The following is a 47,157-nucleotide window of genomic DNA, read 5'->3' as shown; positions in this document are numbered from 1 at the left end:
GGCGCGCACGATCTTGTAAGGCATCAACGCGATGTCCTTTTGCACTTCTTTTTCGTCGAACCGGCGACCGATCAGCCGTTTGACTGCGTACAACGTGTTCTTCGGGTTCGTGACCGACTGACGCTTCGCCGGCGCGCCGACGAGAATTTCGTTGTCGTCCACATAAGCAATGATCGACGGCGTGGTGCGCGTGCCTTCCGCGTTCTCAATCACCTTGACCGTGTTGCCTTCCATGATCGCGACGCACGAGTTCGTCGTGCCCAGATCGATACCAATGATTCTGCCCATTTTTATCACTCTCCTGACTTTGATTGCAGCAGGTCCGTTTTCGCGTTTTCGGCGTGGTTGACGGTCGAATTCGCTAGCCGGATGCCCAAAATTTAACCCTGTACGCCAAATAAGAGCGTTCGCATCGTTTTCAAGACCAAAAACTAATGCTTTCCCGCTTTTTTTCAGCCGATCTGAAACTTTTCTTGGGACTTGCAGCTCAAGCCTTCACTTCGAGCGCCCGGATTTTCTCCCGGGCGGCTGCAACAGCGGCTCCGAACTGGCCGAGCCCGTGCCAGCCGGTGGCTCGTCCGAGACGCTTGCCGCGGTAGAAGAAAAACCACGTTGGCACGCCATGCAGCATGAAACGGCGGCCGAGATCGCGATGCTCGTAGACGTTGCTCTGAAACCACTTCAACCCGAGCGCCCGGATCTCGTCCGGTTTTGCGAGCATCGCCTTCTTCGCGATTTCGCAGTTGAAGCACTCGAAACCCCAGAAAAATACGACGGCCAATTCGTCCCCCGCCGACCTGAGACCGGCGTCGAACGTCTCGGCGCTCAATTCCTGCATGTCGAACGCCGCAAACGCGCTGGCGTCGACAGGGATATTGGCCATGACAGCAGCGTCTTTAGCCGAAACGCTTATTTCGGCGCGGCGACCGTGACGAGCGCCGGGCGCAAAACGCGGTCCGCAATCACATAGCCCTTTTGCAGCACCGACACCACCGTGTTCGCGTCCTGTTCGGCCGGCACCATGGAAATAGCCTGATGGCGGTGCGGATCGAACTTCTCGCCTACAGGATTCACCTCGACCACACGGCCTTTTTCGAGCGCGGCGGTCAGTTGACGCAGCGTCAACTCAACGCCTTCGCGAACTTTTGCCAGGTCGGTGGACGAATGCGTCAGCGCGGCTTCCAGGCTGTCGAGCACCGGCAGCAGGTTCTCCGCGAAATTCTCGATCGCGAATTTATGCGCCTTCTGCACATCTTCCTGCGCCCGGCGCCGCACATTCTCGGTCTCGGCCTTCGCACGCAAGAACTCTTCTTGCAACGATGCTGCCTTCGCTTGCGCTTCAGCGAGCAATGCCTCGGTTTCGTTTGCGTCCACGGTTTCCGGGGAGGAAGTCCCGTCCGGCGCACCGGGTTGCTGGATAGTTTGAGCCGCCGCGGTATTGTCGGCGGACGAGGGGTTCTGGGTCCCGGAATTGTCTTGCGTGTTTTCCATGTCGCTTGAGATTTTGCTATGGGTGAAAACGGATGAAATCGAACGCAACGTTGCGGTTTCGGCCCATCGAAAAGCTGCCGATGATAACCGCCAACTCAACGTTGCAAAAACACAACTGCCCGAAACGCGGACAGTGCGACTAAAGCGAGGTACATCCTTTGCTCGTCCTAAGAAGCACATCTGAGGCTCAGATGAGCGTTTTCAAGGGGTTGCACGCGCTTTCCGGCGCCGTTTCTAGGCTGCGGAAATGACCGGTTACAACCATTTTGGGCCTGTCATCAGATTCAGATTGAGCCGGTCGACTTGCTCGCCTACACTTCGAACATGTCTTCGGAAGCTCTAGTTAACCCTAATCTTACGAATGCCCGAATCCAAGTCTTTTAATCGCTAAAGCTTGCTTCAAGTCAGCTCTAGCGCCCGTTTTTCAGAGCTGTTGCGTTGTTACAGGGGGTGCCCATGAAACTGACCTTTGCTATTGCGATCGTCGCATTGGTACTAGTTGGCGGCACCACGACCATTTGCATGTCCGGCGCGGTCAACGAACACACTACAGAGTACGGCGGCGTGTCGGCCACCATGGAACACTTTTTCAGTCCGAGCCTGAAAGTTTGTCGATGATGCGGCGGTCGCGCTTCGTCGGGCGACCCTGCAATGCGGCTGCCGGTTCACGATACGTCTTCCTCCGCTCATTCTCCGCCACGCGTTTTTCCCGTCCAGTGTCCGTTTCGGCATAAAGCGTCTGTGCAATGGGCGCCGGGCCGCGAACTTCACAAATTCCCAGCACATTCACTTGCCAAAGCACGTGTTCAATCTCGATTTCCACGAGATCGCCAACGCGCACATCCTTGGACGGCTTCACATTCGCGCCGCCAATTCGCACGCGGCCCTTCTCGACGGCGTCGCTCGCCAGCGAGCGGGTTTTGAAAAAGCGCGCTGCCCACAGCCATTTATCGATACGAAGGCGCGCGCCGGAGTCGGTTGAGATCTGGTAGTTCATTAGCTCGGTTTATGCGGCTGCGCTCAGCGTTTGCGGCGCCTGCACCGGCCAGCCCTGCAGGTGCTGCGCGACAATTTCGCCCAGCGCCTTGATCCAGGCCGGCGATGCGTTCAGACAAGGAATACGGTGAAACTCCTTGCCGCCCGCGTGCAGGAATTCATCGCGCACTTCAATGCCGATTTCCTCGATGGTTTCCAGGCAATCTGACGTAAAACCCGGACAGAACACGTCCACCCGTTTCGCCCCCGCTGCACCCAGTTCAGTGAGCGTGGGCGCGGTATAAGGCTGCAGCCATTCCGACGGCCCAAAACGCGACTGGAACGTCACTCGGCATTCGACTGGCGACAGCCCGAGCGCCGCCATGAGCAACGAGCCGGTCTGTTGACACTGATCATGATATGGATCGCCAAGATCCATGGTGCGCTTTGGCACGCCGTGGAAACTCAGCACCAGCCGGTCGCCCGCCGCAAAGTCCGGCTGACCATGATGCCGCCAATAGTCGCGTACCTGCTCGACCAGCGCCCCAATATAGGCCGGATGATCGGCGTATTGGCGGATAGTGCGCAGTTCTGGCTGATTGCGCACGCGCCGCAAGGCGTTGAATGCGTCGTCGAACGCGGTGGCCGTGGTCGACGACGAGTATTGCGGATACATGGGCACCAGCAGCACGCGCTCGGCGCCTTCCAGCTTGAGTTGATTCATCATGGCCGGAATGCCGGGCGTGCCGTAGCGCATGGCGTAGTCCACGATCACGTGATAGTCGTTCACCATGAATAAGCGCCGCAACCCCTCAACCTGCTTTTCCGTATAGACCCGCAGCGGCGATCCTTCGGGCAGCCATACCTGGGCATATTTCTTCGCTGACGCCCGGCCGCGGAACGGCAGGATTGCCAGCCGCAGAATTACTTGCCATGCGAGCGCAGGAATTTCCACCACGCGCGGGTCCGACAAAAACTGCGCGAGGTACTTGCGCACTGCCTTGGGCGTAGGTGCGTCCGGCGTGCCGAGGTTGATCAGCAGCACCGCGACGCGATGCGAAGCGGAAGGCTGCGAAGGCAACTCGAGGTCGTAGCGCATAAAGGAAAGAGGCTGCGAAGCCCATGTAAGTAAGTGAAACCCATTATAGCGGCGGGTTTCGGAACGCAACATCGACCGAACGGCCGAGTGGTGCACGGGGCTGGCGCAAGGCAAGATGGCTTGTCTGCCGGGAGTTCACAGCATTTTGCGGGCCGGACCGGCGGACGGCTTATCGGGCTTATGGGCTCATTGGCCTCATTTGCCTCATTTCGAGCGGCTTATTGGCAGCCGCTTCTACGGGCCTATTGCTGGCTACTGAGCGAAAGGGAGAGCAAGCGCGCTGTGATATCAACAATAGGAATCACGCGGTTGTACGCCATCCGCGTGGGTCCGATCACGCCCAGCGTGCCCACAATCTTTCCGTTCACTTCATAGGGCGCGGTTACCACGCTCATTTCCTCGATCGGCACGAGATTCGACTCGCCGCCGATAAAAATCTGCACGCCTTGCGCGTGGCTCGAGACATCGAGTAATTGAAGGAGACTCGTCTTTTGGTCGAACACGTCGAAGAGCTTGCGCAGCCGCGCCATGTCGGAGGAAAGATCCGCCACTTCCAGCAGATTGCGCTCGCCGGAAATCAGCAGGGTGTCGCCTTGATCCGTTTCGTCGACGCTCGCGGCCACCGCTGCCTGCATCAGCGAGGTCATGTCGCCGCGCAGCGCGTCGATTTCCTCGCGCAGTCGGCGGCGTACTTCGTTGAAGGACAACCCCGCGAAATTCGCGTTGATATAGTTCGACGCCTCGGTGAGCTGCGACGGCGAATAGTCACGCTGGGTCGCCATGATGCGGTTCTGCACGTCGCCTTCCGGCGTCACTATGATCAGCAGGATGCGTTTATCAGACAGGCGCATGAACTCGATCTGCTTGAACATGTGGCTGCGGCGCGGCGTGAGAATGACGCCGGCGAACTGCGACAGGCTCGACAGCACGCTCGCCGCGGCGGCCACAATCTTCGCCGGCTCGCCGCCCTGCAGCTTGATCTTGACGGCGGACGTCATGGCTTCGTCGTCAGTAGTTTCGACGGTGAGCATGGTGTCCACGAAGAGCCGGTAGCCACGCGGCGTGGGAATCCGCCCCGCAGACGTATGCGGGCTCACCACCAGCCCGAGGTCCTCCAGGTCCGACATGACGTTGCGGATGGTGGCCGGGCTGAGCTCGAGTCCGGAATAACGCGACAGCGTGCGGGAACCGACCGGCTGACCTTCGGCGATATAGCGCTCGATCAGCGTCTTGAGGAGGGTCTGGGCACGTGGGTCTAGCATCGGGAAATTTTAGCTCAACGTGTAAGGAAACAGCGAGCGCAGCAAATTGTGCGACGACGATTGACGTTATTTTGTCATTCACCCGTCATTAATTCATGATCCGCACCATTCTAACGACAATTCCCCGTCACGCCCGGGGCTTAGCGTATACACACAACGCGTAGGCGCCGCGGTCGTGGCGTGCGGTTCTTTTCGATCCTCACCTATGGTGTAATGCCGGCATGGAAATTGGTACCCAATTCAAGACTGTTGCGCTCGTGGGGCGCAACAATACGCCCGGCATCAGGGAGCCGCTGACGGCGCTCGCCGCGTGCATTCTGAAACGCGGCTTCGACGTCGTGTTCGAAGCCGAAACGGCGCATGACGTCGGCGTAACAGACTACCCCGCTCTGACCGCGCCGGAGATTGGCGCGCGTGCGGACGTGGCGGTCGTGCTCGGCGGCGACGGCACCATGCTCGGCATTGGGCGGCAGCTCGCGCCGTACCGGACGCCGCTGATCGGCGTCAATCACGGGCGGCTCGGTTTCATCACTGACATCACGCTGGCCGAAATGCAGGAGCTCGTGCCGCAAATGCTCGCCGGCAGTTTCGAGCGCGAAGAGCGGACATTGCTGGAAGCGCGCATTGTCCGGGACGGCCGGCCGATCTATCACGCGCTGGCGTTCAATGACGTCGTGGTGAATCGCAGCGGCTTTTCGGGCATGGCGGAACTGCGCGTGTCAGTGGACGGGCGTTTCATGTACAACCAGCGCTCGGACGGCCTGATTGTCGCCACGCCCACGGGGTCGACCGCGTACGCGCTCTCCTCTTCCGGACCCATCCTGCACCCGCAATTGCAAGGCTTTGTACTCGTACCCATTGCACCGCATTCGCTGTCGAATCGTCCAATTGTTCTGCCCGACGACTCGCAGGTCGATATCCAGATTATTGGCGGACGCGACGTGAACGTGAATTTCGACATGCAGTCGTTTACCGCTGTCGAATTGAACGACACCATTGAAGTGCGGCGTTCGCGCCATACCGTGCCGGTACTGCATCCGGTCGGCTATAGCCATTACGCCACGCTGCGCAAAAAACTGCACTGGAACGAATATCCCTCGCACGAAGACGCCACGAAACTCTAAGACGCCCATGCTCCGTCATCTCTCGATTCGCGACTTCGTCATTGTCGCCGCGCTTGACCTCGAGTTCGAGCGCGGCTTCACCGTATTTTCAGGCGAAACCGGCGCCGGCAAGTCTATTCTCATCGATGCACTCGCGCTCACGCTCGGTGCCCGCGCCGACGCCAGCATCGTGCGGACCGGCGAGGCGCGCGCGGACATCACGGCCGAGTTTTCGACCCACGCGCAGGTGTCGCGCTGGCTGGATGAGCACGCGCTGGCTGTCGGCGACGCCGACACGGTCATGCTGCGCCGCGTGGTCGATTCAAGCGGACGTTCGCGGGCGTTTATCAACGGTACGCCCGCGACGCTTGTGCAATTGCGTGAACTGAGCGAGATGCTCGTCGACATCCACGGCCAGCACGCGCATCAATTGCTGATGCGCCCGGACGCTCAACGCGAACTCTTCGATACCCACGCGGGCCTTCTCGACTCGGCACAGAAAGTAGCGCGAGCACATCGGGTCTGGCGCGACGCAACGCATGCTGTGGATCTGGCGCAGAACCGCGATCGCGAGTTGCAACTGGAGCGGGAGCGGCTTGCGTGGCAGTTGAGCGAACTCGACAAAATTGCGCCGCAGCCGGGCGAGTGGGAAGAAGTGAGCGCCGAGCATCATCGGCTATCGCATTCGGCGAGTTTGATCGACGGTGTGCAGGGTGCGCTGAACGCGCTGTCCGAGTCGGACGAAGCCATGATCACGCAGCTCGCGGCAATCGTCTCGAAGCTGCGCAGTCTTGTTGATATTGATCCCGCGCTTGCCGACGTGCTGGCTTCGCTCGAACCCGCCGAAATTCAATTGCAGGAAGCGTCGTATTCGCTCTCGCACTACGCGCAGCGGCTCGAGCTTGACCCGAACCGCCTCGCGCAGGTCGAGCATCGGATGGAGCAACTGCATTCGGCCGCACGCAAGTTCCGCATGCAACCCGAAGCGTTACCCGAAGAGCATGCGGAGCGGCGCAGACAGCTGGCGGCGCTCGACGCCGCCGCCGATCTCGATGCACTGCGCGCCGCCGTGACGAAAGCGAAAGAAGCTTATCTGGCGGAAGCGACGGTGTTGTCGAAGGCGCGCGGGAAAGCCGCAAAGTCGCTTGGCAAGGCAGTCACCAAGGGCATGCAGGAATTATCGATGGTGGGTGGAAGCTTTGACGTCGCGCTCGTGCCGCTTGCAGAGGGTGGAGCGAATGGGCTCGAGCAGATCGAATTCCGGGTGGCTGGGCATGCGGGCGTGACCTTGAGGCCCTTGGCGAAGGTCGCGTCTGGCGGCGAACTCGCGCGGATCAGTTTGGCGTTGGCGGTGATTGCAAGCACGGCGAGCCCAACCCCCACATTGATCTTTGACGAAGTGGATACCGGAATTGGCGGCGGCGTCGCGGAAGTAGTCGGGCGCCTGCTGCATCAACTGGGCCGCGACCGGCAGGTGTTGTGCGTCACGCATTTGCCGCAAGTCGCGGCACGTGGCGATCATCACTTCCAGGTGGCGAAAGCCGGAGACTCAGCGGGCGGGACGGTCAGCACCGTTACGCCGCTGGATAAGTCGAAGCGCGTAGAGGAAGTCGCACGCATGCTGGGCGGACTCGAAATCACGGCCACCACGCGCAAACACGCGAAGGAAATGCTGGCGGCCTAAGAAGGGGCGTTCGCATGCGCCCCCAACCGAGTCCAGGCGGGCCACTCCCACTACCCAAATACCCGCTTCCACAGCCCCGTCACAGCTTCCCTCTCCGCCACCACGACATCCGGCTCGACCCGCGCCTTCTCCATCCCGTCAAGCCTCAGCGTGTGCTGCAATTTCCGATACCGCCGATACGCAGCCGCCACCGTTTCCGCCTCCTCGACGCTCATCAGCCCGAACCCCGCGGCCAGCCGCAACAACGAAATATTGCCCATATTCCGCACGAATTCGGCGTCTTCGCGCGCATGCAGCAGCACGCAGTACTGCACGATGAACTCGATATCCACCATCCCGCCGCGGTCGTGCTTCAAATCGAATAGCTTGCTCCGGTTTGGATGCCCGGCATCCACCCGCTCGCGCATCGCGACAATCTCCTGCGCCAACGCAACGGCATCTCGCGGCATAGTCAGAACCTGGGCGCGAATCTCCTCGAAGCGCTCGCCAATCTCGGCATCGCCGGCACAATAACGCGCCCGCGACAACGCCTGATGTTCCCAGACCCACGCCGTATTGGCCGCATCGCCCTCGCGAATCTGATAACGCCGGAACGATTCCAGGCTCGTCACCAGCAAACCCGATTCTCCATTCGGGCGCAGCCGCAAATCGATATCGAATAACGTGCCTGCGCCGGTTGCTGTAGTAAGCCACGTGATCAGCCGGCGCGCGAAGGTTGCGTAGATATCCGCCGCAGCCTCGTCTGGGTCGTCGTGCAGGAAGATCAGGTCCAGGTCCGAGGCATAACCCAGCTCCTTGCCGCCCAGCTTCCCATAAGCAATCACAGAAAAACGCGGCACGTCCCGATGACGCTTCGCAAACTGCGACCACACCGTTTCAATAGTGACATCGAGCACGGCATCAGCCAGCGCCGACAACAGGTCGCTTACATGCTCAACCGTGAGCTTGCCGCCCAGGTCGATCAGCAGAATGCGGAACACCTCCGCCTGGTGCGCGTGGCGCAGCAGGTTCATCTGTTGCTCGGCGCCATCGGCGGCGGCAATTTGCGCGCGCAAGGAATCGCGAAATTGCGCCCAATCGAAGGGGCTCGCGATCACTTCATCGTCGAGCAATTCATCCAGAAGCTGCGGATGGCGAATCAAATATCCCGCCGCCCAACGCGACGCGCCCAGCACCGACAACACCCGCTCGAGCGCCGCCGGATATTCGGTGAGCATCGCGAGATAAGAGCCGCGCCGGCTGACCGCTTCGAGCAGATCGAACAGCCGGGCAATGGTGTCGCCACGCCGCTCGGGCGGCTCGACAGCCTTCGCGGCCTCGAGCGCACGTTGGGCGACGATGTCGAACCGCTCGCGGCTGCGCTCAGGCAAACCTTCGTATCGCGTTGATTTCCACACGGTGCGCAGACGCGTGAGCACAGCGGTGGCGTCGGTGAAACCCAGTCCGGTCATGCGCTCGACCAACTGTTCCTCGGCGCTGTCGTCGGCGAGCGCGCTGCTCCAGACCCAGGACGCCGCCGAGTCTTCCGCGACCGCGCAACCGCCGTCGCCCTTCACCTTATCGGCGAAAATCTGGTCGAACTGATGCTCAACGCGCGCCCGGTGCGCTTCCAGCGCATCGGTCAACGCCGGGTAATCGGCGAACCCCATTACGTCGGCAAGCACCGCGCGGTCGTCCGGCGCGACCGGCATGGCGTGCGTCTGCGCATCGTTTCGATACTGCAAGCGGTGCTCGAGCTTACGCAGGAACAAGTACGCGTCGGTGAGTTCGCTACAGACCTTCGCCGATATCAACCCGTGCGCCGCCGCGCGATTCAGCACGGACAAGGTCGGACGAATGCGCAGATCAGCAATCTGGCCGCCACGGATCAGTTGAAACACCTGCGCGCTGAACTCGATCTCCCGAATGCCGCCTCGGCCGAGCTTGATGTCGTCGGCTTTGTCCGGTCGCATCGACGCGCGCCGCTGTGCTTCCTGCCTGATCTGCAAATGCAGCGCACGAATCGCGCTGATCACGCCGTAGTCGAGATAGCGCCGGTAGATGAACGGCTTAGCTAGCGCGTCGAGCAGCTTTGCCAGGCGTTGCGCCGGTTCGCTTTCGCCCTCGGAGACCAGCCGCCCCTTGATCCACGCGTAGCGCTCCCACTCGCGGCCCTGCACATAGAAATACTCTTCGAGCATGCCGAGCCCGCACGCGATCGGACCGGCATCGCCGTTCGGCCGCAACCGCATGTCGACTCTAAAGACATAACCGTCTTCCGTCACCTCGGCCAATGCACCTATCAGCTTGCGGCCGAGCCGCGTAAAATATTCCTGGGTCGATAGCGCCGCGCGTTCGCCGCCTGCCGTCTCGCCGTCCTCTTCATAGACGAAGATCAGATCGATATCCGACGACACGTTCAACTCACGTCCACCGAGCTTCCCCATTCCCACCACACCCAGCGTCAAGCGCTGTCCGTCAGGCCCGCGCGGCTCGCCGAACGTGACTTCCAGATCCGCCGACAACACCGCGAGCGCGCGCTGGATGGTCAGCTCGGCGAGATCGGTCATGGCGCCCGTGACTTCGGCAACCTGCGCGAGGCCGGCGAGATCGCGTTCCATCACTGTGCAGAAGACCTCGATGCGCAAGCGCCTGAGCGCAGTCTTGAGCGCCGCCTCATCAAGCCGGCCGCTGGCCGAGCGCGTCGAACAGCCGTCGCACAGGGCGTTCAGCCGCGCTTCTATCCAGGCGCGGCGAACCGGCGCTTTTGACCATTCGGTCACTTGCGCCGGCAATTCGGGGCGCGCGGCATACATGCGCGCGGCATAGTGGGAAGCGTTGGCACTCAGCAAAACGGCGTCGGTCATGAAAGGTCGGGCTCAGTCATTGCTCTCAAACAAGTCCGGCAGTACACCGGGGCTTTTGCGCAAATTGGTGCGAGGTGTGCAGAACGCCGTCCGGCGTGGCTTAGCGGCCGCATCGTAGCGTGTTCCCGCAGTTTTTTGCACTGCGCGCTGTGTTACATTTCAACGTCAAATCTCGAAAACCTACCATATCGCCGACCCGCCGCAGCATGTCCGACCGAAAGGAACTCGCCGACCCACCTGAAGCTGTACCCGTGAAGCCAGGTGGTCGCGCCGAGCTCGCTTTGTCGCGGGCGCTCAAAGTCCTTCTGGTGCTGGTCGCCGTGATCTATTTCGCGGTCGCCGGCATCTATCTCACGCTGCGTTACGCCCTGCTTCCCCAGATCGATGCGTTCAGGCCGCGCATCGAGCAAATTGTCTCGTCGAAGATCCATGCGCAGTTACGCATCGGGCGCATCACGGCGAAGTGGTCCGGCTTCGAACCTTCATTCGATATCGACAATCTCCGGATCGACGCCGCTGACGGCACGCCCGGTCTCGCGGTTCCGCATGCCAGCGCAACAGTCGCGTGGCGCTCGCTGATCGGTCCCATCCCGCTGCTCTCGAATCTGACCGTCGATGGCCCCGACGTCATCATCTCGCGCGCCGCCGACGGGGCCTTCAGCGTAGCCGGCGTGCCGATCCAGGCGAAACACACGGGTAACGACGCCTTCATGACCTGGCTGCTGAGACAGCAAGCCATCGTGCTGCGCGACGGCACGCTGCGCTGGCACGACGGCGAGCGCGACGCGCCGGAACTCGCGCTCAAGCGTATCAAGCTCGCCATTCTCAACGACGGTCCGCATCATCGGCTGGCGTTGCAGGCGCCGCCCGACGGCGACCTGCTGCACGGTCCGCTCGACTTCCGAGCGGACTTCACGACGCCCCGCTTCAGCGTGCCCGGCCGGCCGGCGAACTGGACGGGCCAGGCGTATCTGTCGACTGGTCCTGTCGATCTGCCCATGCTCTCGCAGTACGTGAAGATGCCGTTTGCGACCTACGGCGGACGTTTCGACAACCGCATCTGGATCGACTTCGCGAGCGGCAAGCTGCAATCAGCGGGCGGCGACCTGACAGGCTCCGACATCGCGTTGCGCGTGCGTCCAACGCAGCCGCGTCTCGACGTACCGATCGCGAACTTCAACTGGAACCTCGCGCAGCAGGACGACGAATACACGTTGCAGCTCGCGAACCTGCGCGCGGAACTCGGCCAGCCGCCACTCGCCGACGGCACGCCGGTGTCTCGCCTGTTGGCCTTGCATACGCTGACCGGCAATTACCGCGCGGCGAGCTTGGAGCGCGGGCAAATGTTCGGCGTGGCGGGCGATGTCGTCGATCTCGGGATCCTGGGCGAATTCTTGCGCGCGCTGCCGTTGCCGTCAAAGCTGCAGAACGAGCTGATCCGCTTCAACCCGCGTGGCCAGATAGCCAATTACACGCTGCAAACCGAGCGGCCCAGGCCGACGACCCACGCCCAGATGCTGGCCCAGCGTCAGACAGGCGCCGAGCCGCCGATGCGCTACACGGTCAAGGGCGACCTGCACGGTGTGAGCGTGCAAGCCCAGGAACCGCCGCCGGGATTGACGATCAACAACCATCCGCGGGCCGGGATTCCGGGCGTGGAAAACCTGTGGGGCAGTATTGACGCTGATCAGGATCATGGCAGCGCGGTCATCGATACGAAAAATACCGCGATCACCCTGCCCGGCGTCTTCGATAACCCGCGTCTCGTGCTCGATCAGATTGACGGCCGCGTGACCTGGACCCTCGCCGACGCGCCGGGCAAGGCGCACAAGGCGATTACCGCGCACGTGCAGACGCTGCACGTCAAGAACGCGGACGCCGAAGCGAGCGCGACGGCAGATTACAGGAACGAGGGCGAAGGCCGCGGTTCGCTCGATCTCAAGGCAAAAGCCGCGCACCTGAATGTGACGAGCCTCGTGCATTACCTGCCGACGAGCATCAGCGAAAAACTGCGGCTGTATCTGGGCCACGCGCTGCAAGCCGGCATCTCACGCAACGCCACCATCGAAATTCACGGCGACCTGACGAAATTCCCCTATTCGCGTTTCCCCGATGCCGGCCAGTTCCGCATCGTCGCGCCATTCTCGGGCGGCAAGTTCGAGCCGACGCCCTATCCGCCCCGGACCATGGCGAACGGCACACCGAATGTGTGGCCGGCATTCGACGGTATTGACGGGACGTTTCATCTCGCCGAAAACAAACTGGGCTTCGATATTTCGCGCGGCCATTATCTCGGCGTGAGCGTGGTCAAGACGACGGGACGTATTGAAGACCTGGGCAATCGCGAATCAAAACTGTTGATCGACGCCGACGCGCACGGCCCGATCACCGACTTGCTTCGCTACGTGGAAGACAGCTCGCTTGGCGCGCTCTCACACCACGTGTCGACGAAGATCCACGCGACGGGTAGCGCCGCGCTCGCGTTGCAACTGGAAATCCCGCGAGTCGCGCCGCCGCCCGGCGTGCGGCCGCACGTGGGGTACAAAGGGGCGCTCGCGTTCAACGGCAACGACCTCGCGTACGGTGCGTTGCCGCCGCTGTCGGATCTTAAGGGGCGGGTGCGCTTCGGTGAGAAAACCGCATCGCTCGATGGCCTCACGGCGAAATTCCTGGGCGGCAATGTGCGTGGCGCCGGTGGCGTGAAACCCGACGGCAGCTATGCGTTGGATGTAAATGGCCGCATAGGCGCCGACGCAGCCCAAAGCCTGAACGCGCACGATCAGGCGCAGGCCGCACAAATTCTCAGGCACATCAGCGGCACCGCACCGTACAACCTGCGCGTGCGCGGGATGAAAAACGCGTTGCCGCAAGTCGAGGCCAACTCCGACTTGACCGGCCTCGGCCTGGACTTCCCGGCGCCCTTCAACAAGAGCGAGGGCACGCCCATGCCCTTCGCGTTCACGTTCACGCCGGTCGCGGGATCCATGCAGGAACACGACGCGAAACTCACGCTCGGGCCGGTGAATGCGCATTACTTGCTCAAGCAGACCGGCAAGGAAGCGCCGATCGTGGAACGTGGTGCTGTCGGCGTGAACAAACCAGCCGATCTGCCGGCGCAGGGTGTGACGGCGACGGTGGAGATCGATGAACTCGATGCCGATGCGTGGCGCAAGCTGATCACCGAATTGGGACCAATGCCGCAACCGGACCTGAAAGCTCAATCGCAGGTGGTGAAGCAGTTCATCCCCAAGCGTTTCGCGCTGCATTTCGCCACCATCAAGCTGCTCAACCGGCGCTGGGAAGATGTGGCGATCGGCGCAAATCTGGGCGATGACCGCAAGTGGCAGGCGAACATTGCGTCGGATCAGGTCACGGGCAATGCCGAATGGACGCCGGGCGCGACGAAGGGCAGTCCGGGGGCGTTGCAGGCGCGGTTCACGAAAGTCGTGATTCCGGGCAAGGAGGAAACCGACCTGGTCGGACAGATGATCCGCAAGCCGCCGGCCAACATGCCGTCCATCGATTTGATCGTGAACGAACTCGTGGTGCGCGGGCGCCCGCTCGGGCGCCTTGAAGTGGACGCGCACAACGACGTGGAAGACAACGTGCCGGTCTGGCATCTGGACAAGCTCGACCTGAGCAACCCGGACGCGACACTTTCGGCCACGGCCAACTGGCGCACGATCAGCGGTCCCGTGGGTTTTCCGGCCGAAGCGGACGACAACGCCCCCCGCCGCACCGCGCTGGATTTCAAGCTGGACATCATGGATGCCGGTGCGCTGGTTGAACGGCTGGGCTTGCCGCGCACGTTGAAGAACGGCAAAGGCACGGTGACAGGCCAGTTTGGCTGGGACGGCAGTCCAGCCGCAGTCGACCTGCCCACGCTCAACGGCCGACTGAATGTCGACCTGCAGCACGGCCAGATTCTCAAGGTCAATCCGGGCGCGGCCAAGCTGCTCGGCGTGCTCAGCCTGCAAAGTCTCGCGCACTTCCTCACGCTGAATTTCCAGGACGTGCTCGGCAAGGGGCTGCCGTTCGAAAAGATCACGGGCTCGGGCACGGTTCAAAATGGTATCGGCCGCACCAATGATTTCACGATGATCACGGCGCCTGCACGCGTTGAGCTGAAAGGGCTGGTCGATCTGCCGAAGGAAACCCAGGACCTGCACGCCAAGGTTATCCCGACGATCAGCGCGGGCGCCGTCGCGATAGGCGCGGCCGTGATCAATCCTTTGCTCGGGCTCGGCACGCTGGTGGCTGATCTGGTGCTATCAAAGTCGATTGGAAAAGCGTTCACTATTAACTATTCCATTACCGGCTCGTGGTCGAAACCCGTGATCCAGCGGGTGAAAGGCGATCAGGGTAAGATCGAAATTCCCGCTGAAGCCGCGCCCAATTGAGCGATTTGATAGTGTTTCAGCGAAGGTCCGACTGGCTGGCAGCAGGCGATTTCGATCACCCATCGTGGTTATCATCGCGCCCCTTTTTTAGCAGGCTGACATGAGCGAAAAATCAAGCGAAGGCACTCCCGGGATGTTCCGCGTAGCCGCGCTGCAAATGGTGAGCGCACCGGATCGCGAACGCAATATCGCGCAGGCCGGACGGCTAATTGCCGAAGCCGCGCGCGATGGCGCGCAGCTCGTGCTTCTGCCGGAATATTTCTGCTACATGGGTTTGAAGGACACTGACAAGCTCGCGATCCGCGAGAAGCCCGGCCACGGCCCGATCCAGGCGTTCATGGCGGACGCGGCGCGCGAGCACCGCGTATGGGTGATCGGCGGGACCTTGCCGCTGGAATCGCCTGAAGCGGCGCGCGTGCTCAATACCACGCTGGTCTTCGATCCAACCGGCAAGCAGGTCGCCCGTTACGACAAGATTCATCTCTTCAACTTCGAGAAAGGCACGGAATCCTTCGACGAAGCCCGCACGATCTGTCCGGGAAGCGAAGTGCGTACGTTTGATGCGCCATTCGGACGCGTGGGGTTGTCGGTGTGTTACGACCTGCGCTTTCCCGAGCTCTACAGAAAAATGGGCGATTGCGCGTTGATGGTCGTGCCGTCCGCGTTCACGTACACCACGGGCAAGGCCCACTGGGAAACGCTGCTGAAGGCGCGCGCAGTCGAAAACCAATGCTACGTGCTGGCTGCCGCGCAAGGCGGCAATCACGAAAACGGCCGCCGGACCTGGGGCCACAGCATGCTGATCGACCCGTGGGGCGAAATCGTGGCCGTGGTGGAAGAAGGCGCGGGCGTGGCAGCCGGAGCGATTGATGCTGCGCGTATTGCCGCCGTCCGCCAAAGCCTTCCGGCTCTCCGGCATCGCGTTTTGGGTTAGCTTGTTTTTTCGGAGCCCCCCTCCATCTGGTCAGGGTGTGGCATAAATACTCCAACGTTAGAATGCGTTTAATCCCCACAGACTTCGCCACAGGCAACGAATGAACATCATCGAACCCGGCATCCGAAATCTCGCCACCGCGAAAGAGATCCTGCTGACGCCCTACGGCCTCGACGAATCCACGATTACGCGCACGCTGGCGGAGATCTTCACGCACCGCGTGGACTACGCGGATCTCTATTTCCAGTCCACGCGCAGCGAAGCGTGGAGCCTGGAGGAAGGCATCGTCAAGTCAGGCAGCTTCAGCATCGATCAAGGTGTAGGCGTGCGCGCCGTGTCGGGTGACCGGACGGCGTTTGCGTATTCGGACGACTTGTCGGCGGAATCCATCCGTCAGGCGGCGGTCGCCACGCGCGCCATTGCAAAGGCAGGCGGCGGCAAGCACAAGATCAAGTCGGCCAGTTCGCTGACCGGCGTATTCGGCCGCGACCTTTACCTGCCGTCCGATCCGCTCACGTCGCTCGACGCCACCGCGAAGGTGAAGTTGCTCGAACGTGTCGAGAAAATGGCGCGTGGCCGCGATCCGCGCATCGTCCAGGTCATGGCCGGCCTCGCGGGTGAATACGACGTCGTGCTGGTCGCCCGTAGTGACGGCGCGCTGGCCGCAGACATCCGGCCGCTCGTGCGGGTATCGGTCACGGTGATCGCCGAAAAGGACGGGCGTCGCGAAATGGGCAGCGGCGGCGGCGGCGGACGTTACGACTACGGCTATTTCACTGACGAAATTCTGTCTCACTACGTCGATCAAGCGGTGCACGCGGCGCTCGTAAATCTCGATGCGCGTCCTGCTCCTGCCGGTGCAATGACCGTCGTGCTCGGACCGGGCTGGCCCGGTGTGTTGCTGCACGAAGCGATCGGCCACGGGCTGGAAGGTGACTTCAACCGCAAGGGCTCGTCGGCGTTTGCAGGGCGCATGGGCGAGCGGGTGGCGGCAAAGGGCGTGACAGTTGTCGACGACGGCACGCTGCCGAACCGGCGCGGTTCGCTCAATATTGACGACGAAGGCAATCCCACGCAATGTACGACCTTGATCGAGGACGGCATTCTCAAGGGCTATATCCAGGATTCGCTGAACGCTCGCCTGATGAAGATGCCGGTAACGGGCAACGCGCGGCGCGAATCGTATGCCGCCCTGCCCATGCCGCGCATGACCAACACGTACATGCTCAACGGCGACAAGGATCCGGGTGAAATCCTGGCATCGGTGAAAAACGGCTTGTACGCGGTGAATTTTGGCGGAGGTCAGGTCGACATCACTAATGGCAAGTTCGTATTCTCCGCGTCCGAGGCGTACATGATCGAGAACGGCAAGATCACGTATCCGGTGAAGGGTGCAACGCTGATCGGCAGCGGCCCGGAATCGCTGAAGTACGTGACCATGATCGGCAATGACATGGCGCTCGACGGCGGCGTGGGCGTGTGTGGCAAGGAAGGCCAGAGCGTGCCGGTAGGCGTGGGTCAGCCGACCCTGCGGATCGAAAAGATGACGGTGGGCGGCACGGTTTGAGCGTGTAGTCCCCGGATTTTCCCGCGCCGCGCATTGAGAGACATGCGAGCGCGCCACGCGGGAAAACCGCATCTTTGGCTCACATTTTGCGCGCAACCTACCCGCACGACGCGGATTTTCCGCATTCTAGCGGCGAACAACTTGCCAACCTCGCGTGTTTAAGGGTATAAAGCCAGACGTTCATTTTTTACCAATCGACCGAAACCATCATGTCCGCCAAGTTTTATTTTTACTTTTTTTGGTATCTCAAGCCGCTGGCGGATCGAGAGGGGTGAGTCGTTTGTGTAGAACCCAAGTTTCCCGAAAAACCGCCAGCGCAGCCTGGCGGTTTTTTTATGCCCACTTTTTTTGACGACTTTTTGCCCTGTCCCTGATCTGTCGAACGTAACGACCAACGAACACAGCACCAAAACGAGTTCCTGGAGAACCAGCATGCCCCCGCACAACACCGACGATGTCCGAATCCGCGAATTGAAAGAACTGACGCCCCCCGCTCACCTGATCCGTGAGTTCGCCTGCGCCGAGCCGGTTTCGAACCTGATCTACAACTCGCGCCAGTCGATGCATCGCATCCTGCACGGCATGGAAGACCGCTTGATCGTGATTGTTGGACCGTGCTCGATCCATGACACCAAAGCGGCTTTGGAATACGCGGGCCGTCTCGTCGAGCAGCGCAAGCGCTTTGCTGGCGAGCTCGAAATCGTGATGCGGGTGTACTTCGAAAAGCCGCGTACGACGGTCGGCTGGAAAGGTCTGATCAACGACCCGTACATGGACAACAGCTTCAAGATCAACGATGGTCTGCGGACCGCGCGCGAGTTGCTGCTGCGAATCAACGAACTGGGCCTGCCGGCGGGCACCGAATACCTCGACATGATCAGCCCGCAGTACATCGCCGACCTGATTTCTTGGGGCGCTATCGGTGCGCGGACGACGGAATCGCAAGTGCATCGCGAGCTGGCGTCGGGATTGTCCTGCCCGGTCGGGTTCAAGAATGGTACGGACGGTAACGTGAAGATCGCGGTGGACGCCATCAAGGCAGCCTCGCAACCGCACCATTTCCTGTCGGTGACGAAGGGCGGCCATTCGGCCATCGTCTCGACGGCGGGCAACGAGGACTGCCACATCATTCTTCGCGGCGGCAAGGCGCCGAACTACGACGCGCAAAGCGTGAACGCCGCATGCAACGACATCAGCAAGGCCGGGCTTGCCGCACGCCTGATGATCGATGCGAGCCACGCGAACAGTTCGAAGAAGCATGAGAACCAGATCCCGGTTTGCGCCGATATCGGCCAGCAAATCGCGGGCGGCGATGAGCGGATCATCGGCGTGATGGTGGAGTCGAATCTGGTTGCTGGACGGCAGGATCTGAAGGAAGGTTGCGAGCTGACGTACGGGCAGAGCGTTACCGACGCGTGCATCGGTTGGGAAGATAGCCTGAACGTGCTGGAAGGGCTGTCGGACGCCGTGAAGCAGCGGCGCGTGGCGCGAGGGAATGGGAACTGATTGGCTTGAGCGTCGGCATAAGGAATAAGGGCCACCATGTCCGGCGGCCCTCTCTTTAAAACATCAACGCCCTACGCAATCTCGCCCGAACCATAGATCTCGGCACGCACCCGCGCCTTCGAGACCCCCGCCGCCATCAATGCGTCCTGCTGCGCGCGCATGAAGGGCACGGGGCCGCAGAGATAATAGTCGGCGTCGGGAAGCAGGGTTTTATCGGCTATGCGGGCGAAATCCAGCCGCCCGGCGAAGTCGAAATCCGTTCCCAGGCGGTCATCGGCGTGGGTCTTTTCATAGAACACGGTACGCGACACGTTCGGATGTTTCGCCACAATCGCGTCCAGCCATCGGCCGAATGCATGCGTGCGGCCATTGCGGCAAGCGTGGATGAACGATATCCGACGCGTGCTGTTCTGCGCGGCCAGCGAAGCGAGCATCGACACCATCGGCGTAATACCCACGCCGCCGCTGATCAATACAACCGGCGTGGTCTTGCTCCGGTGGAGCGTGAACTCGCCCATGGGCGCGCTGACTTCAACAATCCCGCCGACTTCCACCCCGTCGTGCATGAGATTGGACACGTATCCGGGCGGCATATCCTGCACCCGCTCGCGCTTCACCGAAATGCGTAACCACTGGCCGTTCGGGGCGTCGGAGAGCGTGTATTGACGCGGCTGGTCAACGCCAATTTCCTTCACGAACCGCTTCACGCTGACGTACTGGCCCGGCTCGAAATGACAGACCGGACCGCCGTCGGATGGCTTCAAATAAAACGACGTGATCTCGTCGCTTTCCTGTTCGCGCCGAAACACCACGAACGGCCGGAAACCGCTCCACGCGGCCTGCGCATAAAGCGCTTTTTCCGCCCCTATCAAGATCTCCGCGAGTTGCGCGTAAGCGGCTCGCCAGGCATCGAGCGTGGGTTCATCAACAGCATCTCCCAGGACTTCGGATATGGCGGCCAGCAGATTTTCTCCGACGATCGGATATTGCTCCGGCCGGATATTCAGGCTCGCGTGCTTGTGCGCGATATGCGTGACGGCAGAACCGAGCGCACCGAGGTTATCGATGTTCGCGGCATATGCGTACACCGCTCGCGCCAACGCCTGCGGCTGACTGGCGCTTTGCTGATGCGCCTGGTTAAACACGTTTTTCAACTCGGGGTGATGGATGAACATCCGCTTGTAGAAGTGCTGGGTGATGGTCACGCCATGTTCGGCGAGCACGGGCGCGGTGGCTTTTACACGGGCAATCTGGTCGGCGGTCAAGGCTGTCATCAATGCGCTCCTTTAAAGATGCATTTATTTTACATGTTTAAAGGAGGCGCAAATTCGCGCGTTTTGTCGCAGGGGATATAACGATACGCATTAGGGTGCCCGGGGTTGCCCGGCAGCGGAACCTGTGCCGAACACCCTCTACGCGTCTAGACCTTCCGTTCGTGATTCCACAACACGTCGGTTCCGCCATCGACACGATTCAACACGCGCGCCAGCACGAACAGCAAATCGGATAGCCGATTCACATACTGCCGCGGCGCCGCGTTGATCTTATCCACGCGGCCGAGCGCGACAATCGATCGCTCCGCGCGCCGGCAAACGGTTCGCCCGACATGCGCGAGCGAGGCCGCGCGCGATCCGCCCGGCAGGATGAATTCCTTGAGCGGCGGCAAGGTCGCGTTGTACTCCGCAATCCATTCATCGATACGAGCAAGATGCGACTTCTCGACCATCGAATGGCCGGGAATGCAGAGTTCCCCGCCAAGGTCGAACAGATCGTGCTGGATGGCCGACAATGCGGTGCGTACGTCTTCCGGAAGCGGTTCGCAGAGCAGCACACCAAGCTGCGAATTCAGTTCATCGACATCGCCAATGGCCGTGACCCGCGCATCGTCCTTCTGCACGCGGCTGCCGTCGCCGAGGCCGGTGGTGCCGTCATCACCAGTACGCGTCGATATCTTGCTCAGGCGATTGCCCATGATGTTCTCCAGGTAACCCAGAACGCCGGTCAGCGCCTGCGCTCATTATAGGCAACGTGGGAGCATCGGCCGAAGGCGGGCTTGATCGGGGCTATCGGCGTAAAATGACACTATAAAACGCACGATTTCCGCATTTCGACGCGAAATTTCGTGCATCCCAACATCCCATTGCACCGATGTCCGGAGACATGCCGTGAACCACCCCGTCCCACCGCTCGCCGTCCGCCGCACCTTTCCCGCCGCCTTGCTCGACGCGCTAAAAACCACGTTCGCCGAACGCCTCTCGACCACCACCGCAGTCCGCGAGCACCATGGCCGAGACGAATCACCGTTCGATCCGCAACTGCCCGATGCTGTCGTTTTCGTGACCAGCACGGAAGAAGTCCAGACGGTGGTCCGGCTTTGCGCCGAACACAATGTGCCGGTCATTCCGTACGGCAACGGGTCGTCGCTTGAAGGTCATTTGCTGGCGGTTCAGGGAGGTGTATCAATTGATATGTCCGGCTTGAACCAGGTGTTGTCGATCAACGCCGAAGACTTGACCGTCACCGTCCAGCCGGGAATTTCACGCAAGCAGCTGAACGAAGCGCTGAAAGACACCGGCCTGTTTTTCCCGATCGATCCCGGCGCGGATGCGAGCATTGGCGGGATGTCGGCTACGCGTGCATCGGGAACGAATGCCGTGCGCTACGGCACGATGCGCGAGAACGTCCTGGGCCTCTCGGTCGTGTTAGCCGATGGCCGCGTCATCAAGACTGGCACCCGGGCGCGCAAATCGTCGGCTGGGTACGACCTCACGCGTTTGTTCGTCGGCTCGGAAGGCACGCTCGGCGTGATCGTCGAAATCACCGTGCGGCTTTATCCGCAGCCGGAAGCGGTGTCGGCGGCGGTGTGCGCCTTTCCATCGATGGGCGATGCCGTTCGCGCCACCATCGAGACCATCCAGATGGGCGTGCCGGTGGCCCGCGTCGAGTTCCTGGATTCGCTTGCCGTGCGTGCGATCAACCGCCATTCGAACCTCACTTTCCGCGAATCGCCCATGTTGTTCTTCGAATTCCACGGCACGCAAAGCAGCGTGAAGGAGCAGGCTGAAACGGTGCAGGAAATCGTTGCGCAAAACAACGGCACCGATTTCGAATGGGCAACCCGGCCGGAAGATCGCAGCCGCCTCTGGAACGCGCGTCACAACGCCTATTTCGCGATGCTGCAGCTCAAGCCCGGCAGCCGCGCCGTGACCACGGATGTCTGCGTGCCGATCTCACGGCTGGCCGAATGCGTGATCGAAACGGAGCAGGACCTGAAGGCAAGCACGCTGCCCTGCCCGATCGTCGGCCATGTGGGCGATGGCAATTTCCACGTCGCCATGCTGCTCGATCCGGCCAAGCCCGAAGAATTCGAAGAAGCAGAGCGGATCAACCACCGCATCGTGGAGCGCGCGCTGCGCATGGGCGGAACGTGTACCGGCGAACACGGCGTCGGGCTGCACAAGATGGGTTTCATGATCGAGGAACACGGCGAGGACGCCATCAGCGTCATGCGCTCGATCAAACATGCGCTCGACCCGAAAAACCTGATGAACCCGGGCAAGATTTTCTCGTACGACGCGTGATCGGACGAGGGTCGGGCTGTTGCAGAGTCCGGCGCAAACAACGCGCCGGACTAAAAAACACGCTCCGTCCCCGTAATTAGCCCGATCGACGGCAGCCATGCGCAGGTGCAAGATCAACCCTCTGCTTTTTGGAAATTCTCCAGAGCACCCACACCGCCGGGAGGAGACATGAACGCACCCGCCGAGCTTTCGCCTGAAGTGCTGGCGCAGCGTCAGCGCGAAGTGGTTCAGGCGTTGATGGCCGTGCTGCCGACGCATTGCCTGCTGTATCGCGAGGAAGACACGGCTGCTTATGAATGCGACGGGCTCGCCGCGTACAGGCGGCTGCCGCTTGCGGTCGCGCTGCCGGAAACCGAAGCGCAGGTTCAGCGCGTCGTGCAGATTTGCGCGCGGCTCGACGTACCTATCGTCCCGCGTGGCGCGGGCACGGGCTTGTCGGGCGGCGCCATGCCGATCCGCCATGGGATCGTGGTGTCGCTTGCGCGGTTTCGCAAGATCGTCGAAGTCGATCCGTATGCGCGGACCGCAACTGTCCAGCCGGGCGTGCGCAATCTCGCCATATCCGAAGCCGCGGCTCCCTTTGGGCTCTACTACGCGCCTGATCCGTCATCGCAGATTGCCTGCACGATCGGCGGCAATGTCAGCGAGAACTCCGGCGGCGTCCACTGCCTCAAGTACGGCCTCACGTGCCATAACGTGATGCGAGTGCGCGCGGTATCGATGGAAGGCGACATCCTCGAATTCGGTTCACTTGGCTTAGACGCGCCTGGGCTCGACCTGCTGGCGGTGCTGATCGGCAGCGAAGGCATGTTCGCCATCGTCACGGAGATCACCGTCAAGCTGATCCCGAAGCCGCAAACAGCGCAGGTGATCATGGCGAGCTTCGACGACGTCGTCAAAGGCGGCAACGCGGTCGCGGCGATCATCGCGGCCGGCATTATCCCCGCCGGGCTCGAGATGATGGATAAACCGGCGACACGCGCCGTGGAAGAGTTCGTGAAAGCGGGCTACGACCTCGACGCAAAGGCGATCCTGCTGTGCGAATCGGACGGCACGCACGACGAAGTCATGGAGGAAATCGTGCGGATGACTGCCGTGCTGCGCGAATTCGGCGCCAACCGCATCCAGATTTCGCGCTCGGAAGCCGAACGGCTGAAGTTTTGGTCCGGCCGCAAGAACGCATTTCCGGCTGCCGGCCGTATCTCACCTGATTATTACTGCATGGACGGCACCGTGCCGCGCCGCCAGATCGGGCCGCTGCTGGCGCGTATTGAAGAGATGGAAAAAAAGTATGCACTGCGTTGCATGAACGTTTTTCACGCCGGTGACGGCAACATGCATCCGCTGATCCTGTTCAACGGCAACGATCTGGACGAATGGCACCGGGCCGAGGCATTCGGTTCGGACATCCTGGAAACCTGCGTGGAGCTGGGCGGCACGGTGACGGGGGAGCATGGTGTGGGTATCGAAAAGATCAACTCCATGTGCGTCCAGTTTTCGCCCGAAGAACGCGATACGTTTCACGCGATAAAACGTGCTTTCGATCCCCCCGGCCTGCTTAATCCCGACAAAGGCATCCCGACGCGCGCACGTTGCGCCGAGTACGGGAAAATGCATATTCGCGGCGGTTTGCTGCCGCATCCCGAGATTCCGCGCTTTTAAACTGCGTGTTTAGGCGGCGCTTCTAAACGTTTCGTGCGGGTAACTTTTAGCGTCCCTTTGACATCCCATCGATGTCCCTTTGAAGCATCGGCGGTGGTTCCAGGCGTTCAAGCCCGTACACGTATCCACGTTTATACGAGTGGCCGCGCGGGAACACGCCGATACACTGACCCAAGAGCCATAAAACGCGGGACACCATGACAGAGGAAGACATTGTTGCGAGCTGGTCCGAGCGCGTACGCGCCGCGACCGCGAGCAACACCCCGCTACGGATTCGCGGCGGCGGCACGAAAGACTGGTACGGGCAGACGCTGCAAGGCGAGATAGTCGATACGCGGGCGCATCGCGGGATTATCGAATATGACCCGGCCGAACTCGTGATTACCGCGAAAGCCGGCACACCGCTCAGTGAAATCGAAGCGCGGCTGGACGAATGCGGCCAGATGCTGCCGTTCGAACCGCCGCACTTCGGGCCAAACGCCACGCTCGGCGGCTGTATTGCAGCCGGACTCGCCGGGCCGCGGCGCGCCGCGGCCGGCGCGCCGCGCGACTTCGTGCTCGGCGCCGTGGTGATGAACGGCCAGGGCCACGTGCTGCATTTCGGCGGTCAGGTAGTGAAGAACGTGGCGGGCTATGACGTCTCTCGGCTGCTTGCAGGGTCGCTAGGCACGCTGGGGATGATCCTGGAGGTATCGGTGAAAGTGCTGCCGAAACCTGTCGCCGAAGCCACGCTCAAGTTCGAAATGAACGACACGGACGCCGTGCGCAAGCTCAATGAGTGGAGCGGCCATCCGTTGCCGCTGACCGGCAGCGCGTGGCGCGACCACACGCTCGCGTTGCGCCTGGGTGGCGCGGAAGCGGCGGTGAAAGCGGCGCGGACCTCGCTGGGCGGCGAGGTGGTCGACGCCGTGGAAGCTGAGCGTTTCTGGTGCGGTTTGCGGGAGCAATCCGATCCGTTCTTCGCGGTAATACCGCCGAAATCGGCTTTGTGGCGGCTGTCGCTGCCATCGATTGCCGAGCCGATGCATCTTCCCGGCCCGCATCTGATGGAATGGGGCGGCGCGCAACGCTGGTGGATCACCGACGCGGATCCGCAAACCGTGCGCATCAGCGCCAAGCAGGCCGGCGGCCACGCGACCATCTTCCGATCTGGCGCGGCATATGACCGCAACGCGGGCATCTTCACGCCCTTGCCCGCGCCGCTGATGAAGATTCATCGTGGCCTGAAAGCCGCATTCGATCCCGCGAGCATTTTCAATCGCGGCCGCCTCTACCCCGACTTCTGAACCGAAGACACACGCAATGCAAACCAACCTCGCCGACTTCATGCGCGACACCGCCGATGGCGAAGAAGCCGAGGCTATCCTGCGCAAGTGCGTGCATTGCGGATTCTGCACGGCGACGTGCCCGACCTACCAGATACTGGGCGATGAACTCGACGGCCCGCGGGGCCGGATCTATCTGATCAAGCAGATGCTGGAAGGCGCGCCCGTCACGCGTAGCACGCAACTGCATCTGGACCGCTGCCTCACGTGCCGCAATTGCGAAACCACGTGCCCATCGGGCGTGCAGTATGGACGGCTGGTGGAGATTGGCCGGAAGGTGGTGGAAGAAAAAGTGGAGCGGCCGTTTGGCCAGCGCGTCCAACGCAAACTGCTCGCCAACTTCCTGCCGAACAGCAAGCTTTTCACGCCTGCGATGAAACTCGGCCAGCAGTTCCGGCCACTATTGCCCAAAGCCTTGCGGACAAAGATTCCGGTTGCGCAACGGCCGCTCGAACCGCCAACCGGCACGCATGAGCGCACGATGCTGATGCTCGCCGGCTGCGTTCAGCCTGCCATGATGCCGAACGTCAACATAGCGACTGCAAGAGTGTTCGATGCATTGGGCATCCAGATCCTGAGCGCGCCCGACGCGGGCTGCTGCGGCGCGATCCGCTTGCATCTCGGCTACAACGACGAAGCACTGGACGACGTGCGCAACAACATCGACGCGTGGTGGCCGTACGTGGAAAACGGCGTGGAGGCGATCGTGATGAACGCGTCCGGTTGCGGCGCGACGGTGAAGGAATACGCGCATTTGCTGCGTAATGACCCGGTCTACGCGGAGAAGGCTGCGCGAATCGTGGAGCTGACGCGAGACCTGGCCGAGATCCTGCCGCAGTACGAGGATGAACTGAGCGCGATGGCAAGGCGGCGCGCCGTGCATACCGTCGCGTTTCATCCGCCGTGTACGCTGCAGCATGGTCAGCAGATCCGCGGCCACGTTGAGAACCTGCTGACGGCGCTGGGCATAGAAGTGCATCTTCCCGCCGATAGCCATCTATGCTGCGGCTCGGCTGGAACGTACTCGGTACTGCAGCCAAAGCTCTCGTACGCACTGCGCGACCAGAAACTCGATACGCTCGAGAAGCTCGAGCCTCAGATGATCGTATCGGCGAATGTCGGATGTATCGCGCATTTACAGAGCGGCACGTCCACGCCCGTGGTGCACTGGATACAACTGCTCGAACATCTGCTGTATGGCTAACGCTGGCGGGCGCCTGCTGGGTCGAGTCGCCGCATCCGTATAATCGGACCTCTGCTTACTCGATATGCGGCGTCCGATTCCATGTCCTCCTCTCATGTAGCCCGTCACCTCGAAGAAGTCCGTCAGCGCATTGCCAAGGCAGCGGCCGACGCTTCGCGAGACGCATCTTCGGTCGCGTTGCTCGCAGTATCGAAGACCTTTCCTGCCGCCGACGTACGTGCCGCCTTCGATGCAGGGCAACGCGCATTCGGCGAAAACTACGTGCAGGAAGCGGTTGCGAAAGTCGGCGAACTGGCTGATTTGCGCAGCGAGATCGAGTGGCATTTCATCGGACCGTTGCAGTCGAACAAGACAAAGGTTGTTGCGGAGAATTTCGACTGGGTGCATTCGGTCGATCGACTCAAGATTGCAGAGCGTTTGTCCGATCAGAGGCCGGACGGCATGGCGCGGCTCAACGTGTGCTTGCAGATCAACGTGAGCGGCGAAGACTCGAAAAGCGGCGTCGCACCGGACGACGCCTTGGCGCTCGCGCATCAAATTGCGGCACTTCCTCGTTTGCACCTGCGCGGCTTGATGGCTATTCCAGAACCGGCCGGCACGCTCGATGAACAACGCGCGCCGCATCGGCGTTTGCGTGAAATCATGGACGCGCTACGCGCAGATGGCCTTGAACTCGACACGCTTTCCATGGGGATGTCGGCGGATATTGAAGCCGCTATTCTCGAAGGCTCGACCATGGTTCGTATCGGCACGGCCATCTTCGGCGCGCGTGATTATTCCCATTAAATCTTCTCGACCACTTCAACTTCATCATGAAAATTGCATTTATCGGTGGCGGCAACATGGCGTCGGCACTTGTTGGCGGGTTGATCAAGCGCGGCGTGGCTGCGGCGGATCTGTACGTTGTCGATCCAGGCGAAGAAGCGCGGCAGCGTACTGAAAAGCAGTTCGGTATTGCGACGGGTGAGGTGGTTGATTCGAAGCTGGCGGACTATGACGCCATCCTGCTTGCCGTCAAACCGCAAGTGTTGAAGGACGTGGCTCAGGCACTGCAGCCGGTTTTGTCCAGGCAACTGGTGATCAGCATCGCGGCTGGCATTCGCGCTGCCGATTTGTCGCGCTGGCTCGGCGGCTATACGCAGATCGTGCGCACCATGCCAAATACGCCGGCGCTCATCGGCATGGGCGTAACCGGGTTGGCTGCGCTGCCGGGCGTCAACGATACAGCGAAGGCGCTGGCATCGAAGGTATTGGAAGCGGTTGGCGAGATCGTCTGGTTCGACGACGAAGCGAAGATTGACGCGGTCACCGCCATTTCGGGCAGCGGTCCGGCGTACGTGTTCTATTTCATTGAAGCGATGCAGGAAGCGGCGCGCCAGCTCGGTATGGACGAGGAGCAGGGGCGTGCGCTGGCTGTGGCAACTTTCACTGGCGCGGCGCAGCTTGCGGCGCAATCGGGCGAACCGGCGAGCGTGCTGCGTGAACGCGTGACGTCGAAAGGTGGCACGACAGCAGCAGCTTTGGCTTCCTTCGATGCCCAAGGCGTGAAGGAAGCTATCGTTCGTGGCGCGTTGGCGGCCGATGCAAGGGCCAAGGAAATGGGCACGGAGTTGGGGAAAGCCTGAGCCGCGCCTAAAAACGGCGCAAGCAGCGTTCAGCCCAACGGAGATTCAGCAGACAGCTCTAGCGCGCTACGCCAGTGCGCTTTTCCAGCTGAAGTTCTCGCGGTTGCCAGCCGACGTGGCAATCCGCTTCGTTTGCTGATTCGTTTGTAGCAGCGACGGTTGTCTTCGCCTCAATCCAAAATACGCGTGCCAACAACGTAAAAAATGCCGCTGCGGCATCATTCCCGCAGCGGCATTTTCGTTTAACTTCACCGATAGCCCGCTGATTTAAAAGCGGTCCATCGGGGGTGTCTTACCCGTGCAATGCGATTTGCACGCCTTGCTGAACGAGCAGTTCCGCGTGTGCGCCGGAGTGTTCGTACACGTTGTACGTCACGCCGCCGACTTGCGCGGTGCCGCCTTGCATCCAGTGTCCGTCAGCCACGCCCGCAATGTGCGCGTTCGACAGATCAACCGAATCTCCGTTCGAGCCATTGACCAGCATTTGCGCCTTGCCGTCCTTCTGGAACAGATCCGTCTCGGCCAGATTGAGCACGTCGACCAGCGACAATTTAAGCATGTTGTGCGCGCCGCCGAGATCGACCGCTTCGATTCCCGACACCTTCGCCGCTGCCGTCGTGCCGGTCAGCGATGTCAGGTCCAGAACCTGATGATCACCCGTCAAGTGCAACGCATGAACACCGCTTTCACCGCCTTGGATATGCGCGGAGGCTTGCTTGAAGTAGGCCGCAGGATCAACGCTCAGGTCTACCGTCACGTTGCCGGTAGCACCATTGAACGTGCCGTGTTCGCCAACAACGACGTGTTGCTCCGCTTGCGGTGCAACCGGGGCAACGCCTGCATGAGTCGCGAGGAGTGCTGCGTTGTCGACTACAGCGGAAGTATCGACATGCGTTGCCGCTATGGTCGGGAGGGTCGCGTTGAAGTCATCGGTGATGGTGTAGGTCAGACGCGGGTCAGCCATGGTGATGACGTTGCCCATGCTGCCAGACGCCTGGACGCCCAGCGAATAGGTACCACTGCCGAGGTGTCCGGCTGCCCCGGCCAAACCCGTGAAGGTGTCTTTCGACAACTGCACGCTAAAGGCGTTACCAACGATGGTAAGTGGGAGCTGGTACATCCTGCTCCAGTTACTAATATCGCCGCCCATAACCTCAATGTTTGTAAAGTTGGTTCCTATGCTTGGGTCGGAAATCCAGCCCTTCACCGTCACGGCGCCCTCCGTCGTCCCGCCACTGGGAACAAGCTGGTTCTGCGCGTCATACACGCCGGTAATCATGATGTACGTGACGCTAAACGGATACGCTGCCGATGCAAGGCTCGTACCGGTTGCGTTGGTTTCGGTGGCGTGAAGGTTATGCGCGCCATTCGCCAGCGCCGCAGCCGGCATGAAGCTCCAGTTACCTTCCGAATTGACCACGGTTGTGCCCAACAACGTGCTGTTGTCGAAGATGTTGATGGTATCGCCGGCGTGGCCCGTACCATTGATGGCTGGATGACCGTCGGTTGAAAGACCTCCCGCCGCAACGTTGCCTGTCAGAGGACCATCATTAGCGAAAATGTCAGTGATGACGGGCGCGGACGGCAGCGGCAGTACAACGCCGATCGTCAGATCAAAGGCGGCGGACGCATGGCTTACGGCGCCCGCGGGGTTCGTGTCTGTTGCAGTGAGTGCATGAAAGCCGTTACTCATATCTGCCGTCGGCGTCAGATGCCAGCTGCCGTTCGAACCGACGACAGCCGAGCCAATTGCTACGCCGTTGTCAAAAACGGTCACGACATCGCCGGCCACGCCACCACCGCCAAGCAGGGGACGCGCGCTCGTAGATGTGCCGTTTGGGTCGAGCGAACCTACGTTCGGGTCTAACACGGAGAAGATAGTCGGCGTGGACGGTACGACCGTATCGACGACTGAGCGGATAGGCGTCTGGCTAGCTTTAAGAATTGTCGACAAAATTTACGGCCTCTAATAATAGTATTCGACATGGCAGCATCTGGTGGAACGAGTGCGGCCGTCACAGAATCAATTCACGAAATAGTTCTTCGACACATTTCAAATTGCGAAACAATTCTGATGCGCCTGTGACACGCAAAGTATCGGAGTAGTCCTAAATTAAATTTAGGATAGGCAATATCCGTGTCGCGGCAGGCGAGTCGCAGCGCTCACGCCGCAGGCTTGCTGCACGGTGCTGATCGGCTACGCAATGCTCATCAAGATGTCTTTTTGGGGATCAACAGCCGCACGATGCGTACAGGGAGGACGCGCGTCTTACCGCATGAAGACGTAATGCGCCGCGATACCGGCGAACAACACGCCGCCGAGCCAGTTGTTATGTTTGAACGCGGCGAAGCACGGCATGCGCTCGCGGTTCTTGATGAGCGAGTAGTGATAGACGGCGCATGCGACCGCTGCCGCCCAGCCGATCCAATACAACGCACCAAACGCCAACGTCATACCAACCCAGACGTAGATCCCGAGCGTCACTGCATAGCACAGCATGATGGCGAGTACATCGAAGCGGCCGAATGTCAGCGCCGACGTGCGGATGCCAATCTTGATGTCGTCGTCGCGATCGACCATCGCGTATTCGGTGTCATAGGCGACCGACCAGAACACGTTCGCGGCGAGCATGATCCACGCGAGCGCCGGTACGTGATCCTGCACGGCGGCGAAGGCCATTGGAATGCCGAAGCCAAACGCAATACCCAGATACGCTTGAGGAATCGCGAAAAACCGCTTGGTGAACGGATAACTTCCCGCGACAAAAAGCGCGAACACCGAGAGTTCTTTCGTCAGCGTGTTGAGCGGCAGGATCAGCAGAAACGCGATCAGCGATAAAGCCGCCGCTAGCGCCACCGCTTCCCATGCGGCAATCTTGCCGGATGTGATCGGCCGGTTTTCGGTGCGCTTCACGTGTTTATCGAAGTCGCGATCGGCGTAGTCGTTTATCGCGCAACCCGCCGAGCGCATCAGCAGCGTGCCGAGCACGAAGATCAGCAGGAGCATCGGCGACGGATGACCGCTCGATGCGATCCACAAAGCGTTGAGCGTTGGCCACAGCAACAGCAAGCTGCCGATGGGCTTGTCCATGCGGACGAGACGGAGATAAAGCGGGAGGCGAGCAAACATGGCGATTGGGCGACGGCAAATAGCGATAACGGTATTTTAAGGCAGCGGCGATTTGCGGCTTGCGTTCGATTTTCGCCGGCGCGGGCGAGTCTGATCGCAGCGCTTAAAGCGGCGCTATAAACCGCCTGCGCATAGAGACGAGAAACCCAAAAAACCAAAAAGCCCCGCATTCGTCAAATACGGGGCTTTTCCATCCACCACGCTAATCCGTGGCGATCAACTTCAAAATCTCACTGTCCCAGCATCGCGCGCAACATCCACGCCGTCTTCTCGTGAATCTGCATGCGCTGCGTCAACAGATCGGCGGTCGGTTCGTCATTAGCACCATCGGTCAGCGGGAAAATCGCGCGCGCCGTGCGTACAACCGCTTCCTGCCCTTCAACCAACTGGCGAATCATTTCTTCGGCTACCGGGATCCCATCCGCTTCAGGAATGGACGACAGCTTCGCGAATTCACGATAGCTACCCGGCGCGTACACGCCCAGCGCACGAATGCGTTCAGCGATGGAATCAACCGCCAGCGCCAGTTCCGTGTATTGCCCCTCGAACATCAAGTGGAGCGTGTTGAACATCGGCCCCGTGACGTTCCAGTGAAAATTATGGGTCTTCAGATACAGCGTGTAGGTATCGGCTAATAGATGCGACAAACCATCGGCGATCTTCTTGCGGTCTTTGTCGCTGATACCGATGTTCACAGCCGGTGATGCGATTTTCTTCGCCATAGTGACTCCGTGAGATTGATACGAACGGTGCGAGCGACCCGGCCAGATGCAGATGGCAGGGCCGCCGAGCGTTCGCCAGTTTATCTTAGAAACGCGGTGCGACCCGCCATAGGGGCGGGTCGCAAGGGTTATCGGGCGCGTCGATACGACGCGTCTTCAGGACAATCCGGCGAAACCAACGCCGTGCAATCCTTCGATAATCACCGCCGCGTAACTCGCCGCGACGATGCCAAAACCGATCGCGAGCCGTACGCCACGCGACGCATTGAGGCTCTTCGTCTCGATACCGCTCACCGCCCGTTCGAGTGTCATGATCGCTTGTGTCATCGTCGTTCTCCTTGAGTTCAGCTCTTGAGTTCAGCCCTTGAGTTAAGCCTTGAATCCTGCGTGTCGAATCAGAGAAGGGACGCGCATTCTGACACGCGTCCCGCCCTGCTTACTTCATTGCGGCCTCGGCATCCGCGTCAATCGTTTCAACCTTCTGGCCCAACGCCGCCAGCGCCGCGACAACACCCGCTGCATAGGCCGGATCGGCACGCCGGAAGTGCTCAATCTGCACCGCGACGATCTCGTTCGGCACGCCGAAAATATGCCGTGCGATGTTGCCGAAGAAGCGCTGCTTTTGCGCGTCGTCGAAGAGGCGGAACAGCGCGCCCGGCTGGCTGTAGTAATCCGTGTCTTCACGATGGTCGTAACGTTCCACCGCGCCTGCCGCCAACGCCGGCTCGTTCACGCTCGGGTCCTGCGCGAAGTCGCCAAAGCGGTTCGGCTCGTAGTTCACGCGGCCACCGCTGTTGCCATCGACGCGCATGCCGCCATCGCGATGAAACGAGTTCTGCACGGCAGTCTTCGGCGCGTTCACCGGAATCTGATGGTGATTGATGCCAAGACGATACCGATGCGCATCGCCATACGAGAACAAACGCCCTTGCAACAAGCGGTCCGGTGAGAAACCAATTCCCGGCACCACGTTCGCCGGCGTGAAGGCCGACTGCTCTACATCAGCAAAATAATTGCCTGCGTTGCGATTCAATTCGATCGTGCCCACGTCGATCAGCGGAAAATCCTTGTGCGGCCAGACCTTGGTGATGTCGAACGGATTCATGCGGTACGTCGCCGCTTCGGCTTCCGTCATCACCTGGATGCGGAAATTCCACTTCGGGAAATTGCCGCGATCGATGTTGTCGACCAGATCGCGCTGCGCGCTTTCCCGGTCACCGCCCACGACTGCTGAGGCTTCGGCGTCGGTGTAATTCTCGAGCGGTTGCTGCGACTTGAAGTGAAACTTCACATAGAAGCGCTCGTTGTTCGTGTTGATGAACGAATACGTGTGCGAACCGAAACCATGCATCTGCCTGTAGCTCTTCGGAATCCCGCGATCGCTCATCAGGATGGTGACCTGATGCAACGATTCCGGATGCCGCGACCAGAAGTCCCACGCCGCCACGTTGCTGCGCATGTTGGTGTACGGATCGCGCTTTTGCGTGTGGATGAAGTCAGGGAATTTCAGCGGATCACGGATAAAAAACACCGGCGTGTTGTTGCCGACCACGTCCCAGTTACCTTCTTCCGTGTAGAACTTGATCGAGAAGCCGCGCACGTCGCGCTCCGCGTCAGCCGCGCCACGTTCGCCGGCAACCGTCGAAAAGCGCATGAACAATGGCGTTTGCTTGCCGACTTGCGCGAACACCTTGGCTTTCGTGAAGCGGGAGATATCGTGCGTGATCTTGAGTGTCCCGAACGCGCCCGATCCTTTGGCATGCACACGGCGCTCAGGGATCACTTCGCGGTCGAAATGCGCGAGCTTCTCGAGCAGCCAGAAATCCTGCAGCGCGATCGGACCACGCGGACCGGCGGTCATCGAATTCTGGTTATCGCCGACTGGCGCGCCTGCTGCGGTGGTGAGGATGCGATGGGTCATCGATTACTCCGTGAAATGTGTCTGGGACGAAACGTTATGTCGGGGAAGTTTCAGCAGGTGCGAGCGAAACTGGCTAGCACGTCCACCACAACGCCTTTTGCTTCGCGATAAGCGGCGGTGAGCTGCGTGGCCTGGCGGGCGATTCGCGTCATGGCTTCCTCCGGTTTGTTCTGGTGGATCGGGGCCGATCCATGGAGGTAAGAATAACAAAGACTATTAAAACATCGAATTCAATTAATTTAATCTATGCGATAGTCCAAGCGAATGCCAGGTTCACGCGACTCGGGGAAAAGCGGGGAAATGGTGCTGGAAACCGCGTCCATTCTGGACGCGGCACAAGCTAAATCCATCTATACGAAGGATTAGTTGACGGCGGCGGGCAACTCTAGCCGCGTGACACCGGGAATATTGCAAGCTGCAATCGCATCGCAAACGGCCTCGATGGCCGGCATCCGCGTGAAACTCTTGCGCCACGCCAGCACGACGCGGCGGTCCGGAATGGGGTCATCGAAGGGAACGTAGCTCAGCAAACCGGCATCCACGCCGCCCGCGTGCGGTTTCACTTCCATCACCGACATCCGCGGCAGCACAGTGATTCCAACGCCGCTGGCAACCATATGCCGGATGGTTTCCAGCGATGACCCTTCGAACGTTTTCTGGATTCCGTCTGCGTTCTGCGAAAACCGCATCAGCTCAGGGCACACGCCGAGCACGTGATCGCGAAAACAATGGCCGCTACCCAGCAGCAGCATGGTTTCCAGCTTCAGGTCGTCGGCATTGATCTTCGGGCGGTTTTCCCACGGATGGCCGGCAGGCATGGCGACAACGAACGGTTCATCGAATAGCGCGCGCACCATCAGGCCCGTTTCGGGAAACGGCAGTGCCATGATGGCGACATCGATTTCGCCCTGCTTCAGCAGTTCGATCAGCTTGAGCGTGTAGTTTTCCTGGAGCATCAGCGGCATCTGCGGGACACGCTTGATCATCTGCTTGACGAGCGTGGGCAACAAATACGGCCCGATGGTGTAGATCACGCCCAGTCGCAGCGGCCCGACCAGCGGGTCTTTGCCCTGCTTGGCGATTTCCTTGATAGCGAGGGTTTGTTCCAGAACGCGCTGCGCTTGAGTGACAATCTGTTCGCCGATTGGGGTGACGCTGACTTCGCTGGTACCGCGCTCGAAAATCTGCACGTTCAGTTCATCTTCCAGCTTTTTGATTGCTACCGACAAGGTCGGCTGACTCACGAAACACGCCTCGGCCGCACGGCCAAAATGCCGCTCGCGCGCCACCGCAACGATGTACTTCAATTCGGTTAAGGTCATTAGGGGCCAATCAGAGTCATTGAATCGATAGGATTTGACTTATACACCCGTCGAGGGGATTCGCCAACCCACGGTGGCTTTTGGAGTTCATGAAGAGGGGTTTCGTTCGCAACCGGAGGGAAATGTTTCGTTCGCGTCCGGGCGGGCGCTGCTCGAGTGCTAACGGAAAACCTCGCCCTCTTCACGCTTTCAGATATTGCTCACGCGCACCGAGCCACCGCGCGAGGTGGTCCGTGACCGCCTCCGGGAACTGGGCCAGCATCTGGTCCGCTGCCGCCCGTGCCGGCTCGATTAGCCAGCCATCATTTTCCAGGCTGGCAAAGCGCAGCATCGCCGCACCCGACTGGCGCGCGCCAAGAAACTCGCCAGGGCCGCGAATCTCCAGGTCGCGACGGGCAATTTCGAAGCCATCGGTCGTTTCACGCATAGTCTGCAATCGAGCGCGCGCAGTCTGCGACAACGGCCCGGCATACATCAGCACGCACACTGAAGCCGCGCTGCCGCGCCCCACGCGGCCACGCAGCTGGTGAAGCTGCGCCAGACCGAAGCGCTCCGCATGTTCGATCACCATCAGCGACGCATTCGGTACGTCCACTCCCACTTCGATCACCGTCGTCGCGACCAGCAACTGGACCTCGGCACGCGTGAACGCATCCATGACGGCGGCTTTTTCCGCCGGCGGCAAACGCCCATGCACCAGCCCTATGCGCAACTCCGGCAATGCAGCCACGAGTGTCTCGTACGTCTCCACCGCTGTCTGCAATTGCAGCGTCTCGCTTTCTTCAATCAGCGGACACACCCAATACACCTGCCGCCCGGTCAGTGCTGCTTCACGCACGCGGGCAATCACCTCTTCCCGGCGGTTATCGGCGACCAGTTTGGTCAGGATCGGCGTGCGCCCCGGCGGCAATTCATCAATCGTCGATACATCCAGATCCGCGTAATACGTCATGGCGAGCGTGCGCGGAATGGGCGTGGCGGACATCATCAGTTGATGCGGCTGGAAGTTGTGCACACCGTCAGCGGCGTTGTGCGCCTTGGCTCGCAACGCAAGCCGCTGCGCCACACCAAACCGATGCTGTTCATCGACGATCACAAACCCAAGGCGCGCAAACTCCACCGCATCCTGGATGATCGCGTGCGTTCCGATCACAAGCTGCGCCGCCCCCGATGCCGCCGCTTCCAGCGCCGCGCGTTTTTCCCTTGCCTTCAGACTGCCGGCGAGCCAAGCCACCGTCACGCCCAGCGGCTCAAGCCACGCACGCAGCTTGCGCGCGTGCTGTTCAGCGAGGATTTCAGTCGGCGCCATTAACGCAGCCTGATAACCGGCATCAATAGCCTGCGCGGCAGCGAGCGCCGCCACAATCGTCTTGCCGCTTCCCACATCGCCCTGCAACAGACGCTGCATCGGGTGCGGCAACATGAGTTCACCGGATATTTCGGCGCACACGCGTTCCTGTGCGCCGGTCAGCTTGAACGGCAATGTATTGATGAACCGTGCGACCAGCGATTCGGGCACATCCCGTAACCGCGGCATCACCGGCGCGGCGCGCGTGCGGCGCTCCTCGTGCGCACGTTTGAGCGACAACTGCTGCGCGAGCAATTCCTCGAACTTGATGCGCGTCCACGCCGGATGCGTGCCGTCGATCAACGCGTTTTCATCGGAATCGGCGTGCGGGTGGTGCAGCGTTTTCACGGCATCCAGCAACGCGGGAACGTTCAGCGGCTTTAGATGCGCGCGGGCGATTTTTTCCGGCAGCAACTCCGGCAGATGAACCCGTGACAACGCGCTGTCGATAGCCTTGCGCAAATACGCCTGCGATACCCCCGCCGTGCTCGGATACACCGGCGTCAACGCTTGCGGCAGCGGCGTGTCTTCATCCACCGGACGCACCGCCGGATGCACCATCTCCATGCCGAAAAAGCCGCCGCGCACATCGCCACGCACCCGCAGGCGCACACCGATCGCCATCTGCTTGAGCTGCGAACCGTAGAAATTGAGAAAACGCAGCGTGAGTTCGTCGCCGGCGTCGTCGTGGATCTTGACCAGCAACTGCCGACGCGGCCGGTACGCAATCTCGTTGTCGAACACCACGCCTTCGGTCTGCGTGTTGTCGCCGGGAATGAGATGGCCGATCGGCGTGATGCTGGTTTCGTCCTCATAGCGCATCGGTAGATGCAGCACGAGATCAATATCGGATTTCAGGCCGAGCTTGGCGAGTTTATCGACGGGTTTGGGCGGCGCGGCGGCAGGTTTCAGCGGCTGGACCTTGTCCGCGGCAATCTCCAGATTCGCGAGCGTTTTCGCGCCCGCCGGTCGTCCGCGCTTGCGTTTCTGAACGGGCGCGTCTGGTTCACCGGCTGCATCGGGAGCGTCTTCAGCGTCGGGAGCAGCGAGCAAACGGCGGTCGGACAAGGGCATCTAATCTCTTCAAAGTACAATATCGGCTTCGTTCGGCACGGCGATGCGGTCATCATCCGCTCGCCGCGCGGCACGTGCGGGTTAGTTAAAGCGCCTGCATATGCGGGCAGCGACGGATTTCCACCCATCGGCCGACACGGACGCAGCCCCGAAGCCATTGGCTTCCCGGCGCATTCCGGGGCTCAATCCGCACGCTGCCCGTTGGATTTCGCGAGGCCGCTATTTGACGCCGGTGCAACGGTCGATCAGACAGCCGGCCCGCAAACCGTATTAACGCATTGAATCCGCGCCTACCCGCGCCGCCTTGCCAAGCGCCTGGCCAAAATAACGCGCGTTTTATCGCGCATCGACCTGCTTTCCCCATGTTCACGCTTTCCGACTTCGATTTTAATCTGCCGCCCGAGCTGATCGCGCAAACGGCGCTCGCCGAGCGCAGCGCGAGCCGTTTGCTCGACGTAGAGAACCGCACCGCCGCGCCCGCTTTTACCGATCGCCATTTCACCGAACTGCCTAACCTGCTCGAACCCGGCGACCTGCTCGTATTCAACGATACCAAAGTCCTGAAGGCGCGGTTCCTCGGCCAGAAGGCCAGCGGTGGCCGTATCGAGGTGCTGGTCGAGCGCCTGACCGGCGCGACCACTGCGCTCGCGCAGATCCGGGCAAGCAAAAGCCCGTTGCCGGGCACGAAACTCGTTCTCGCGAATGCATTCGAGGTCACGGTCGGCGAGCGCGTCGAACCGTTCTACACGCTGCATTTCCCCGCCGATTGCCTGACGCTGATCGAGCAACATGGCCGCCTGCCGTTGCCGCCCTACATAGAGCACGATCCCGATTCCTTCGATGAAACCCGCTACCAGACGGTCTACGCAGCAAACCCCGGTGCGGTCGCGGCGCCCACTGCCGGCCTGCACTTCGACCCGGCGCTCTTTGCCGCGCTCGACGCACGTGGCGTGCAGCGCGCAACACTTACGCTGCACGTAGGCGCGGGCACGTTCCAGCCGGTGCGCGTGGAGAACCTCGCGGAACACAAGATGCATACCGAATGGTATAGGCTGCCGCAGGAACTGGCGGACAAGATCACGGCGACGAAAGCGCGAGGCAATCGTGTCATTGCAGTCGGCACAACGTCGCTGCGGGCGCTCGAAGCGGCCGCCCGCGATGCCGCCGAAGCCGGCCGGCCGCTCACTGAAACTAGCGCCGAGACGGACATTTTCATCACGCCGGGGTATCAATTCCGCGTGGTCGACCGGCTCGTGACGAACTTCCATTTGCCGAAATCCACGCTGATGATGCTGGTCTCCGCGTTCGCCGGCATGGACGCGATCCGCGCGGCGTATGCGCATGCAATTGAAGAGCGGTATCGGTTCTTTAGCTACGGCGACGCGATGCTGCTCACGCGGCAAACGGCGGCCTGAAAAACATCGTCTGCAACGCAGTTCCAAGGCGAGAACGATTGAACGCGGGACTTACGATCGTGGCCGCGAACCATATCCATGAATCCCTTCACCCATGCGTGCCGGACTTGCCAGCCCGGAGTTGGCACTTCAGTGCCTTACTCCGGCCCCATGCAAAGCTGCTTCCGGTGGCACAGGAGCTTTTGAATGACCGAAGCAAACAACACCGTCGACACAATCGACACACCCGCCCGTCCCGAGAACGGCCTCAAGTTCGAGCTGATCACCACCGACGGCCAGGCGCGGCGCGGCCGCGTTACGCTGAACCACGGCGTAGTCGAAACGCCGATCTTCATGCCCGTCGGCACGTACGGAACGGTCAAGGCCGTCGCACCGCGCGAGCTCGAGGAAATGAACGCACAGATCATCCTCGGTAACACGTTCCATCTCTGGCTGCGCCCGGGACTGGAAACCATAGCCGCGCATGGCGGGCTGCATCGATTCATGAACTGGCAGCGCCCGATCCTCACCGATTCCGGCGGTTTCCAGGTTTTTTCACTCGGCGATCTACGCAAGATAACCGAAGATGGCGTCACATTCGCGTCACCCATCAACGGCGACAAGCTGTTTTTATCGCCGGAAATCTCGATGCAGATCCAGAAGGTGCTGAACTCGGACATCGTGATGCAGTTCGACGAATGCACGCCTTATGCAACCAACGACGTGCCCACGCCGCATCAGGACGCAGCCGATTCCATGCGCATGTCAATGCGCTGGGCCAAGCGTTCCGTCGATGAATTCGCCAAAGGTGAAAATCCGAACGCGCTGTTCGGCATCGTGCAAGGCGGCATGTTCGAAGACTTGCGGGACGAGTCGCTGGCGGGCCTCGCCGACATCGGTTTCCACGGTTTCGCGATCGGCGGATTGTCCGTCGGCGAACCGAAGGAAGACATGATGCGCGTGCTGGAACACATCGGCCCGAAGCTTCCCGCGGACAAACCGCATTACCTGATGGGCGTCGGCACGCCGGAAGACCTGGTCGCGGGCGTGGCGTCGGGCGTCGACATGTTCGACTGCGTGATGCCGACCCGCAATGCGCGCAACGGCTGGCTGTTCACCCGTTTCGGCGACGTCAAGATCCGCAACGCTGCGCACAAGAACTCGCTCAAGCCACTCGATGAAACCTGCGCTTGCTACACCTGCCGCAACTTCACGCGCGGTTATCTGCACCACTTGCATCGTGTAGGTGAAATTCTCGGCTCGCAGCTGAACACGATCCACAACCTGCACTACTACCTGCAGCTCATGCAGGAAATCCGCGATTCGATCGAAAATCACGCGTTTGACGCATTCGTGAAGCAGTTTAAAGAGGATCGCGCACGCGGAATCGACTGACCGGATGGCTAACGTGAAGCCATGATTCTGCAATCAGCCCAAGAAACATTACAATTGCTTTACGCGATGCTTTAACAGCTTGATCACAAAGCGCATTCCGCGCTTGGCTTGCGTAGCCCGGTGATAGAATAGCGGGCTAATTTTCTGATCGTTATAACGGAGAGACCAACGTGGATTTTATTTCAAGAGCCTTCGGCGGCGGCGCAGATGGCGCCCAGTCAAGCATCATGAGTTTTTTGCCGCTCATTTTGATGTTTGCAGTGCTGTATTTCATCATGATTCGTCCGCAAATGAAGCGTCAGAAGGAACATCGCAATATGCTGGGCGCAATGGCGAAAGGCGACGAAGTGGTCACGAACGGCGGCATTGTCGGCAAGGTAACGAAGGTGACGGACGCTTACGTGGGTGTTGAGATCGCGGAAGGCACGGAAATCACCATCCAGAAAGCTGCCGTCACGACTATTCTTCCGAAAGGCACGATCAAGTCGCTGTAAGGCCAACTTTTCTCGCGTCCGGCGCGGCCAGCGTGGCCCGGCCTTAGTGGCGTGGCCCCCGTGGCCAATAGCCCGCGCTCATCGCCGGACGCATCGCTTACCCCTCCTCGCCAACTCTCCTGTTCGGCCATCCCCATGAATCGCTACCCACTTTGGAAATATGCCGTGATGCTGGTGGCGCTAGTCATCGGCCTCGTCTATACACTGCCCAATTTTTTCGGCGAAGCGCCGGCGGTGCAGGTATCGAGCGGCAAGGCAACGGTCAAGCTGGATTCAACTACGCTTGCCAACATCGAAAACGCGCTGGCCGCCGACAAGGTGACGCCGGATGAAGTGACGTTCGACAATTCGTCGCTGAACGCCAACATTCGCGTGCGCCTGAAAGACACCGACACGCAATTGCGCGTGAAGGACCTGTTGCAGAAAACGCTCAACAGCGACCCGACCGATCCGCAATACGTGGTCGCGCTGAACCTGCAATCGGCCTCTCCGCGCTGGCTGAGCGCATTGCACGCGCTGCCCATGTACCTCGGCCTCGACTTGCGCGGCGGCGTTCACTTCCTGTTGCAAGTGGACATGGCGGGTGCGCTGAACAAGAAGCTCGACTCGAACGCCACGGACGCCCGCGCGCTGTTACGCGATAAAAACATCCGCGATGGCGGTGTGAATCGCGTGAATCAGTCTGTGGTAGTCAACTTCGCCGACCAGGCAGCAGCCGATGCCGCGCGCACCATGCTGTCGAACGGCCTGAGCGAATTGCAATGGGCGACCCGTCAGGGCGGCGATGGTTATCAAGTCGTCGGTACGTTCACGCCAGCGGCGCAAAAACTGGCGGAAGACGGCGCGCTGAAGCAGAACATTGTCACGCTGCATAACCGCGTGAACGAACTCGGCGTGGCGGAGCCGGTGATCCAGCAGCAAGGCTCCGACCGCATCGTGGTCGAGTTGCCGGGCGTGCAGGACACGGCGAAAGCGAAAGACATCATCGGCCGGACGGCAACGCTTGAAGCCCGTCTCGCCGACCCGGTCAACACTCATCCAGGTCCGAACGACCCGGTTCCTCCCGGCGACGAACTCTTCACGCAGGGCAACAACGGCCCGACGCTCGTGAGAAAGCAGGTGATCTTCACGGGTGACCGGATCATCGACGCATCGGCGGGCTTCGACGAACATCAGCGTCCGTCGGTGAACATTCGCCTGGACGCCGCCGGCGGCCGCGCGGTGAGCAGCGTGTCGCGCGACAACATCGGCAAGCCGATGGCCATGATCCTGTTCGAAAAGGGCAAGGGCGAAGTGCTGACGGTCGCGACCATCCAGTCCGAACTCGGCGACCGCTTCCAGATCACCGGCCAGCCCTCGCCGCAAGCAGCCGCCGACCTGGCCCTGCTGCTGCGCGCAGGGTCGCTCGCAGCGCCCATGGACATCATCGAAGAACGCACCATCGGCCCGAGCCTTGGTGCCGACAACATTCGCAAGGGCTTCGATTCCGTCCAGTACGGTTTTGCCGCGATCGCCATCTTCATGATCGCGTACTACATGCTGTTCGGCCTGATCTCCATGTTGTCGCTGTCGGTGAACCTGTTGCTGCTGATCGCCATCCTGTCGATGCTGCAGGCCACGCTGACGCTGCCGGGTATTGCTGCTATTGCGCTGGCACTCGGTATGGCCATTGACGCGAACGTGCTGATCAACGAACGGATCCGCGAGGAACTGCGTAACGGCGCGCCGCCGCAGCTCGCTATCCAGAACGGTTTTACGCATGCATGGGCGACGATTGTCGACTCGAACGTGACCACGCTTATCGCAGGTCTGGCGCTGCTGGCGTTCGGCTCCGGTCCGGTGCGCGGCTTTGCGGTCGTGCACTGTATCGGCATCCTGACGTCAATGTTCTCAGCCGTGTTCTTCTCGCGCGGCCTCGTGAACCTCTGGTACGGCGGCAAGAAGAAGTTGCAATCGCTTGCCATCGGTCAGGTCTGGCGTCCCACAGGCAGCGACACGGCTGCGGCCACCGCCGCTTACCTGGCGAACGAGCGTGGTGACGACTCCGCCGTCGATCAAGTCGTCATGCCTGCTGTAAGCCCCAAAGCACCGGTTCCAGCCCGTTCGAAAAAGCAGGCCGCGCCTCCCGTGCGCACCGGCAAGCCGGTTGTGCGCCGTCGCTCGGGTCCTGGTATTGAACCGAAAAAACCCGGCTCGTCCAACTGAGTCCCGGAGAATAAATCATGGAATTCTTTCGTATTCGCCGCGACTTACCGCTGATGCAGCGCGCGTTGATCTTCAACGCGATCTCGCTCATCACATTCCTCGCGGCTGTGTTTTTCCTCGTGCATCGCGGACTGCATCTGTCGGTGGAGTTCACCGGCGGCACCGTGGTGGAAGTGCAATATCCGCAAGCGGTGCCGCTTGAACCGGTACGCGGCACGTTAAGCGCGCTCGGTTATCCGGATGCGCAGGTGCAGAACTTCGGCACGTCACGGGATGTACTGATTCGCCTGCCGTTGAAGCAGGGTTTGACGTCGGCGCAACAGAGCGATCAGGTGATGGCGGCGTTGAAGAATCAGGACGCGCAGGTTCAGTTGCAGCGCGTGGAATTCGTGGGCCCGCAGGTCGGTAAAGAGCTCGTGACCAACGGGCTGCTTGCGCTCGCGTGCGTGGTGATCGGAATCGTGCTCTACCTGTCGTTTCGCTTCGAGTGGAAATATGCAGTGGCCGGTGTGATCGCCAACTTGCACGACGTGGTGATCATTCTTGGTTTCTTCGCGTTCTTCCAGTGGGAGTTTTCGCTCTCCGTGCTGGCGGCCATTCTCGCGGTGCTCGGGTATTCGGTGAACGAGTCGGTTGTTATCTTCGACCGGATTCGTGAAACCTTCCGCAAGCAACGCAAGATGACGGTGATCGAGGTCATCAACCACGCCATCACCAGCACGATGTCGCGAACCATCATTACCCACGGCTGTACGGAAATGATGGTGCTGTCCATGTTCCTGTTCGGCGGCGCGACGCTGCATTACTTCGCGCTGGCGCTGACGGTCGGGATCTTGTTCGGTATCTATTCGTCGGTGTTCGTCGCAGCCGCGCTGGCTATGTGGCTGGGCGTGAAACGCGAAGACCTGGTGAAGGACAAGAAGCCGAAATACGATCCCACGGATCCGAATGCAGGCGCAGAGGTTTGATCACAGGCTTCAAGATGTGACGTTTGAACACTGAAATTCAGGGTTCGACAGTATGAAAGGCCGATTCGCGAGAATCGGCCTTTTTTGCTTTTGAACCGGCAATTGCAACATTTCATGGATGGAATCGTCGCCCCCACTGCATGAACGCCGCAAATTAATACCTTAACTCCGTACATTGTATGTACAATCATCAATACAGGTGGTCGCATGCAATTCGAATGGGACGAAGCGAAGAATCGAAGCAACATCCGCAAGCACGGCATCGACTTCACTGACGCAGTCGAAATTTTCAAGCATACGGTGTTGACCGCTGCGGACAGCAGGGAAGACTTTGGAGAGGATCGCTGGATCGCCCTCGGGTGGATGCAGTTGATCGTAGCTGTGGTCGTCTATGTCGAGCGTAGCGGCGACACTATTCGGATCATCTCCGCCCGCAAAGCAACCCGGGCCGAAATAAAGCGTTATGGACACGCGCTTGTACCTTGAACCGCTTTATTGAACCGCTTTATTGAACCGCTCTACTGCCGCCTCGCGGCAGCAAGAGTAGGGAGCACACATCATGAGCAAAGCCACGAAGACCGATTGGAAACGCCTGGAATCCATGCCGGATTCCAGTATCGACACAAGCGAGATGCCCGAACTGGGCGACGACTTCTTCCAGCGCGCCGAGTTGCACACGCCTCCCAAGCAAGCGGTGACCATGCGCCTGGACGCTGACGTCCTGGCCTGGTTCAAGGAACAAGGCCAGGGGTACCAGACGCGGATCAACAAGCTTCTACGCGCCTACATGCTGGCGCAGCAAAAGCAGCACTCGTAAAATCACGGGGCGACGGTTACGTGTGAACAAGCATGCACGAAACCGTCACTTGAATCCCAGCCGCTTGCGCGCCGCCATCAACGCGACCAGGCTCACTACCGCGGCGAAAATCAGGTAGAAGCTAGGCGCGGCCTTCGATCCCGTCGATGCAATCAGCCACGTGATGATGAACGGCCCGAACCCGCCGAACACCGTCACCGCGATGTTATAAGCCAGCGACATGCCGGTCGTGCGGGTGGCAACCGGGAACATCTCCGATAACAACCCCGGCAACGCAGCGAAATACCCGGTCATCAATACGCCGAGCACCGCCTGGACGACCAGCAGCGTGCCGAAGGTCGGATGCCCGACGAGCCACGTGAACAGCGGATAGATCAACACGAGCAGCAGCACCGCCGAGATCAGCATGATGCGCGTGCGGCCGTGGGTATCGGAGAAATGACCCACAAATGGTGAAAGAACCATCTGGATTGCGCCCGTGAGCAAAATGGCCGTGAAAGCCACCGATGGCGCGAGCCCCAACTGCCGGATCGCATACGTCGGCATGAAGAGCACAAGGTAAGTCGCCACCGTGCCCAGCACCACCGTTCCAATGGCGATCAGCAAGCGCTCCTTGTTCAACGCGAAGGTGTCGCGCAAAGGCGTTGTGGTGGGAACCGAGGCGAGAAATTCCGGCGTTTCGTCAAGGCGCGTGCGGATGTAGTAGGCCACCGGCCCGATCAGCAAGCCGAAGATGAACGGCACACGCCAGCCCCATGTACTCATCTGTTCCGGCGAGAGATTGCCGGTCAGCACCACGCCAAATATGGCCGCCAGAAGCGTGGTCAAGCCTTGGCTTGCGACCTGCCAACTCGCGAAGAAACCACGCCGGCCGGGAACGTGCTCGGCCAAGAACGCCGTCGCGCTGCCAAACTCGCCGCCAGCCGAAAAGCCCTGCATCAACCGCGCGAGCACCAGGATCAATGGTGCTGCAACCCCGATGGTCGAGTACGTGGGCAACACGGCAATGATGAAGGTGCCCATCATCATCAACAGGATGGACAGCGTGAGCGCGGCCTTGCGCCCGGCCCTGTCGGCATACGCGCCAAGCACGATGGCGCCGAGCGGCCGCATGAAAAACGATACGCCGAACGTGCCGAGTGTCAGCAGGATGGACACCGAGTCGTTGCCCGTCGGGAAAAACAACTTCGAGATAACAACCGCGAAGAACCCGTAGACCACGAGGTCGAACCATTCGAGCGCGTTGCCTATGGACGCGGCGACCACCGCGCGCCACGCGGCCGGGCGGCTGATCGGTACTGCTGCGGGCGTACTGCTCATGCATTTCTCCAATTCTTGTCGATGTGACGGGCTGTCGGCCAAAGTGCAAACGCTGCCGACTGTGCCACACCGAAATCCGGATCGAAATGCTCGCAATACCGGGGGCGAAAAAAAACCGCTTCGGTCAGAAGCGGTTTTCTTATCTGGCGAGCAAGAACGTCCGGCTTATTGCCGAATGCCTTCGGCTTGAATATGCAACGTCGTCTTCATCTTGAAGCCATACGCCTTGCCGTAGTCCACGCCGAAGTCGCCACGATCGAACGTTGCCGTCGACTCCGTGCCGCACACTTCCTTCTTCAGCATCGGGTTCGTGAAGCACTTGAACGATTCGATCTTCAGGTTCAACGGTTTTGTCACGCCGTGCAGCGTCAGCTCGCCGATCACTTCAACCGGCACGTCGCCCTTGAACTTCATCGACGTGCCCTTGTAGGTCGCTGTCGGGAACTTGTCGGCGTCGAAGAATTGCGCGCTCTTCAGTTCGCCATTCAACTTGTCATTGCCGATATCAATCGACGTCATGTCGATGGTCGCGTCCAGCGTGCCCTTCTTGGCCGCGCGATCGAGCGTCACCGTCCCGCTGCTCTTCGTGAATTTGCCGCGCCAGATCGAGATGCCGCCAAAGTGATCGGTCTCGAAGCTCGGGTACGTGTGGTTCGGGTCGAGCTGATACGTGACTTCGTCAGCCATCGCGTTAAACGAAACGGCCGCGAAAAGCGCGCCAGCAGCTGCAATCAGAAGGTTCTTTTTCATGAGTTTTCCAGGATGAATGTGATGATCTAAGAG

General features: G+C 60.6%; 40 protein-coding genes. 21 read left to right on the top strand and 19 right to left on the bottom strand.

All coding sequences use genetic code 11. The features are described 5' to 3' along the window. The 3 genes from BSU04_RS43095 to grpE all read right to left on the bottom strand — a co-directional run. On the bottom strand, window positions 1–288 hold a 288-nt coding region (locus tag BSU04_RS43095), incomplete at its 3' end, for an Hsp70 family protein (RefSeq protein ID WP_179258630.1). Between the two features lie 199 nt (window positions 289–487). Then, window positions 488–883 carry a thiol reductase thioredoxin gene (locus BSU04_RS43090; RefSeq protein ID WP_089166282.1) on the bottom strand — a complete coding sequence of 132 codons (396 nt, stop codon included), beginning with the start codon at window positions 881–883 and terminating at the stop codon, window positions 488–490. A 26-nt stretch (window positions 884–909) separates the two neighbouring features. Further along, the gene (gene grpE / locus BSU04_RS43085) at window positions 910–1,491 is read right to left on the bottom strand and encodes a nucleotide exchange factor GrpE (RefSeq protein WP_089166281.1); all 582 of its coding nucleotides are present in this window, start codon (window positions 1,489–1,491) and stop codon (window positions 910–912) included. Here grpE and BSU04_RS46125 point away from each other — a divergent pair. Continuing rightward, window positions 1,490–1,675 carry a hypothetical protein gene (locus BSU04_RS46125; RefSeq protein WP_144021531.1) on the top strand — a complete coding sequence of 62 codons (186 nt, stop codon included), beginning with the start codon at window positions 1,490–1,492 and terminating at the stop codon, window positions 1,673–1,675. The two genes, grpE and BSU04_RS46125, sit on opposite strands and share 2 nt — an antisense overlap. 272 nt (window positions 1,676–1,947) lie before the next feature. Beyond that, window positions 1,948–2,109 (top strand): hypothetical protein, encoded by a 162-nt coding sequence (locus BSU04_RS46965; RefSeq protein WP_179258629.1) that lies wholly within the window; start codon window positions 1,948–1,950, stop codon window positions 2,107–2,109. Here the strand turns inward: BSU04_RS46965 and BSU04_RS43080 are convergent. The 3 genes from BSU04_RS43080 to hrcA all read right to left on the bottom strand — a co-directional run bounded on the left by BSU04_RS43080 (window position 2,081) and on the right by hrcA (window position 4,827). Further along, window positions 2,081–2,488, bottom strand: coding sequence for an RNA-binding S4 domain-containing protein (locus BSU04_RS43080; protein ID WP_089166280.1), 408 nt, complete (start codon window positions 2,486–2,488; stop codon window positions 2,081–2,083). The two genes, BSU04_RS46965 and BSU04_RS43080, sit on opposite strands and share 29 nt — an antisense overlap. 9 nt (window positions 2,489–2,497) lie before the next feature. Continuing rightward, complete coding sequence (gene hemH, locus BSU04_RS43075; protein WP_089166279.1) at window positions 2,498–3,565, bottom strand: ferrochelatase; 1,068 nt, start codon at window positions 3,563–3,565, stop codon at window positions 2,498–2,500. 242 nt (window positions 3,566–3,807) lie between these two features. Then, window positions 3,808–4,827: a heat-inducible transcriptional repressor HrcA gene (hrcA, locus tag BSU04_RS43070; RefSeq protein WP_089166278.1), complete on the bottom strand. Its 1,020-nt coding sequence runs from the start codon at window positions 4,825–4,827 to the stop codon at window positions 3,808–3,810. A 221-nt stretch (window positions 4,828–5,048) separates the two neighbouring features. Between hrcA and BSU04_RS43065 the strand changes: the two genes are divergently transcribed. Together BSU04_RS43065 and recN are read left to right on the top strand one after the other, a co-directional pair. Continuing rightward, window positions 5,049–5,951: an NAD kinase gene (locus BSU04_RS43065; protein WP_089166277.1), complete on the top strand. Its 903-nt coding sequence runs from the start codon at window positions 5,049–5,051 to the stop codon at window positions 5,949–5,951. 7 nt (window positions 5,952–5,958) lie between these two features. Beyond that, window positions 5,959–7,614, top strand: coding sequence for a DNA repair protein RecN (gene recN, locus BSU04_RS43060; protein ID WP_089166276.1), 1,656 nt, complete (start codon window positions 5,959–5,961; stop codon window positions 7,612–7,614). Between the two features lie 50 nt (window positions 7,615–7,664). On the opposite strand, the gene glnE is transcribed toward recN, so the two are convergent. Next, on the bottom strand, window positions 7,665–10,460 hold the full coding sequence (glnE, locus tag BSU04_RS43055) for a bifunctional [glutamate--ammonia ligase]-adenylyl-L-tyrosine phosphorylase/[glutamate--ammonia-ligase] adenylyltransferase (RefSeq protein WP_089166275.1): 2,796 nt from the start codon (window positions 10,458–10,460) through the stop codon (window positions 7,665–7,667). 206 nt (window positions 10,461–10,666) lie between these two features. Between glnE and BSU04_RS43050 the strand changes: the two genes are divergently transcribed. The 3 genes from BSU04_RS43050 (at window position 10,667) to tldD (ending at window position 17,361) form a co-directional block, all read left to right on the top strand. Continuing rightward, window positions 10,667–14,860 carry a YhdP family phospholipid transporter gene (locus BSU04_RS43050; RefSeq protein WP_089166274.1) on the top strand — a complete coding sequence of 1,398 codons (4,194 nt, stop codon included), beginning with the start codon at window positions 10,667–10,669 and terminating at the stop codon, window positions 14,858–14,860. Between the two features lie 100 nt (window positions 14,861–14,960). Next, window positions 14,961–15,794, top strand: a complete 834-nt coding sequence (locus BSU04_RS43045; RefSeq protein WP_089166273.1) for a carbon-nitrogen hydrolase family protein — start codon at window positions 14,961–14,963, stop codon at window positions 15,792–15,794. Window positions 15,795–15,894: 100 nt separating this feature from the next. Continuing rightward, the gene (gene tldD / locus BSU04_RS43040) at window positions 15,895–17,361 is read left to right on the top strand and encodes a metalloprotease TldD (protein ID WP_089166272.1); all 1,467 of its coding nucleotides are present in this window, start codon (window positions 15,895–15,897) and stop codon (window positions 17,359–17,361) included. A gap of 158 nt (window positions 17,362–17,519) precedes the next feature. Here tldD and BSU04_RS46120 read toward each other — a convergent pair whose 3' ends face one another. Continuing rightward, complete coding sequence (locus BSU04_RS46120; RefSeq protein WP_256983911.1) at window positions 17,520–17,795, bottom strand: hypothetical protein; 276 nt, start codon at window positions 17,793–17,795, stop codon at window positions 17,520–17,522. On the opposite strand from BSU04_RS46120, the gene aroG reads away from it, so the two are divergent. Beyond that, on the top strand, window positions 17,794–18,867 hold the full coding sequence (gene aroG / locus BSU04_RS43035) for a 3-deoxy-7-phosphoheptulonate synthase AroG (RefSeq protein ID WP_089166271.1): 1,074 nt from the start codon (window positions 17,794–17,796) through the stop codon (window positions 18,865–18,867). The genes BSU04_RS46120 and aroG overlap by 2 nt on opposite strands. A gap of 71 nt (window positions 18,868–18,938) precedes the next feature. Here aroG and hmpA read toward each other — a convergent pair whose 3' ends face one another. Continuing rightward, window positions 18,939–20,141 carry an NO-inducible flavohemoprotein gene (gene hmpA / locus BSU04_RS43030; protein ID WP_089166270.1) on the bottom strand — a complete coding sequence of 401 codons (1,203 nt, stop codon included), beginning with the start codon at window positions 20,139–20,141 and terminating at the stop codon, window positions 18,939–18,941. Window positions 20,142–20,287: 146 nt separating this feature from the next. Next, a complete protein-coding gene (locus BSU04_RS43025) occupies window positions 20,288–20,839 on the bottom strand; it encodes a cob(I)yrinic acid a,c-diamide adenosyltransferase (RefSeq protein WP_089166269.1) in 552 nt (183 codons plus the stop codon). A 193-nt stretch (window positions 20,840–21,032) separates the two neighbouring features. Between BSU04_RS43025 and BSU04_RS43020 the strand changes: the two genes are divergently transcribed. The 6 genes from BSU04_RS43020 to proC all read left to right on the top strand — a co-directional run bounded on the left by BSU04_RS43020 (window position 21,033) and on the right by proC (window position 28,264). Further along, window positions 21,033–22,448, top strand: coding sequence for an FAD-binding oxidoreductase (locus BSU04_RS43020; RefSeq protein WP_089166268.1), 1,416 nt, complete (start codon window positions 21,033–21,035; stop codon window positions 22,446–22,448). Between the two features lie 168 nt (window positions 22,449–22,616). Beyond that, window positions 22,617–24,110: an FAD-linked oxidase C-terminal domain-containing protein gene (locus BSU04_RS43015; RefSeq protein WP_089166267.1), complete on the top strand. Its 1,494-nt coding sequence runs from the start codon at window positions 22,617–22,619 to the stop codon at window positions 24,108–24,110. 197 nt (window positions 24,111–24,307) lie between these two features. Then, window positions 24,308–25,396 carry a glycolate oxidase subunit GlcE gene (glcE, locus tag BSU04_RS43010; protein WP_089166266.1) on the top strand — a complete coding sequence of 363 codons (1,089 nt, stop codon included), beginning with the start codon at window positions 24,308–24,310 and terminating at the stop codon, window positions 25,394–25,396. A 16-nt stretch (window positions 25,397–25,412) separates the two neighbouring features. After that, window positions 25,413–26,639 (top strand): glycolate oxidase subunit GlcF, encoded by a 1,227-nt coding sequence (gene glcF / locus BSU04_RS43005; RefSeq protein ID WP_089166265.1) that lies wholly within the window; start codon window positions 25,413–25,415, stop codon window positions 26,637–26,639. Between the two features lie 81 nt (window positions 26,640–26,720). After that, on the top strand, window positions 26,721–27,425 hold the full coding sequence (locus tag BSU04_RS43000) for a YggS family pyridoxal phosphate-dependent enzyme (RefSeq protein WP_089166264.1): 705 nt from the start codon (window positions 26,721–26,723) through the stop codon (window positions 27,423–27,425). A 26-nt stretch (window positions 27,426–27,451) separates the two neighbouring features. Further along, a complete protein-coding gene (gene proC / locus BSU04_RS42995) occupies window positions 27,452–28,264 on the top strand; it encodes a pyrroline-5-carboxylate reductase (protein ID WP_089166263.1) in 813 nt (270 codons plus the stop codon). A 292-nt stretch (window positions 28,265–28,556) separates the two neighbouring features. Here the strand turns inward: proC and BSU04_RS42990 are convergent, their stop codons facing one another. From BSU04_RS42990 to recG, 7 genes are all read right to left on the bottom strand, one after another. Then, complete coding sequence (locus tag BSU04_RS42990; protein WP_144021530.1) at window positions 28,557–30,218, bottom strand: Ig-like domain-containing protein; 1,662 nt, start codon at window positions 30,216–30,218, stop codon at window positions 28,557–28,559. Window positions 30,219–30,533: 315 nt separating this feature from the next. Beyond that, window positions 30,534–31,394, bottom strand: a complete 861-nt coding sequence (ubiA, locus tag BSU04_RS42985) for a 4-hydroxybenzoate octaprenyltransferase (protein WP_089166261.1) — start codon at window positions 31,392–31,394, stop codon at window positions 30,534–30,536. A 230-nt stretch (window positions 31,395–31,624) separates the two neighbouring features. Beyond that, on the bottom strand, window positions 31,625–32,116 hold the full coding sequence (locus BSU04_RS42980) for a Dps family protein (RefSeq protein WP_089166260.1): 492 nt from the start codon (window positions 32,114–32,116) through the stop codon (window positions 31,625–31,627). Between the two features lie 156 nt (window positions 32,117–32,272). Beyond that, a complete protein-coding gene (locus BSU04_RS46960; RefSeq protein ID WP_179258628.1) occupies window positions 32,273–32,443 on the bottom strand; it encodes a hypothetical protein in 171 nt (56 codons plus the stop codon). Window positions 32,444–32,552: 109 nt separating this feature from the next. Then, window positions 32,553–34,037, bottom strand: a complete 1,485-nt coding sequence (locus BSU04_RS42975) for a catalase (RefSeq protein ID WP_089166259.1) — start codon at window positions 34,035–34,037, stop codon at window positions 32,553–32,555. A gap of 362 nt (window positions 34,038–34,399) precedes the next feature. Beyond that, window positions 34,400–35,359 carry a hydrogen peroxide-inducible genes activator gene (locus BSU04_RS42970; RefSeq protein ID WP_089166258.1) on the bottom strand — a complete coding sequence of 320 codons (960 nt, stop codon included), beginning with the start codon at window positions 35,357–35,359 and terminating at the stop codon, window positions 34,400–34,402. Window positions 35,360–35,540: 181 nt separating this feature from the next. Then, window positions 35,541–37,781 carry an ATP-dependent DNA helicase RecG gene (recG, locus tag BSU04_RS42965; protein ID WP_089166257.1) on the bottom strand — a complete coding sequence of 747 codons (2,241 nt, stop codon included), beginning with the start codon at window positions 37,779–37,781 and terminating at the stop codon, window positions 35,541–35,543. A 362-nt stretch (window positions 37,782–38,143) separates the two neighbouring features. On the opposite strand from recG, the gene queA reads away from it, so the two are divergent. The 7 genes from queA to BSU04_RS42930 all read left to right on the top strand — a co-directional run bounded on the left by queA (window position 38,144) and on the right by BSU04_RS42930 (window position 45,054). Continuing rightward, window positions 38,144–39,196, top strand: coding sequence for a tRNA preQ1(34) S-adenosylmethionine ribosyltransferase-isomerase QueA (gene queA / locus BSU04_RS42960; RefSeq protein ID WP_089166256.1), 1,053 nt, complete (start codon window positions 38,144–38,146; stop codon window positions 39,194–39,196). Between the two features lie 186 nt (window positions 39,197–39,382). Continuing rightward, entirely contained in the window at window positions 39,383–40,570 is a 1,188-nt protein-coding gene (gene tgt / locus BSU04_RS42955; RefSeq protein ID WP_089166255.1) for a tRNA guanosine(34) transglycosylase Tgt, read from the top strand. 170 nt (window positions 40,571–40,740) lie between these two features. Further along, on the top strand, window positions 40,741–41,064 hold the full coding sequence (yajC, locus tag BSU04_RS42950) for a preprotein translocase subunit YajC (RefSeq protein ID WP_089166254.1): 324 nt from the start codon (window positions 40,741–40,743) through the stop codon (window positions 41,062–41,064). A 135-nt stretch (window positions 41,065–41,199) separates the two neighbouring features. Then, window positions 41,200–43,269, top strand: coding sequence for a protein translocase subunit SecD (gene secD / locus BSU04_RS42945; protein ID WP_089166253.1), 2,070 nt, complete (start codon window positions 41,200–41,202; stop codon window positions 43,267–43,269). A gap of 17 nt (window positions 43,270–43,286) precedes the next feature. Continuing rightward, window positions 43,287–44,237, top strand: a complete 951-nt coding sequence (gene secF, locus BSU04_RS42940) for a protein translocase subunit SecF (protein ID WP_089166252.1) — start codon at window positions 43,287–43,289, stop codon at window positions 44,235–44,237. Window positions 44,238–44,444: 207 nt separating this feature from the next. Next, a complete protein-coding gene (locus BSU04_RS42935; RefSeq protein ID WP_089166251.1) occupies window positions 44,445–44,723 on the top strand; it encodes a BrnT family toxin in 279 nt (92 codons plus the stop codon). A gap of 73 nt (window positions 44,724–44,796) precedes the next feature. Further along, window positions 44,797–45,054: a BrnA antitoxin family protein gene (locus tag BSU04_RS42930; RefSeq protein WP_089166250.1), complete on the top strand. Its 258-nt coding sequence runs from the start codon at window positions 44,797–44,799 to the stop codon at window positions 45,052–45,054. 45 nt (window positions 45,055–45,099) lie between these two features. Here the strand turns inward: BSU04_RS42930 and BSU04_RS42925 are convergent, their stop codons facing one another. Beyond that, on the bottom strand, window positions 45,100–46,374 hold the full coding sequence (locus BSU04_RS42925; RefSeq protein ID WP_089166249.1) for an MFS transporter: 1,275 nt from the start codon (window positions 46,372–46,374) through the stop codon (window positions 45,100–45,102). A gap of 165 nt (window positions 46,375–46,539) precedes the next feature. Then, window positions 46,540–47,124, bottom strand: a complete 585-nt coding sequence (locus BSU04_RS42920; protein WP_089166283.1) for a YceI family protein — start codon at window positions 47,122–47,124, stop codon at window positions 46,540–46,542. Between the last annotated feature and the right edge of the window lie 33 nt (window positions 47,125–47,157).

This window comes from Caballeronia sordidicola (assembly GCF_002220365.1).
GTDB lineage: Bacteria > Pseudomonadota > Gammaproteobacteria > Burkholderiales > Burkholderiaceae > Caballeronia > Caballeronia sordidicola_C.
The sequence above is the reverse complement of the archived record's forward strand: the minus strand, read 5'-3'. Positions and strand labels throughout refer to the sequence as shown.

Coding starts and splice junctions, on each gene's coding strand:
- BSU04_RS43000 (WP_089166264.1), top strand. CDS start 26,721: ATGTCCTCCTCTCATGTAGCCCGTCACCTCGAAGAAGTCCGTCAGCGC.
- proC (WP_089166263.1), top strand. CDS start 27,452: ATGAAAATTGCATTTATCGGTGGCGGCAACATGGCGTCGGCACTTGTT.
- BSU04_RS42970 (WP_089166258.1), bottom strand. CDS start 35,359: ATGACCTTAACCGAATTGAAGTACATCGTTGCGGTGGCGCGCGAGCGG.
- BSU04_RS42930 (WP_089166250.1), top strand. CDS start 44,797: ATGAGCAAAGCCACGAAGACCGATTGGAAACGCCTGGAATCCATGCCG.
- tldD (WP_089166272.1), top strand. CDS start 15,895: ATGAACATCATCGAACCCGGCATCCGAAATCTCGCCACCGCGAAAGAG.
- secD (WP_089166253.1), top strand. CDS start 41,200: ATGAATCGCTACCCACTTTGGAAATATGCCGTGATGCTGGTGGCGCTA.
- queA (WP_089166256.1), top strand. CDS start 38,144: ATGTTCACGCTTTCCGACTTCGATTTTAATCTGCCGCCCGAGCTGATC.
- BSU04_RS43025 (WP_089166269.1), bottom strand. CDS start 20,839: ATGGGCAATCGCCTGAGCAAGATATCGACGCGTACTGGTGATGACGGC.
- BSU04_RS42920 (WP_089166283.1), bottom strand. CDS start 47,124: ATGAAAAAGAACCTTCTGATTGCAGCTGCTGGCGCGCTTTTCGCGGCC.
- recG (WP_089166257.1), bottom strand. CDS start 37,781: ATGCCCTTGTCCGACCGCCGTTTGCTCGCTGCTCCCGACGCTGAAGAC.
- BSU04_RS42975 (WP_089166259.1), bottom strand. CDS start 34,037: ATGACCCATCGCATCCTCACCACCGCAGCAGGCGCGCCAGTCGGCGAT.
- BSU04_RS43065 (WP_089166277.1), top strand. CDS start 5,049: ATGGAAATTGGTACCCAATTCAAGACTGTTGCGCTCGTGGGGCGCAAC.
- BSU04_RS43080 (WP_089166280.1), bottom strand. CDS start 2,488: ATGAACTACCAGATCTCAACCGACTCCGGCGCGCGCCTTCGTATCGAT.
- BSU04_RS46120 (WP_256983911.1), bottom strand. CDS start 17,795: ATGCTGGTTCTCCAGGAACTCGTTTTGGTGCTGTGTTCGTTGGTCGTT.
- BSU04_RS43050 (WP_089166274.1), top strand. CDS start 10,667: ATGTCCGACCGAAAGGAACTCGCCGACCCACCTGAAGCTGTACCCGTG.
- BSU04_RS46125 (WP_144021531.1), top strand. CDS start 1,490: ATGTCGCTTGAGATTTTGCTATGGGTGAAAACGGATGAAATCGAACGC.
- BSU04_RS43090 (WP_089166282.1), bottom strand. CDS start 883: ATGGCCAATATCCCTGTCGACGCCAGCGCGTTTGCGGCGTTCGACATG.
- BSU04_RS46960 (WP_179258628.1), bottom strand. CDS start 32,443: ATGACACAAGCGATCATGACACTCGAACGGGCGGTGAGCGGTATCGAG.
- hrcA (WP_089166278.1), bottom strand. CDS start 4,827: ATGCTAGACCCACGTGCCCAGACCCTCCTCAAGACGCTGATCGAGCGC.
- BSU04_RS43045 (WP_089166273.1), top strand. CDS start 14,961: ATGAGCGAAAAATCAAGCGAAGGCACTCCCGGGATGTTCCGCGTAGCC.
- grpE (WP_089166281.1), bottom strand. CDS start 1,491: ATGGAAAACACGCAAGACAATTCCGGGACCCAGAACCCCTCGTCCGCC.
- BSU04_RS42935 (WP_089166251.1), top strand. CDS start 44,445: ATGCAATTCGAATGGGACGAAGCGAAGAATCGAAGCAACATCCGCAAG.
- BSU04_RS46965 (WP_179258629.1), top strand. CDS start 1,948: ATGAAACTGACCTTTGCTATTGCGATCGTCGCATTGGTACTAGTTGGC.
- BSU04_RS43015 (WP_089166267.1), top strand. CDS start 22,617: ATGAACGCACCCGCCGAGCTTTCGCCTGAAGTGCTGGCGCAGCGTCAG.
- tgt (WP_089166255.1), top strand. CDS start 39,383: ATGACCGAAGCAAACAACACCGTCGACACAATCGACACACCCGCCCGT.
- glnE (WP_089166275.1), bottom strand. CDS start 10,460: ATGACCGACGCCGTTTTGCTGAGTGCCAACGCTTCCCACTATGCCGCG.
- glcE (WP_089166266.1), top strand. CDS start 24,308: ATGACAGAGGAAGACATTGTTGCGAGCTGGTCCGAGCGCGTACGCGCC.
- recN (WP_089166276.1), top strand. CDS start 5,959: ATGCTCCGTCATCTCTCGATTCGCGACTTCGTCATTGTCGCCGCGCTT.
- aroG (WP_089166271.1), top strand. CDS start 17,794: ATGCCCCCGCACAACACCGACGATGTCCGAATCCGCGAATTGAAAGAA.
- ubiA (WP_089166261.1), bottom strand. CDS start 31,394: ATGTTTGCTCGCCTCCCGCTTTATCTCCGTCTCGTCCGCATGGACAAG.
- glcF (WP_089166265.1), top strand. CDS start 25,413: ATGCAAACCAACCTCGCCGACTTCATGCGCGACACCGCCGATGGCGAA.
- hmpA (WP_089166270.1), bottom strand. CDS start 20,141: ATGACAGCCTTGACCGCCGACCAGATTGCCCGTGTAAAAGCCACCGCG.
- hemH (WP_089166279.1), bottom strand. CDS start 3,565: ATGCGCTACGACCTCGAGTTGCCTTCGCAGCCTTCCGCTTCGCATCGC.
- BSU04_RS42925 (WP_089166249.1), bottom strand. CDS start 46,374: ATGAGCAGTACGCCCGCAGCAGTACCGATCAGCCGCCCGGCCGCGTGG.
- BSU04_RS42980 (WP_089166260.1), bottom strand. CDS start 32,116: ATGGCGAAGAAAATCGCATCACCGGCTGTGAACATCGGTATCAGCGAC.
- secF (WP_089166252.1), top strand. CDS start 43,287: ATGGAATTCTTTCGTATTCGCCGCGACTTACCGCTGATGCAGCGCGCG.